The sequence below is a fragment of the Nocardia brasiliensis IFM 10847 genome, assembly GCF_000710915.1.
In the GTDB taxonomy this organism is placed as follows: Bacteria; Actinomycetota; Actinomycetes; order Mycobacteriales; family Mycobacteriaceae; genus Nocardia; species Nocardia brasiliensis_A.
The window spans coordinates 1-40,678 of record NZ_BAUA01000184.1 but is presented as its reverse complement, the minus strand read 5'-3'; the positions used below and the strand labels follow the sequence as shown (position 1 = coordinate 40,678).

42 protein-coding genes and 1 pseudogene are annotated in these 40,678 nt (G+C 67.2%); 28 read left to right on the top strand and 15 right to left on the bottom strand.

Annotated elements, in window-relative coordinates; all coding sequences use genetic code 11:
* The coding region (locus NBRGI_RS48345) for a DUF7373 family lipoprotein (protein WP_029901635.1) at positions 1 to 1,162 on the top strand (1,162 nt) is incomplete at its 5' end.
* A 9-nt stretch (positions 1,163 to 1,171) separates the two neighbouring features.
* Here NBRGI_RS48345 and NBRGI_RS36000 read toward each other — a convergent pair.
* Both NBRGI_RS36000 and NBRGI_RS35995 read right to left on the bottom strand, forming a co-directional pair.
* Positions 1,172 to 2,302, bottom strand: a complete 1,131-nt coding sequence (locus NBRGI_RS36000) for a transglycosylase SLT domain-containing protein (protein ID WP_029901634.1) — start codon at positions 2,300 to 2,302, stop codon at positions 1,172 to 1,174.
* Complete coding sequence (locus tag NBRGI_RS35995) at positions 2,299 to 2,622, bottom strand: type VII secretion target (RefSeq protein ID WP_029901633.1); 324 nt, start codon at positions 2,620 to 2,622, stop codon at positions 2,299 to 2,301. The genes NBRGI_RS36000 and NBRGI_RS35995 overlap by 4 nt, the downstream gene beginning before the upstream one ends.
* A 200-nt stretch (positions 2,623 to 2,822) precedes the next feature.
* Here NBRGI_RS35995 and NBRGI_RS35990 point away from each other — a divergent pair, with 200 nt between their 5' ends.
* Together NBRGI_RS35990 and NBRGI_RS35985 are read left to right on the top strand one after the other, a co-directional pair.
* On the top strand, positions 2,823 to 3,797 hold the full coding sequence (locus tag NBRGI_RS35990) for an NADPH:quinone oxidoreductase family protein (RefSeq protein WP_029901632.1): 975 nt from the start codon (positions 2,823 to 2,825) through the stop codon (positions 3,795 to 3,797).
* Positions 3,798 to 3,850: 53 nt separating this feature from the next.
* Positions 3,851 to 4,960, top strand: coding sequence for a winged helix DNA-binding domain-containing protein (locus tag NBRGI_RS35985; RefSeq protein WP_051728286.1), 1,110 nt, complete (start codon positions 3,851 to 3,853; stop codon positions 4,958 to 4,960).
* Between the two features lie 10 nt (positions 4,961 to 4,970).
* Here NBRGI_RS35985 and NBRGI_RS35980 read toward each other — a convergent pair whose 3' ends face one another.
* A complete protein-coding gene (locus NBRGI_RS35980) occupies positions 4,971 to 5,495 on the bottom strand; it encodes an Lrp/AsnC family transcriptional regulator (protein WP_029901630.1) in 525 nt (174 codons plus the stop codon).
* Positions 5,496 to 5,666: 171 nt separating this feature from the next.
* Here NBRGI_RS35980 and hppD point away from each other — a divergent pair, with 171 nt between their 5' ends.
* From hppD to NBRGI_RS35935, 9 genes are all read left to right on the top strand, one after another.
* Positions 5,667 to 6,893 (top strand): 4-hydroxyphenylpyruvate dioxygenase, encoded by a 1,227-nt coding sequence (hppD, locus tag NBRGI_RS35975; protein ID WP_228833045.1) that lies wholly within the window; start codon positions 5,667 to 5,669, stop codon positions 6,891 to 6,893.
* A 67-nt stretch (positions 6,894 to 6,960) separates the two neighbouring features.
* Positions 6,961 to 7,170: a hypothetical protein gene (locus NBRGI_RS35970; protein WP_148311088.1), complete on the top strand. Its 210-nt coding sequence runs from the start codon at positions 6,961 to 6,963 to the stop codon at positions 7,168 to 7,170.
* 512 nt (positions 7,171 to 7,682) lie between these two features.
* Positions 7,683 to 8,174, top strand: coding sequence for a DUF3558 domain-containing protein (locus NBRGI_RS35965; RefSeq protein WP_235211211.1), 492 nt, complete (start codon positions 7,683 to 7,685; stop codon positions 8,172 to 8,174).
* A 29-nt stretch (positions 8,175 to 8,203) separates the two neighbouring features.
* On the top strand, positions 8,204 to 8,752 hold the full coding sequence (locus NBRGI_RS35960) for a DUF3558 domain-containing protein (protein WP_036562103.1): 549 nt from the start codon (positions 8,204 to 8,206) through the stop codon (positions 8,750 to 8,752).
* A gap of 269 nt (positions 8,753 to 9,021) precedes the next feature.
* Complete coding sequence (gene rpsL, locus NBRGI_RS35955) at positions 9,022 to 9,396, top strand: 30S ribosomal protein S12 (RefSeq protein ID WP_014353064.1); 375 nt, start codon at positions 9,022 to 9,024, stop codon at positions 9,394 to 9,396.
* A gap of 1 nt (position 9,397) precedes the next feature.
* On the top strand, positions 9,398 to 9,868 hold the full coding sequence (gene rpsG / locus NBRGI_RS35950; protein WP_014988439.1) for a 30S ribosomal protein S7: 471 nt from the start codon (positions 9,398 to 9,400) through the stop codon (positions 9,866 to 9,868).
* A 138-nt stretch (positions 9,869 to 10,006) separates the two neighbouring features.
* Entirely contained in the window at positions 10,007 to 12,109 is a 2,103-nt protein-coding gene (fusA, locus tag NBRGI_RS35945; RefSeq protein WP_014988438.1) for an elongation factor G, read from the top strand.
* A 116-nt stretch (positions 12,110 to 12,225) separates the two neighbouring features.
* Positions 12,226 to 13,416, top strand: a complete 1,191-nt coding sequence (gene tuf, locus NBRGI_RS35940; protein WP_029901625.1) for an elongation factor Tu — start codon at positions 12,226 to 12,228, stop codon at positions 13,414 to 13,416.
* 110 nt (positions 13,417 to 13,526) lie between these two features.
* A complete protein-coding gene (locus tag NBRGI_RS35935) occupies positions 13,527 to 14,009 on the top strand; it encodes a hypothetical protein (RefSeq protein ID WP_029901624.1) in 483 nt (160 codons plus the stop codon).
* A gap of 656 nt (positions 14,010 to 14,665) precedes the next feature.
* Here the strand turns inward: NBRGI_RS35935 and NBRGI_RS50015 are convergent.
* On the bottom strand, positions 14,666 to 15,256 hold the full coding sequence (locus NBRGI_RS50015) for a DUF4232 domain-containing protein (RefSeq protein ID WP_081878370.1): 591 nt from the start codon (positions 15,254 to 15,256) through the stop codon (positions 14,666 to 14,668).
* A gap of 78 nt (positions 15,257 to 15,334) precedes the next feature.
* Positions 15,335 to 16,003, bottom strand: coding sequence for a hypothetical protein (locus NBRGI_RS35930; protein ID WP_063726355.1), 669 nt, complete (start codon positions 16,001 to 16,003; stop codon positions 15,335 to 15,337).
* A 280-nt stretch (positions 16,004 to 16,283) separates the two neighbouring features.
* Here NBRGI_RS35930 and NBRGI_RS35925 point away from each other — a divergent pair, with 280 nt between their 5' ends.
* On the top strand, positions 16,284 to 17,117 hold the full coding sequence (locus NBRGI_RS35925) for an alpha/beta fold hydrolase (RefSeq protein WP_029901622.1): 834 nt from the start codon (positions 16,284 to 16,286) through the stop codon (positions 17,115 to 17,117).
* 106 nt (positions 17,118 to 17,223) lie between these two features.
* On the opposite strand, the gene NBRGI_RS35920 is transcribed toward NBRGI_RS35925, so the two are convergent.
* From NBRGI_RS35920 to NBRGI_RS35910, 3 genes are all read right to left on the bottom strand, one after another.
* Positions 17,224 to 18,171, bottom strand: coding sequence for a type IV toxin-antitoxin system AbiEi family antitoxin domain-containing protein (locus NBRGI_RS35920; RefSeq protein ID WP_036562094.1), 948 nt, complete (start codon positions 18,169 to 18,171; stop codon positions 17,224 to 17,226).
* 101 nt (positions 18,172 to 18,272) lie between these two features.
* Entirely contained in the window at positions 18,273 to 18,929 is a 657-nt protein-coding gene (locus NBRGI_RS35915) for a TetR/AcrR family transcriptional regulator (protein WP_148311087.1), read from the bottom strand.
* Positions 18,930 to 18,934: 5 nt separating this feature from the next.
* Positions 18,935 to 19,294 carry an SPW repeat domain-containing protein gene (locus NBRGI_RS35910; RefSeq protein ID WP_029901619.1) on the bottom strand — a complete coding sequence of 120 codons (360 nt, stop codon included), beginning with the start codon at positions 19,292 to 19,294 and terminating at the stop codon, positions 18,935 to 18,937.
* Between the two features lie 154 nt (positions 19,295 to 19,448).
* On the opposite strand from NBRGI_RS35910, the gene NBRGI_RS35905 reads away from it, so the two are divergent.
* From NBRGI_RS35905 to NBRGI_RS35895, 3 genes are all read left to right on the top strand, one after another.
* Positions 19,449 to 20,660: an NAD(P)/FAD-dependent oxidoreductase gene (locus NBRGI_RS35905; RefSeq protein WP_235211210.1), complete on the top strand. Its 1,212-nt coding sequence runs from the start codon at positions 19,449 to 19,451 to the stop codon at positions 20,658 to 20,660.
* 105 nt (positions 20,661 to 20,765) lie between these two features.
* A complete protein-coding gene (locus NBRGI_RS35900; RefSeq protein ID WP_029901617.1) occupies positions 20,766 to 21,527 on the top strand; it encodes a glutamate racemase in 762 nt (253 codons plus the stop codon).
* A 25-nt stretch (positions 21,528 to 21,552) separates the two neighbouring features.
* Positions 21,553 to 22,293: a DNA alkylation repair protein gene (locus tag NBRGI_RS35895; protein ID WP_029901616.1), complete on the top strand. Its 741-nt coding sequence runs from the start codon at positions 21,553 to 21,555 to the stop codon at positions 22,291 to 22,293.
* A 4-nt stretch (positions 22,294 to 22,297) separates the two neighbouring features.
* Here NBRGI_RS35895 and NBRGI_RS35890 read toward each other — a convergent pair whose 3' ends face one another.
* On the bottom strand, positions 22,298 to 23,353 hold the full coding sequence (locus tag NBRGI_RS35890; protein ID WP_029901615.1) for a ferredoxin--NADP reductase: 1,056 nt from the start codon (positions 23,351 to 23,353) through the stop codon (positions 22,298 to 22,300).
* Positions 23,354 to 23,414: 61 nt separating this feature from the next.
* Positions 23,415 to 24,053, bottom strand: coding sequence for a mycofactocin system transcriptional regulator MftR2 (mftR2, locus tag NBRGI_RS35885; RefSeq protein ID WP_228833046.1), 639 nt, complete (start codon positions 24,051 to 24,053; stop codon positions 23,415 to 23,417).
* 351 nt (positions 24,054 to 24,404) lie between these two features.
* Here mftR2 and mftA point away from each other — a divergent pair.
* The 6 genes and pseudogenes from mftA to NBRGI_RS48340 form a co-directional block, all read left to right on the top strand.
* Positions 24,405 to 24,479, top strand: a pseudogene (mftA, locus tag NBRGI_RS50010) (mycofactocin precursor MftA); the annotation flags it as partial.
* Between the two features lie 14 nt (positions 24,480 to 24,493).
* A complete protein-coding gene (gene mftC / locus NBRGI_RS35875) occupies positions 24,494 to 26,050 on the top strand; it encodes a mycofactocin radical SAM maturase (protein WP_081878369.1) in 1,557 nt (518 codons plus the stop codon).
* Between the two features lie 230 nt (positions 26,051 to 26,280).
* Entirely contained in the window at positions 26,281 to 27,681 is a 1,401-nt protein-coding gene (gene mftF / locus NBRGI_RS35870) for a mycofactocin biosynthesis glycosyltransferase MftF (RefSeq protein ID WP_029901613.1), read from the top strand.
* 27 nt (positions 27,682 to 27,708) lie between these two features.
* Positions 27,709 to 29,172: a mycofactocin dehydrogenase MftG gene (gene mftG / locus NBRGI_RS35865; RefSeq protein ID WP_029901612.1), complete on the top strand. Its 1,464-nt coding sequence runs from the start codon at positions 27,709 to 27,711 to the stop codon at positions 29,170 to 29,172.
* Between the two features lie 670 nt (positions 29,173 to 29,842).
* Positions 29,843 to 30,061 carry an MbtH family protein gene (locus NBRGI_RS35860; protein WP_014988415.1) on the top strand — a complete coding sequence of 73 codons (219 nt, stop codon included), beginning with the start codon at positions 29,843 to 29,845 and terminating at the stop codon, positions 30,059 to 30,061.
* 123 nt (positions 30,062 to 30,184) lie between these two features.
* Positions 30,185 to 30,346 (top strand): hypothetical protein, encoded by a 162-nt coding sequence (locus NBRGI_RS48340; RefSeq protein WP_158439988.1) that lies wholly within the window; start codon positions 30,185 to 30,187, stop codon positions 30,344 to 30,346.
* Positions 30,347 to 30,363: 17 nt separating this feature from the next.
* On the opposite strand, the gene NBRGI_RS35855 is transcribed toward NBRGI_RS48340, so the two are convergent.
* The 4 genes from NBRGI_RS35855 to NBRGI_RS35840 form a co-directional block, all read right to left on the bottom strand.
* A complete protein-coding gene (locus NBRGI_RS35855; RefSeq protein WP_029901611.1) occupies positions 30,364 to 31,710 on the bottom strand; it encodes a helix-turn-helix domain-containing protein in 1,347 nt (448 codons plus the stop codon).
* A 394-nt stretch (positions 31,711 to 32,104) separates the two neighbouring features.
* Positions 32,105 to 32,977: an aldo/keto reductase gene (locus tag NBRGI_RS35850; RefSeq protein ID WP_029901610.1), complete on the bottom strand. Its 873-nt coding sequence runs from the start codon at positions 32,975 to 32,977 to the stop codon at positions 32,105 to 32,107.
* Positions 32,978 to 33,100: 123 nt separating this feature from the next.
* The gene (locus NBRGI_RS35845; RefSeq protein ID WP_029901609.1) at positions 33,101 to 33,796 is read right to left on the bottom strand and encodes a type 1 glutamine amidotransferase domain-containing protein; all 696 of its coding nucleotides are present in this window, start codon (positions 33,794 to 33,796) and stop codon (positions 33,101 to 33,103) included.
* A gap of 51 nt (positions 33,797 to 33,847) precedes the next feature.
* Positions 33,848 to 34,669, bottom strand: coding sequence for a carboxymuconolactone decarboxylase family protein (locus NBRGI_RS35840; RefSeq protein ID WP_029901608.1), 822 nt, complete (start codon positions 34,667 to 34,669; stop codon positions 33,848 to 33,850).
* Positions 34,670 to 34,810: 141 nt separating this feature from the next.
* Between NBRGI_RS35840 and NBRGI_RS35835 the strand changes: the two genes are divergently transcribed.
* On the top strand, positions 34,811 to 35,941 hold the full coding sequence (locus NBRGI_RS35835) for a serine hydrolase domain-containing protein (protein ID WP_029901607.1): 1,131 nt from the start codon (positions 34,811 to 34,813) through the stop codon (positions 35,939 to 35,941).
* Between the two features lie 64 nt (positions 35,942 to 36,005).
* On the opposite strand, the gene NBRGI_RS35830 is transcribed toward NBRGI_RS35835, so the two are convergent.
* Positions 36,006 to 36,914, bottom strand: a complete 909-nt coding sequence (locus NBRGI_RS35830) for an oxygenase MpaB family protein (protein WP_029901606.1) — start codon at positions 36,912 to 36,914, stop codon at positions 36,006 to 36,008.
* A gap of 287 nt (positions 36,915 to 37,201) precedes the next feature.
* Here NBRGI_RS35830 and NBRGI_RS35825 point away from each other — a divergent pair, with 287 nt between their 5' ends.
* From NBRGI_RS35825 to NBRGI_RS35805, 5 genes are all read left to right on the top strand, one after another.
* Positions 37,202 to 37,426, top strand: a complete 225-nt coding sequence (locus tag NBRGI_RS35825) for a hypothetical protein (protein ID WP_029901605.1) — start codon at positions 37,202 to 37,204, stop codon at positions 37,424 to 37,426.
* Positions 37,426 to 37,614, top strand: a complete 189-nt coding sequence (locus NBRGI_RS35820) for a hypothetical protein (RefSeq protein ID WP_029901604.1) — start codon at positions 37,426 to 37,428, stop codon at positions 37,612 to 37,614. The genes NBRGI_RS35825 and NBRGI_RS35820 overlap by 1 nt, the downstream gene beginning before the upstream one ends.
* A 19-nt stretch (positions 37,615 to 37,633) precedes the next feature.
* Complete coding sequence (locus tag NBRGI_RS35815) at positions 37,634 to 38,488, top strand: MlaE family ABC transporter permease (RefSeq protein ID WP_029901603.1); 855 nt, start codon at positions 37,634 to 37,636, stop codon at positions 38,486 to 38,488.
* A 1-nt stretch (position 38,489) separates the two neighbouring features.
* On the top strand, positions 38,490 to 39,353 hold the full coding sequence (locus tag NBRGI_RS35810; RefSeq protein ID WP_014988405.1) for an ABC transporter permease: 864 nt from the start codon (positions 38,490 to 38,492) through the stop codon (positions 39,351 to 39,353).
* A gap of 8 nt (positions 39,354 to 39,361) precedes the next feature.
* Positions 39,362 to 40,678 (top strand): MlaD family protein (locus NBRGI_RS35805; RefSeq protein ID WP_029901602.1); only part of this gene is annotated, 1,317 nt, incomplete at its 3' end.

Here is a 40,678-nt window from a genome sequence, read left to right as displayed (position 1 = left end):
CGCCCTGTTCGCGCTCTGCGGCTGCGGCGACGTGCGCGGGACCGCACTGCCCGGTGAGGCGGACACCCGGAAATTCGATGTCGGCGGATATCCGACGGCGGTGCCGAAGATCGCGCCGAGCCTGGATCCCGTCGGCTACGCCCGGCTGGAGGGCGCGCGACTGGCCGATGCCGTGCTGAGCCCGCACGAGGTGGACGACAAGTACTCCGCGGGTGCCTCGGCGCAGGTGCACACCGGCATCGAGACCTTGACCAGCTATCTCGCCGAGCCGGTCCTGCCGGTGCTGCAGAATCACGGCTTCGTCGTCGGGTTCTCCACCGGTTCGGCTGACGCGGTGCTCCCGTTGACGCGTGCGACGGAGGGCAGTCGCGAACGCGAAGGGCTCACCGTCACCGTGCTGCGATTCCGGGACAAGGACGCGGCGAAAGCTGCCGCGGCGGAGATGAACGCGGTCGACTTCGCGCTCAGTCCGGAGAACGCCGCCGTGCAGCTGCCGAAATACCCGGACTCCGGCGCACATTGGCGGCCCGCGGTCCCCACTCTCGGCAGCACGACCGCGCACGGGGTGTTCGTGATCAGCACGCTGGCCGACGCGCGCACCACGGATCTGACCCGGCTGATCGGCATCACTCAGAAGTATCTGGATGCGGAACTGCCTGCGCTGGACCGGTTCACGCCGACGCCGACCACCGAGTTCGGCACGCTGCAGCAGGATCCGGATCGCGTCCTGACGCGTACGCTGCACCCCGGCGCGACGGTGCCGCAGCCCGACGGCCAGGGTGAGGTCGTGCTGACCTTGCGCGGATATCTCAACTACATTCTCGATCAGTCCGGCCGTTATCCGGTGCTGCGGCGGGCCGGTGTCGATCGCGTCGCGATGACGCCCAGTGTTTTCGTCTTCCGTACCCGGGACGCCGCCGCGGCCAAGCAATTCGTCACGGAATCAGTGGAATTGGACAGTCCGGCCGACCGGCGCGCCTTCGATCCGCCGGAAGACGTTCCCGACGCGCTGTGCCTGCAGAGCTACAACGTGACCAAGAGCGCGCAGTTCAGATGTTTCGTCGCCTACCACGAATACGCCGCACTGATCATCGGCCAGCAACTCTTGGATACTCAGCAACGCGCGGCGGCCCAGTACGCGCTGTTCGCGAATACCCGCTGAGCGCCGGTATCAGTAACCGCGGTAAGCACTTCCGGAGTTGACCGCCACTACGCCGGGGACATTCGTGACCGAGCCGTAGGTGTCGATGGAATAGCGGACACCGGCGATGATGTTGTCCACCGGATTCCAGATATCGTCGTGCCCAGGCGCCTTGTACGCGTTGAAGGTGCTGTCGATCGTTTGCATGAGGCCCTTCGACGGATGCCCGTTGATCCAGTTGATATCGGTGCGGTTCTCCGCGTACGGATTACCGCTGGACTCGTGCTGGATGATCAGCGCGATCGCGCGCTCATCGATATCCTCGGGCTTGTAGCCCATTTCGATGAGTTTCTGCTTGGCTTCGGCGATCCATTTCGCGACATCGCCGCTCGGCATCGGGCCGGTCGGCGCGCTCGAACTCGGACCGCCGGAATAGCTGCCCGTATAGGGACTGCCGGAGGACGATCCGCTGCCGTTGTTGTGCGTGCCGCCGGTCAGATAGCTCGACCCGTTCGAGGACGGCTTGCTGGTCACCGGTGCCGCGACGCTCGCGGGCGCGGTCTGCACCGGCGGCGCGGCGACGTTCGCGCCCGGATCGCCGAGGCCGGTGAAGGCCTGCTCCAGCTTGCCGACGGCCGTGTCCACCTGCGTCTTCGCTTGCCCCGCCACCGTTTCGGCGGACTTCAGCGCATTGGTCAGGTCCCAGGTGCGGGTCGCCGCGGCGAGCGTTTCATCGAGGACGAGGTTCTCGACATTCGCCTTGTCGGCGTGTTCGCGCAGTGCCGCGATGCGGGTGTCCGCGGTGACGGTGCCGTTGGCCTGGACATCGAAGGGCGGCTGCTGGTTCACGGCGTCGTCGCGCAGCCGCAGGACCTTGGCTTTCGCTTCGGTCAGGTTGGTCACCTGTGCGGTGAAGGCAGTTTTCAATTCCAGCAGGGCGGCGCTCACCGCCGAGGCTCGGGTCTTCTCGGTGTCCATCCGCGTATTCGCCGCGGCGCCTGCGTTACCCGACCACTTCTTCGCCTCCGAGAGAGCGGCGGTGGCCGAGGAGCCCTTGCCGACCGCGGTGTCGAGACCCGACGAGATCGTGCCCGCGTGATCGCCCGCGACGGTGAGCTGGTCCGGCTGCCAACTTTCGATATCGGTGATGCTGAGCGTCATGACAGTCCGATCGCGCGGAGCTTCGCGGCGAAATCGTCTTCGGCCAGTTCGTATTTGCCCGCGGCGTTGTGCATGTTGTCCGCGAGGGTGGTGAGCCGGCTGCCGATCCGCTGCAGACAGCGGTTGACGACATCGTTGGCCTGATCGGCGGCAGTGCCGAATTCGGTGCCTGGCAGCGCGGCGGCCGCGCCGGTGAACGCGCTGCCCGCGTTGAGCCCGCCGACCTCCGTCGACTCGGTGCCGAGGGTTTGCGCGAACGAGCGCAGTGCCTCCGGATCGACCTGCATGTTCGTCGCAGGTGGCTGATTACGTTCGACCATGAGTCCCCCTTCCCGCCCGACCGTAGGTCGCGGTCAGCATAGCAAAATCGGCTGGTCCGCACGGGTGCCGAACAGCAGGTCGGCAGTCCTGCCACCGGTTGGCTGGTCGCGAAAAAGGACTACCTACCGCGGCGTCAGTTATGTTGATCACGGCGGCGTCGGCGCCGGACGAGCCGATGCCAGGACAGAGAGGTCGGCAGATGCGCGCAGCCCAGGTCAGCAAGCTCGAGGGACCGGAGTCCATCGAGATCGTCGACATTCCGGAGCCCGCGGCCTATCCGGGCGGCGTGGTGATCGACGTGCACGCGGCCGGTGTCGCGTTTCCCGATGTGCTGATGACCCGCGGGCTCTATCAGATGAAGCCCGAACTGCCATTCGTGGTCGGCGGCGAGGTGGCGGGCATCGTGCGCGAGGCGCCCGCGGACGCGCACGTGCGGGCCGGCGACCGGGTGGTCGCGCTGACGTTGCTCGGCAATGCCATGGGCGAGGTCGCCGTGGCGCCGGCGCAGATGGTGTTCCGTCTGCCGGACAATATTTCGCTCGAAGCGGGCGCCGGCATCCTGTTCAACGACCTCACCGTGCACTTCTGCCTGCGCAACCGCGGCAGGCTGGCCGCGGGTGAGACGGTGCTGGTGCACGGCGCCGCGGGCGGCATCGGTACCTCTACCCTGCGGATGGCGGCCGCGCTCGGCGCGGGCCGGGTCGTCGCGGTGGTCAGCACCGAGGCCAAGGCCGAGGTGGCGCGCGCGAACGGCGCGACCCACGTGGTGCTCACCGACGGCTGGCTCGCCGCGGTCAAGGAGCTGACCGGCGGGCGCGGGGTGGACATCGTGCTCGACCCGGTGGGCGGTGACCGGTTCACCGACAGCATCCGCTCGCTCGCCTCCGCGGGCCGGTTGCTGGTGGTCGGCTTCACCGCGGGCGAGATCCCCACCGTGAAGGTGAATCGCTTGCTGCTCAAGAACGTCGAGGTGACCGGTGCCGCCTGGGGCGAATGGGTGATGACCCATCCCGGCTATCTGGCCGAGCAGTGGGCCGAGGTGGAGCCGTTGCTGGCGGCCGGCAAGATCGCACCGCCGCAGCCGGTGCTGTACCCGCTGGAGCGTGCGGCCGAGGCGGTCGCCTCGCTGGACAACCGCACCGCGACCGGCAAGGTCGTGGTCACGCTGCGCTGAATCGCGCGACGAAGCATGCCGTCCCATCCCTCGCCCCTTCTGGAATGCCGAGAATGCTGTCCAACCGGACTTTGAACCGAACGCTGCTGGCCCGCCAGCACCTGCTGGCGCGCTCGTCGCTGTCGGTGCCCGAGATGTGCGACCATCTCGTCGGCCTGCAGGCGCAGGATTCGCCGCCACCGTTCGTCGCGCTGTGGAGTCGCATCGCGGATTTCGATCCGGCGACGGTGTCCACCGGACTGGAGGACCGCTCGCTGGTCCGAATCACCTTGATGCGCGGCACCATTCACCTGGTGACGCCGCCCGACGCGCTGCGGATCGCGCCGCATATCCAGCCCGAGCTCGAAAAGGTGCCGTTCCGAAAGGGTTTCAACTACGGCGCGATGGTCGGTCTGGATCCCGACGAGGTCCGCGCGCACGGTGAACGGGTGCTCGGCGACGAGCCGATGTCGGCCGCCGCCCTGCGCGCGGCGGCCGAAAAGATCTACCCGGACCGCAATCCCGGCATGGTCGTGCAGACCTGGCTCTATCAGCTGCCGGTGCTGCAGACTCCGCCGCGCGGCAAATGGAAGGACAGCAGCAGGCCGATCTGGTCACGGGTCGAGCCGTGGCTGGGCAAGCCGCTCGATCCCACTTATCCGTTGGCGGAGTTGCTGTTCCGCTATCTGCGCGCGTTCGGGCCGGCCAGCACCATGGACATGCAGACCTGGTCGAAGATGCTCGGCATGAAGCAGGCGATCGAGCAGCTCGGCGATCGGGTGCGGACCTACACCGACGAGCGCGGCCGCACGCTCTACGACGTCGCCGACGGGGTACTGGCCGATCCGGATCTGCCCGCCCCCGTGCGCCTGCTCGGCTGGTACGACAACGCCGTGCTCTCGCACCAGGACCGGACCAGGATCGTGCCCGACGGCGACGCGCCGCATCTGCGCCGCTTCGCCGCCGCGGTGGCGCCGGTGCTGGTCGACGGCTACCTCGCCGGGCTGTACAAGATCTTCACCGAGGCCGGCGCCGCCCGCCTGCGCATCAGCCCCACCCGCAAGTGGACCAAGGCCGAGCGGGCCGCCGTGGACGCGGAAAGCCATGCGCTGCTGGGCTTCATGGAGGCGGACAAGGAGCCCCGGGTGGAAATCCTGGACGTGGACGCCGATCTGCGCCCCTGAGCCGCGGTCCCTATTTGTCCGGTGTCACGCGATAGGCGGGCGCTTTGGTCGTCCCCGCCGGGTCCAGGGTGCGCAGCAGCGGCAGCGTGCGCATCGGCACCACCGTGGACAGCACGATGACGCTGTGCGAGCGCACCACCGACGAGGTCCGGTCGATACTCAGCAACACCGTTTGCAGCCCCGCGTGCGAATCCGCGCCGATCCGGCACCACACGTCGCCCGAGCCGGTGGTCGCGTAGGCCTCCAGCACCCCCGGTATCGCGTCGAGTTCGGCCGCGACGGCGTCCAGCGCGCCCTGCGCGATCTCCAGCGTGACGAACGCCTGCACGTCGAAACCCGCTGCGGTGACATCGATCTGCGGGTCGTAGGAGGCGATGATGCCCGCCTCCTCCATCCGTCCGATCCTGGACTGCACGGTCGCCCTGGCCACCCGCGTCCGGCGGGACAATTCGAGAATCCCCGCCTTCTGGTATTCATGCATCGCGGTGAGGATCGCGAGATCGAGTTCGTCCAGTTTCGCCGGCGTGCGCGACATGTCGGCCTCCGTTCCGAGCACGGGCTGGGCTTCCAGCCGGGATGAGCACCAGCGTCTTGGTGCTATTCAAATTGTCCAGCATTCAGGGGTAGTTCCTAGCCGAATTCGCCACAGTGTCTATCGAAATTGGCCGCTGTTGCCTATCGGGCAAGCCTGACGATTACTTGTGGCATGACCATCGAGCACCTGCCGAACGCCCGGTCCAGCACGCCCGCCGATGACCTGACCAGCACGGCCCCCACCGACAGCGAGCTGCGCAAACTCGTCGGCCTCGTCGATCACGACAGCAGCGCCGATCCGTTCCCCGTGATCGGCTGGGACGCCCTCGTCTGGGTCGTCGGCAACGCGACGCAGACCGCGCACTATCTGGAATCCGCCTTCGGCATGCGCCTGGAGGCCTACTCCGGTCCCGAGACCGGCAACCGTGATCACAAGGCCTACGTCTTGCGCAGCGGCAGCGCGCGCTTCGTGGTCAAGGGCGCGGTCGACCCGGACAGCCCGCTGGTCGGTCACCACGATCGGCACGGCGACGGCGTCGTCGACATCGCGCTCGAGGTGCCCGATGTGGACCGCTGCGTCGAGTGGGCGCGCAACCACGGCGCCACCGTGCTCGTCGAACCCCATGACGACACAGACGAATTCGGCACCGTCCGCAGTGCGGCACTGGCCACCTACGGCGAGACCCGGCACACCCTGGTCGATCGTTCCGGCTACAACGGTCCCTATCTGCCCGGCTACGTCACCCGCAAGGCCGGTTACCAGCCGCGCGAGGGCGCCCCGAAGCGGCTGTTCCAGGCCGTCGACCACGTCGTCGGCAACGTCGAGCTCGGCCAGATGGACGAATGGGTCGAGTTCTACCGCCGCGTCATGGGTTTCACGAACATGGCCGAGTTCGTCGGCGACGACATCGCCACCGAGTACTCGGCGCTGATGAGCAAGGTCGTTGCCAACGGCAACCATCGGGTGAAGTTCCCGTTGAACGAGCCCGCAGTGGCCAAGAAGCGCTCGCAGATCGACGAGTACCTCGAGTTCTATCGCGGCCCCGGCGTGCAGCACATCGCGCTCGCCACCGGCGATATCCTCGCCTGCGTCGACGCGTTGCGCCGGGAAGGCGTCGAATTCCTCGACGCCCCCGACAGTTACTACGACGACCCGGAACTGCGGGCCCGGATCGGCCGCGTCCGCGTCCCGGTCGAGGAGCTCAAGAGCCGTGGCATCCTGGTCGACCGCGACGAGGACGGCTACCTGCTGCAGATCTTCACCAAGCCGATCACCGACCGGCCCACCGTCTTCTTCGAACTGATCGAACGGCACGGTTCGCTCGGCTTCGGCAAGGGCAACTTCAAGGCGCTGTTCGAGGCGATCGAGAAGGAGCAGGAGGCGCGCGGCAATCTGTGATCGGTTGTGGCCCTGAGTATCCGGCAGTACGCTCCGTGGATTCGCCGGATGTTGGGGGAGGGCCGCAGTGCTCGAACGATCTGCCGCAGCGGCTGTGCTGGCCGTCCTGCTCGCCCTCGGGGCGGGCGGGACGGCCCGAGCCGAACCCGCCCCGACGTACTACCCGACCCTCGACGACTGCCTGTCCGCCATGTCGCGCTACAAGTCGGGCCCGGCCCAGTGCGTCTATATCGACTCGCGGCAAGCCTACGAGTTGCGCGTCCCCGACAGCGGATAGCGAATTCGCGGGAATGACGAGCGCTATGAGCGCAGCGGGCCCCGCCACAATCCATGCGGCTGATCTGGACGGTAATTACCGTCGTCCACCCCCGCAGGAAGGCAGTACCACTCACCATACCGGCCTGGGAACATAGCTGTGCCTGCGTCGATGCATGCTTGCCTGCTCGGATACAGGCCGACTTGTGCATTTGTCGCGGACGCTGTCACCGCGCTACTGGTCGAAATCAATCCGAAGAAAGTGGCGATGGTCGCCGCACGGGTGAGCTTCTTCATGAACTATCCCCCCTGTCCTGCCGAGTCTTCTTGTATCCGAACAAGTTTCGTTTGATCACGCGATGACCCCGGGCGCCGGCTGCGAACTGATGCGAGCTTATGGCTGTGTCTCGTCGCTGGCGATGCCGATTCCTCGACTTGGCAGTCCGCCGGTGAGTTGGACCGGGCCACCTACCTGGACCCGCCGGTAGAGTCTCAGGCATGCGTATCACGGCGGCGATCATCACGGGCACGGCCATGGTGCTGATGTTGTCCGCGTGTGGTTCCGGCGGCGACTCGTCCGATGCCGGTACGCCCCTCCGCCCGCCGCCGAAAGTGGCCACGCTCGGTCCGTTCGTCGGCGAGTGCGGGCACGTCACCGATGACGAGGTGCGTGACATTGCACGCCTCGGTCAGATTTCCCAGGTGCTGAAGAATTCGGTCGGCTGCAATTGGCAGTCGTCGGGCTATGGTTCGCCCAGCGTTACTTTTGCTTCCTACCGGGGCAGTCCGATCGCGAGGGAGAAGGCCTGGGTCTCTACCCAGGGCCGCAATCCACAGGTGATCGACGTCGGCGGGCGCAGTGGGTGGCAGGCACTGGAGCCGGACGGCAAGGTCTGCGACCTCGCAGTGCAGCTCGATGACGACTTCTTCGAGTGGTCCATGTCGTTCGGTGCGTTTCCTCCGGACGGCAATCCGTGCGATCGGATGCACAAGCTCGCCGAACTGACCGTGCAGCGGCTGAAGTGACGGGGAGGACGGCAATGCATCGTCGTGACGTGACGCGGGGAATACTCACCGCCGCCACCGTGTTGACCATCGCGGCCACCGCCACCGGCTGCGGGCAGACGATCAGCGGGGAGGCGTTTCCGGCCGGTTCCGGTACCGGCGACCCGGTGAACACCAAGTTCGACAAGTTGCTTCGCGAATGCGAGGTGGTGCGGCTGGATCAGATCGCCGACGCGGTCGGCGCCAAGGACGCGTTCCCGCAGCCCTCCTTCTACGGGGCGGTCTGCATGTGGGACGTGCAGGGCGCGCCGGGCGGCAACGCCATGGTCACGTTGAACTGGTACGAGATCGGTTCGCTGAACAACGAGAAGACGACCAACGACAAACTCGGCTACACCACCACCAACGCCACCATCGACGGCCGGCGCGCGCTGGAGATCCGGCGGCCCAACGATCCGGACTCCTGCGGCGTCAGCGCGGGCGCGGCGGATCAGGGCGTGATCGGCTTCTGGATCAATTACCGCCCGGGATCCGCGCACCCGGATCCGTGCGCGGGCGCGAAGAAACTCGTAGAGTTGACCCTGAACTTGGCCAGGTGACGGGGTCTCCAGACACCCCGCTTTGACCCTGTGTCGCGGCCACGAGTATCGTGGATCGCTGTGCCCGGAAGCATGCGGGCAAGTTCGTGCGTGACCGTAGGCCAGCGAAAGCGGCTGACACCTCCAGCGTGCCCGTAATTCGGGCCCTGCGCCGCGCGCGACACGCCCGACCTCGGGACGCGAGAAACGTGGTTGGACGTGCGGGTGAAAGCTCGATTAACAGACATGAAGTTCCAGACACCGCGTTAACTAATAAGGAAAGCCGGTCTATGCCAACGATCAACCAGCTGGTCCGCAAGGGTCGCCGCGACAAGGTCGCGAAGACGAAGACCGCGGCCCTCAAGGGGAGCCCGCAGCGTCGTGGCGTGTGCACCCGCGTGTACACCACGACCCCGAAGAAGCCGAACTCCGCGCTGCGTAAGGTCGCGCGTGTTCGCCTGACCAGCGCGGTCGAGGTCACGGCCTACATCCCCGGCGAGGGTCACAACCTGCAGGAGCACTCGATGGTGCTCGTGCGCGGCGGTCGTGTGAAGGACCTCCCCGGTGTGCGCTACAAGATCATCCGCGGCTCCCTCGACACCCAGGGTGTGAAGAACCGCAAGCAGGCCCGCAGCCGTTACGGCGCCAAGAAGGAGAAGAGCTGATATGCCACGCAAGGGCCCCGCACCCAAGCGTCCGCTGATCAACGACCCGGTTTACGGTTCGCCGCTGGTCACTCAGCTGGTCAACAAGATCCTGCTGGACGGCAAGAAGTCCACCGCCGAGCGCATCGTCTACGGCGCGCTGGAGCAGGCACGCGACAAGACCGGCACCGACCCGGTCGTCACTCTCAAGCGCGCGCTCGACAACGTCAAGCCGTCGCTCGAGGTGAAGCCGCGCCGCGTCGGTGGCGCCACCTACCAGGTGCCGGTCGAGGTTCGTCCCGGCCGCGCCAACACCCTTGCGCTGCGCTGGCTCGTGAACTTCTCGCGGGCGCGTCGCGAGAAGACCATGGTCGAGCGTCTCGCCAACGAGCTGCTCGATGCCAGCAATGGTCTCGGTGCCTCCGTGAAGCGTCGCGAAGACACCCACAAGATGGCCGAGTCGAACCGGGCCTTCGCGCACTACCGCTGGTGACGTCTGCCCGGCCCGTTGTTATTGGGTCGGGAGGCACAGCCGGCCGCGGCACTCACCTGCCGCTGCCGGCGTTGACATAGTGACGACCACAGGGTCGTCCCCGAAAATCCCAACTAGCTACGAGCGGGGAAGATTTCCGTGGCACAGGACGTGCTCACCGACCTGAACAAGGTCCGCAACATCGGCATCATGGCCCACATTGATGCGGGCAAGACGACCACAACTGAACGCATCCTCTTCTACACCGGTATCACCTACAAGATCGGTGAGGTCCACGACGGCGCGGCCACGATGGACTGGATGGAGCAGGAGCAGGAGCGTGGTATCACCATCACCTCCGCGGCTACCACGTGCTTCTGGAACGACAACCAGATCAACATCATCGACACCCCCGGGCACGTCGACTTCACCGTCGAGGTGGAGCGGTCGCTGCGCGTGCTCGACGGCGCCGTTGCGGTGTTCGACGGCAAGGAAGGCGTCGAGCCGCAGTCCGAGCAGGTGTGGCGTCAGGCCGACAAGTACGACGTGCCGCGAATCTGCTTCGTCAACAAGATGGACAAGCTCGGCGCGGACTTCTACTTCACCGTGCAGACCATCAAGGACCGCCTCGGTGCCAAGCCGCTGGTCATCCAGCTGCCGATCGGCGCGGAGGACACCTTCGAGGGCATCGTCGACCTGGTCGAGATGAACGCCAAGGTCTGGAAGGGCGAGACCAAGCTCGGCGAGAAGTACGAGGTCGAGGAGATCCCGGCCGATCTCAAGGAGAAGGCCGAGCAGTACCGTCAGGAACTGCTGGAGACCGTCGCCGAGTCCGACGAGGCGCTGCTCGAGAAGTTCTTCGGCGGCGAGGAGCTCACGATCGAGGAGATCAAGGGCGCCATCCGCAAGATGACGGTCAACTCCGAGCTGTACCCGATCCTGTGTGGCTCCGCGTTCAAGAACAAGGGCGTGCAGCCCATGCTCGACGCGGTGATCGACTACCTGCCGACTCCGCTGGACGACGGCGGCACCGACGGTCACGTGCCGAACAAGGAAGACGAGGTCATCCACCGCGACGCGAACACCTCGGAGCCGTTCGCGGCGCTGGCGTTCAAGATCGCCGTGCACCCCTTCTTCGGCAAGCTGACCTACGTCCGCGTGTACTCCGGCAAGGTCGACTCCGGCGCCCAGGTCATCAACTCGACCAAGGGTAAGAAGGAGCGTCTGGGCAAGCTGTTCCAGATGCACTCCAACAAGGAGAACCCGGTCGGCGAGGCCATGGCCGGCCACATCTACGCGGTCATCGGCCTGAAGGACACCACCACCGGTGACACCCTCTGCGATCCGCAGAACCAGATCGTGCTCGAGTCCATGACCTTCCCGGACCCGGTCATCGAGGTCTCCATCGAGCCGAAGACCAAGTCCGACCAGGAGAAGCTGGGCACCGCGATCCAGCGTCTGTCGGAAGAGGACCCGACCTTCTCGGTCAAGCTCGACCAGGAGACCGGCCAGACCGTCATCGGCGGTATGGGCGAGCTCCACCTCGACATCCTCGTCGACCGCATGCGTCGCGAGTTCAAGGTCGAGGCGAACGTCGGCAAGCCGCAGGTGGCCTACCGCGAGACGATCACCAAGAAGGTCGAGAAGCTCGAGTTCACCCACAAGAAGCAGACGGGTGGCTCCGGCCAGTTCGCGAAGGTCATCATCGCCCTCGAGCCGTTCGTCGGCGAGGACGGCGCGACCTACGAGTTCGAGAACAAGGTCTCGGGTGGTCGCGTTCCGCGCGAGTACATCCCTTCGGTGGACGCCGGTGCGCAGGACGCCATGCAGTACGGTGTGCTCGCGGGCTACCCGCTGGTGAACCTGAAGGTCATCCTGCTCGACGGCGCTTACCACGACGTCGACTCTTCGGAAATGGCGTTCAAGATCGCCGGCTCGCAGGCCCTGAAGGAAGCGGCTCGTAAAGCCGGTCCGGTGATTCTCGAACCGCTGATGGCGGTCGAGGTCATCACGCCCGAGGACTACATGGGCGAAGTGATCGGCGACCTGAACTCCCGCCGTGGCCAGATCCAGGCCATGGAGGAACGCAGTGGTGCCCGTGTCGTCAAGGCGCTGGTTCCGCTCTCGGAGATGTTCGGTTACATCGGTGACCTGCGGTCGAAGACCCAGGGCCGGGCGAACTACTCCATGGTGTTCAACTCGTACGCGGAGGTTCCGGCCAACGTGTCGAAGGAGATCATCGCCAAGGCGACCGGCGAGTAAGACCTCGTTGGGGGCAGGTGCAAGACTTGCCCCCAATGGCCGGGAGTCAGCACGACCCCAAGTAATAACCGCACTGCTGCAACTGCACGCACCAACAAGTCCAGGAGGACACCACAGTGGCGAAGGCGAAGTTCGAGCGGACGAAGCCGCACGTCAACATCGGCACCATCGGTCACGTCGACCACGGCAAGACCACGCTGACCGCAGCGATCACGAAGGTGCTGGCTGACAAGTACCCGGATCTGAACGAGAGCTTTGCCTTCGATCAGATCGACAAGGCGCCGGAGGAGAAGGCTCGTGGTATCACGATCAACATCTCCCACGTCGAATACCAGACGGAAAAGCGCCACTACGCGCACGTCGACGCGCCGGGTCACGCCGACTACATCAAGAACATGATCACCGGTGCGGCGCAGATGGACGGTGCCATCCTCGTGGTCGCCGCCACCGACGGCCCGATGCCCCAGACGCGTGAGCACGTGCTGCTCGCCCGTCAGGTCGGCGTGCCCTACATCCTGGTCGCGCTGAACAAGTCGGACATGGTCGACGACGAGGAAATCCTCGAGCTCGTCGAGATGGAGGTCCGCGAACTGCTGGCCGCCCAGGAATTCGACGAGGACGCGCCGGTCGTGCGCGTCTCCGGTCTGAAGGCGCTCGAGGGCGACCCGAAGTGGACCGAGTCGGTTCTGGAACTGATGAACGCCGTCGACGAGTCGATCCCGGACCCGGTCCGTGAGACCGAGAAGCCGTTCCTCATGCCCGTCGAGGACGTGTTCACCATCACCGGTCGTGGCACCGTCGTCACCGGTCGTGTCGAGCGCGGCATCATCAACGTGAACGAGGAAGTCGAGATCGTCGGCATCCGCGAGAAGAGCACCAAGACCACCGTCACCGGTATCGAGATGTTCCGCAAGCTGCTCGATCAGGGCCAGGCGGGCGACAACGTCGGTCTGCTCGTTCGTGGTATCAAGCGCGAAGATGTCGAGCGTGGCCAGGTCGTCGTGAAGCCGGGCACCACCACCCCGCACACCGAGTTCGAGGGCCAGGCGTACATCCTGTCGAAGGACGAGGGTGGCCGCCACACCCCGTTCTTCAACAACTACCGTCCGCAGTTCTACTTCCGTACGACTGACGTGACGGGCGTTGTGACCCTGCCCGAGGGCACCGAGATGGTCATGCCCGGTGACAACACCGAGATGTCCGTCAAGCTGATCCAGCCGGTCGCCATGGACGAGGGTCTGCGCTTCGCGATCCGCGAGGGTGGCCGCACCGTCGGCGCCGGTCGCGTCACGAAGATCATCAAGTGATTCCCTGAATCGCTGACCCGAACGGCGTCGCTCCTCCGGAGCGGCGCCGTTCGGCGTTTCGGGGGGTGGGTCGGCAGACGTTCGCGAACATCCGAGGTAGTGTGGATGTTATGAGTGCGGCGTATGACGTTGTTCCCTTCAGTGAACTGCTACACAAGCCCGCCGTGACGGCTGGGCTGCTGGATCAGGTCCGGGCTGTGCGTCTGCGCCGTCGGGACGCGGGCGACCTCGCGCTGATGCGGGTCGAGCAGCTCGACGCCGAGGGTGCCGTCGTCGATTTCACCGCGCGTCTGCTGGCCGGATTGGTCCGCCGGGTCGGTGCAGAGGCGGTGCGTGATGTGCTGCCGGACGCTGTTCCCTGGGTGGCATTCCTGCCCGATGCGGACATGGACCAGTTCTTACGGGAACTTGTCGCGGTAGCGCAGGGTGCCGCAGCTCTGGAAAACCTCGCCCCCATCGCGTCCTTGCTGACGCAGTGGCGGCACACCGCGGAGATCTATGCTGATCCCGCACTGCTCGAACTGGTCGTCAAGGAGCCGGAAGGTGACTTCGGCCCGGCCCCGGTCCCCGACGAGTCCGAGTCCGACCTGTGAGCCCCAAACGCGGTGACCGCGCCGCGCCCCCTGCAATCGGCGGTGAATTCGAAATTCGTTTGGCGACAAGCGAATCCTGCCAGGGGTGGGAACAGTTGGCTGCCCAGGCCCAGGCAATCTGCGCCGAGCCTACGACGTGATCAGAGCCGACCCGAGAGCGAAGGCCAACCCGGACCGCCGGCATCGGCTCAAAGGCGGGCTCGGCTCTGCGACCTGGAAAGGTATCCCGCTGGAGCGTTGGCAATACAAGGTCACGGGCAGCGGCCGAATCTGGTAACTCATCGATGATGACCAACGCACCGTGTGGATCGTCTATGCGGGCACCGGGCACCCGAAAGCCACTGACTGACATCGCTACCCGTATGCACGGTTGAACTGCCGACTAGCGTCGCTGGTCCTCGATCAGGTCGCTTACCGAGCCGTGACAACTGACCGGTTCTGGTGCGCGGAGCTTGGGTGCTCGCGCAGGCCGGATGCGGGCTTCGGAGCGCGGCTGGTCCGAGTTGGAGCGGGGATGAACTGGGCCTGTGTGGGCAATCGAGTGCCCGTCGTCGGTGACGGTGAGTGTTTGCCCAGCGCGGACTTTCGCGAGGTAACGGTGCAAATCTTCCTGAAGTGCGCGTATGTCGACGTTGATGGTCGTCCTTCCGGGTCGGTCAGGGGGCCGGGGCGAGGTGGGTCAGGCGGAGGAGGAGGTAGGCGGGGTTGGTGCAGGCGGTGGCGGTGAAGGGGAACGGGTGGGGGACGGGGGCGTTGGGCGGGGCGACGAGTAGGTGGGTGGTGGGGGCTCGGTCGCATTCGAAGTTGCCCGCCTGGGTGTAGCGGAGCGTGGAGGCGGCGGTTGAGCCGGGAGAGAGGGTGAGCGGTTGTGGGAGAGTGCTTTCGGTGTCTGGTTCGGCAGGGGGACCGACGGGGGTCGGGGGTGTGCCTGCGGCCAGTGAGACGGTGGGGTAGCCGGTGAGGGAGCAGGGGACGGTGCCTGTGTTGGTGAAGCGCAGGGAAAGGTAGACGTGGCCTGTGGCGCCTTCCGGCGTGCCCGCCGTGACCGTGAGATCTTTTGCGGCGCAGGATGATATGCCTTCGGGCGCGGTCGTGAGCGGCGGGGCGGGGCTGCTGGCCGGCGGTGGGGGCAGCGTCGTGGCGGAGGCCGATGGCGTGGTGGCAGCGCCGGATCGGTCCGGCGTATCGGCTCCGCACGCGGTCAGGGGCAGAGCCACAGCGAGGAGGGCCAATGCGGTGCCACGCATGCCGCCACCCTAACCCCGCCGGGTCGGGGCCAGCGGGGGAATGGGCAGGGTGGTTCGGTCAGCGGACCGCGGCGTGGTTCAGCAGCCGAAGGCTTGGCCGACCGAGCTTTCGCGTTGCGCTGCGGGGACTTCCCGCAGACAGCCCAGCGCGACGATGCCGTCGTCGCTCATCTGTACGCCGCTGCGGTCGGTCGGGTTGACGCAGGTGAGGCCGCTCGTCGCGATGCGGCAGGTGTAGTCGTCGAAGGTCAGGGTGCTGTCGTAGGGCAGCGTCTGGCCGTTGCCGTTGATGAAAAGACCAGGGTCGCCGCGGAATTGGCCGACTGTCAGTTTCGTACCGGTGTAGTTGACGTAGCCGCCGTCCCAGTTGCCGAAACCTTCGCCGGGCTTCGGTATCGGGCTCTTCAGTTTGACGACACAGTTGAGTCCGTCGATCCCGTACTCGGTCCCGGTGATGCAACTGATCTTGCCGGACGGGCTGGTGAAGGCGATATCGCCGTTCAGTGCGGTGGCAGGCCTGCCCTCGGTGGTGACGGAGCGATACTGGCCGACGTCGGCGGCGCTGCCCGCCCGTACCCAGGCGATGCGCTCCTTCAGTTGCCCCTCGCGACTGGAGGCGGTCGGGGAAGGCGCGGCGGTGGTCGTCTTCGCCGGCGGATGGTCCTCGGCCGCCTGAGGGCGGCCGGTGGTGGACTGGGAGCAGGCGCTGAGCGCCAAAACAAGGGCAACCAGTGCCGCAATACGCATGCCCGCCACCCTAATGCGGCCTCGCACATCCGTGACTCGCAAGCGCTCCGAGCGGCCTCGCACATTCGTGACTCGCAAGCGCTCTGAGCGGTCTCGCACAGTCGTGACTTGCAAGGCTGCTGTGGGGCGTTCGATGTCTGGGAGGTCGTTGTGGCGCAAGGGGTTATGTCGGGGGGTGGGATGAGGGGTGGGGGAACGATGACCTCGGGGGTTATCGCGGGATGTCGGTGTTTTGGTTAGCGTCGACGGGGAGCGATGATCAGCAGATCCGGAGGAAACGATGAGCAAGTCCAGCCTCGCCGCGGAGCTCGATGTCACCGAGGGGGCGTTGCGGCACGGCATGCCTTATCTGGCGATGGGGGCCGGACGTCCGCTGGTGTTTTTGCGGTGGTTCACGCCGGACCATGCCAACCCGCGGGGCTGGATGCGGGATTCGGAAATCAAGATGCTGGCACCGCTGGCCAGGCACTTCCGGGTGTACGCGGTAAGCCGGGCGCCCGGCATGGCAGCCGGCACGACGATGGCCGATATCGCCGCCGAGCACGCGGACGCGTTGCGTGCCGAGTTCGGTGAGCCCGTGGATGTGGTCGGTGTGTCGTCGGGTGGCTCGGTGGCGCTGCAACTCGCGGTGGATCATCCGACCGCAGTGCGCCGTTTGATCGTCGCGTCCTCGGGCTACCGGTTGGATCCGCTCGCGAAGGAGAGCCAGATCCGTTACGGCGAAGCGGCTTTCGCCGGTCGGCGCGCCCTGCATCACATGGCGTCGACCACTGTCTCCTCGCCGATCCTGGCGCGGGTAGCGGGTGCGGCGATGTGGTTGATCGATCCGTTGGCACGCCCGAAGAACCCGGCGGACACCCTGGCCTTCCTGCGTGCCGAGGACGACTTCGATCTCTCCGACCGGCTCGGTGAAATCCTCGTCCCCACCCTCGTTCTCGGCGGTGAACGGGACGCCGGCTACAGCACCGAGAACTTCCGGCGAACCGCCGACGGCATCCCCGATTCCCGCCTGATCATCTACCCCGGAACCAGCCACACCGGCGTAACCCGCCACCCCCGCTTCGCTCCCGACATCACTGAATTCCTCACCGCCCGAACCCCGCTCACGCCCTGAGTCGGTCAGTCCCGGTTCCCGCACCTGTCCGAGCTGGTCCGCGGCGTGTCCCCGGCAAGTCGGGGTGCGGGAAGACGGAAGGGGTGCGGGAACCCCTGCCCCGCGCTCAGATACGCGGACTAGGCGTCCAGCGGCCGACCCGGCGGCCGTAGGCAGCCGCCCGGCCCGCTGCCCGGATGCGGCGCGCCAGGTGCGCTGGGTCCGCGAGGTCGTGCCAAGACCAGCGCACCACCATCCACCCGAGCGCCCGGAGTCGATCTGCACGGTTCCTTTCGGCGATCGCCGACTGTCCAAGTGTTCGTAATACGCTGTGGCACTGCATCTTTCCGCCGAATTCCCCGATCACCCCCAGCTCGGGGAACAGGAAGTCGACCCGGCCCACGCAGACTTCGTCGTCGGTGAAAACCCGGGCCTGCAACTCGGGCGCGGGCAGTCCGCATTCACGGAAAGCCACGCGACTCCGCGACTCCCCGATACTTCCACTGCGACCGTCGAGGAAGTCGATGGTGTGTGCGGCCCGTCGAGCTCCCCGGCGATGTCGCGCGCGAGAAAGGTACTCCTGCAGTTCATCCGCCGTGGTGAGGCCCTGGTGCAGCGCGTTGTCGCCGATGACGACGGCCTGCTCGAAACTCGCCGAGCGAGCGATGTCGATCACCGTCCGGGGCGCGGTGGTCACCTGGAGCCCGTTGACGATGGTGATCTCGTCGGGCGTCAGCTGTGCCGAATGGACCACCAACTGATTGGTGACGCGCCCGCCGTTGATCCGGTTGCGGGTCAAGTGCACGCGGTCCAGTGGGATCGACCAGCACGGGACGCCGTGCAGCACCACGGCCGAACAATGGCTGGCTACAGCGTCTTCCGACATCGTCTCGCAGGTCGCGAGCGCGAGCACCAGATGGCGGCCCGCCGGTGTGAGCCCCGGCTCGGGCGCGTTGACGTAGCGCCCGGACCGCACCCGCCACCACGATCCGTCCAGGCAACGCCTGCGCAGTTCACTATCGGAGATCCCCGCCGCCAGCGCCTGCTGCCGCGAGATCAGTTGCGGTGCATCCATACCGCGATCGTGAACCACCCGGCTCCCGGAAACCACCCGTCGCTCCCCAATTGGGGATAACACGCACCCTGTGCATAACTTTCGATCCCCACTTCGCGAACTCAGCCGAGCTGGGTCATCCCGGCGGCGACGACCTGAGCGACGTTGAGCAACTCGTCGGCGGTGGGGAGGGGCACGCCGTCGAGGGCGTGCAGCCGATCGGTGCTGGCGATGGCGAACATGGCCGAGACCCACGCGGCGGCGCAGGCGCGCAGGGTGCCGGGCCGCACCGGGGCAGGCGCGCTGGCCTGTAGTACTCGTGCGGTGACATCGAGCAATTGATCCCGCAGACGGCGCAATTGGCGCCGGACGTCGGGGTGGGTGTCGGCCTCGCGCCACATGATCACCCGCAGCACCGAGGAGTGGTGGTCGCGCAGGTTCAGCGCCGCGTCCAGCGCGACCAGGCTGGCCGCGGGATCGCCGGGCGCCACCACGGTGCCGATATCTTCGATCGGGTGGGCGGGGACCCGCTCGGCCATCAGGGTCGACAGGATCGAATCCTTGGTCGGGAAGTAGTAGAAGACAAGGCCTTTGGGCACGCCCGCAGCACCGGCGATGGCCGCCGTGGCGGTGGCGTCGAAGCCTTGTTCGGCGAAGAGCTGCTCGGCCGAGTCCAAGATGAGTTGCCGGGCGTCACCGTCCACTTTCGCGCTGCGGCGACGCCCGGCGGCGGGTTCCTTGCCCGGTCGGCGGGCGGCCCGCCGACCGGGTTTCGGCATCTGCATCAGTGGTGTGGCGCCGTGCTGTGCAGACGTCCCGACACCGTCGGCAGCGCCGCTACCGCGACCACCGCCGTCACTACCCCGACTACCCATGCGGTCCAGGATGCGCCGCGGTAATCGCTGAAGTCCATGGCCCACGGGGAAATGAACAGCAGCACGCCGAACAGGCCCATCGCGTAGTCGGCGTTCGCGCCGATCGCGGGCCGGTACATCTGCGCCAGCCCGGTGAGGGCGATGAGCACGCCGAGCACGATCAGCGACCACATCGCTTTGTCGGTGGTTTCCAGCCACAGGGGTGAGAGCGCGGCGAAGACGCCCAGCACTACGGCCAGGAAGTCCTGTGCGCGGCTTTCGGTGAACATGGTGTGCCTCCTAGGGCTCAGGATTATGTCCTACCTCTGGGTATAGACCTGATTGACCGCCCGATCAATATCGGTTCGGCTACGATTGCACCGCGATTGTCGAGTGATCGGGCTCACTCCGGCAGCGCACCAAGCAACCGTTAGGGTGAGCTGCGTGGCACCTTCAGCAACAGACACCGCGCCGATCGTGATCGTGGGCGCCGGCCTGGCCGGTTTGCGCACCGCCGAGGAATTGCGCCGTACCGGATACGAGGGTGCGCTCGTCCTGCTGGGCGACGAACCGCGCCTGCCCTACGACCGGCCGCCGCTGTCCAAACAGTTCGTTCGTGGCGAAACCGACGACACCACGTTGCGTCCCGACGAGTTCTACACCGAGAAGCAGATCGATGTGCGGCTCGGCATCGAGGCCGTCGGCCTGGACACCGCGGCGCGGCAGGTGCGTCTCGCCGACGGCACGGCCCTCGACTACGCACAGCTGATCATCGCCACCGGCCTGCGTCCGCGCCGGCTGCCCGGGCTGCCCGACCTGACCGGTATGCACGTGCTGCGCGGCCACGCCGACGCCCTCGCCTTGCGTAGCGAATTGGCGACGGCGACAACGGCACTCGTGATCGGCGCGGGTTTCATCGGCTGCGAGCTGGCGGCCAGTTTCCGGGCGCGCGGCGTCGCGGTGGTGCTGGTCGAGCCGCAGCCGGCGCCGCTGGCCGGTGTGCTCGGCGAGCGGGTCGGCGAATTGGTGGCCAGGATGCACCGTGCCGAGGGCGTCGACCTGCGCTGCGGGGTGGGGCTGCACACGCTGCTCGCGGACGGCGAGCGGGTGCGCGGCGCGATCCTGTCCGACGGCACGGAGGTGGCCGCCGATCTGGTGGTGATCGGGGTCGGCTCGCGTCCGGTGACGGAGTGGCTGGCCGAATCCGGCATCGCGCTCGCCGATCCGGCGGCGGGCGGCGGGGTGCTGGCCGACGAGGTGGGGCGCACCTCGGCGGAGGGGGTCTGGGCGGTCGGCGACGTCGCCGCCTGGCAACAGGGGGCCGGACACCGCAAGCGGATCGAGCACTGGACCAATGCGGGCGAGCAGGCGCGGCTGGTCGCCTGCGCGCTGCTCGGCGCCGCCGCGCCGACCGCGGCCCGGGTGCCGTACTTCTGGAGCGACCAGTACGACGTGAAGATCCAGGCGCTCGGCACGCCGGCCGCGACCGACGACGTCGACGTGGCCGTCGACGACGGCCGCAAGTTCCTCGCCTACTACTCCAGAGACGGCAGGCTGACCGGTGTGGTCGGGGCGGGCACCACGGCACAGGTCATGAAGACCAGGGCGAAGATCGCCGCGGGCGCACCGGTTTCGGAGTTGCTCACGCCGAGCTGAGCGGTGGTCGTCCGGTGCCGCCGAGGGGCGCGGGGCACACGCCCGCCTGCCGCTCGAGCCGCCGTCGTGGGCACCGTGTCCGGGCCCTGTAATACGGTTGTCGATGTGATCGTCGCGCTCATCGATTCGGGTCTCGGCTTGCTGCCCACATCCGCTTGGCTGCGCAAGCTGCGGCCGGACGTGGATCTGCTGCTGCAATTGGACCCGGACGGCGCGCCGTGGGGGCCGAAGCCGGAGCAGTGGACGATCGACCGCGTGGTCCGGGCCGCCGGGATGTCCATCGAGCTGGGCGCCGAAGTCATCGTCATCCCGTGCAACACGGCCAGCGTCACCGCCCTGGAGCATGTGCGCGCGGAGGTCGGTCCTGATGTGCCGGTGATCGGCACCGTGCCCGCGATCAAACCGGCCGCGGCCGTCTGCCGCTCGGTGGCGGTTTGGGCCACCGCGGCCACCACCGCCAGCCGGTACCAGGCGGATCTGATCGCGAAGTTCGGCGGCAACGCCGACGTGGTCGGCGTGGCCTGCCACGGTCTGGCCGATGCGATCGACCGCGGTGACCTGGTCGGTGCGCGCGAGTCCATCGCGCGGGCGGTCGCGGAGACCCCCGACGACGTCGAAGGCGTCGTACTCGGCTGTACGCACTATCCGCTGGTGATCGATGCCATCGTCGCCGCGCTGCCCGACGGCGTCCGGCTCTTCGACAGCGCGCAAGCCGTTGCCGCGCAGACTATCCGGCGCATGGACGCACTCGGTCGCCCGACGCCGGGCAACGGCGCGGTGCTGGTCCGAAACAGTGGCAGGCCCGGCGAATTGCCCGCCAGCGCTGCGGCTTTCGAATCCGGCCGGATCCTGGGCGCCCAGGGCTGAAGTGACCCGCCGGGAGGTGTCCGCGATGACCGAAGGCCCGCAGACCGCGGCCGCGGTGCAAGCCGCGCTGCGGGAGATCGCCGATCCCGCCGATGCGATCCATCTGCAACGGTTCTTCAAGACCGGCCCCGGTGAGTACGGCGAGGGCGACGTGTTCATCGGCGTGCGCGTCCCGGCGACCCGCGGCGTCGCGAAACGCTTTGCGGCACTATCCCTCGACGAGATCGACCTGCTGCTGGACAGTCCGGTGCACGAGGACCGTCTCGCCGGGTTGGTCGTGCTCAATGCCCGGTTCGCCAAGGCGTCCAAGCCGCGCACCTTCGACGACGCGGCCCGCGCGGAAATGGTGGACCGCTATCTGGCCGCCGTGCGCCGGGGCCGGGTGAACAACTGGGATCTGGTCGACGTGTCCGCCGAGAACATCATCGGTCCGTGGCTGCTGGACAAACCACGCGAGCTGCTGTTCGAATTGGCCGCCGCGGACTCGCTGTGGGAGCGGCGGGTCGCGCTGCTGTCGACCTTTGCCTTCATCAAATCCGGGGACGCCACAACCACATTCGAGCTGTCCGAGCGGCTGCTCGACGATCGCCGCGACCTCATTCAAAAGGCCCTCGGCTGGATGCTGCGCGAGGTGGGCAAGCGGATCGATCAGCGCCTGCTCACCGGCTTCCTGGACAAGCACGCCGCCGATCTCGGTCGCACCGCACTCAGCTATGCGACCGAACATCTCGATCCCGCGGTGCGCGCGCACTATCGCGCGCGCTGAGCGATCAGAACTGGATCTTCAGGTGATCGGTCACCGGATGTGCCTGGCAGCCGAGGATATAGCCGTTCTCGATGTCCTCGGGGTCGAGGATCTCCGCGTTGTCCATCTCCACCTTGCCCTCGAGCACCGTGCACGCGCACGACCCGCATTCGCCCTCCTGGCAGGAATACGGCACGTCCAGGCCCTTTGCCAGCATGATGTCGACCAGGGTCTGCTTGCGCGGCCAGGACAGCTCGTGCACTTCGCCGTCGAGTTCCACCTCGACCGTGGCGGCGTCGGCCGCTTCCGCGTCGGACACCTCGACCGGCGCCTGGTCCGCGAACGGGTCGCCCGCAAGGGAATTGAACACTTCGGCGTGCGTGCGCGAGCGCGGCACGCCGAGCTGGGCGAGCGCGTCGTGCACCCGGTCCATGAACGGTTTCGGCCCGCACATGAACGCTTCGAAGCTCTGGTAGGGCGAGGCCAGGGTGGCCAGCGCATCGGCGGTCGGCAGGCCCTGCAGATGCTCGAGCCAGTGGATCACGGTCAGGCGCTGCGGATGTTTGTCGGCCAGGTCGCGCAGTTCGTCGGCGAAGATCACCGATTCGTGGTCACGGTTGGCGTACACCAGCACGATTCGGCCGCTGCCCCGCGCGAGCGCCGATTTCAGGATCGACATCACCGGTGTGATGCCGCTGCCCGCGCCGAACAGCAGCAGGTCCGCGTCGAGATCCTTCGGCGTGAAAACACCTGAGGGCGGCAGCAGTTCGAGCGAATCGCCCGCTTTCACGTTGTCGCACACCCAGTTCGAGCCGTAGCCGCCGGCAGTTCGCTTGACGGTGACCTTCGGGCGGTCGTCGGTGAACGGCGAACTGGCCAGGGAGTAGCACCGCGCCACCGAGCCCGTCAGGTCGCTGGGGATGCGCAGGGTCAGGAACTGGCCGGGGTGGTAGCGGAACCGCTCGGCGAGTTCGTCGGGCACCTCGAAGATCAGCGAACAGGTATCGGGCGTTTCCGCGATGACCGCTGCTACCCGCAGCACGACCGAACGTGAGCCGTGTGGAACCTCGACGGTAGTCATGTCGTCCTCTCGAACCGGGCGCAGGCGCTACTCGGCGCCAAAACTAGAACGTGTTTCAGTTTTATCGTACGTCGGACGTCGGCTGCCGGACAAGCTGGGCCTCCAGCCCGGCGATCAGCACCTCCATGCCGAAGTCGTAGGCGTACTTCCCGCGCAGGTCGGCCATGTGCTTGGTGGCACGTTCGACGGCATTCGGGAGTGCGACATCCGACAGCGGCGCGCGGTCGCGCGGGTTCACCCGGCTGCGGCCGAACAGGTAGGTGTGAATGGTGGCATAGGCGGCCAGCACGTTGCGGTCGTTGAAACCCGCCTCGAACAGGATCTCCATGATGGCGGCGATCAGGTCGAGCTGTTTGCCGAGCATCTGCTCGATCAGCACGTCGCCCAGGCCGGGATGCTTGCGCAGCTTCTCGTCGATCTGGTCGATAAGATCGCGTAGCCGGATCTGCCACGGGCCGGATTCGGCTGGTGGCGTGCGCACTCCGGTGAGTGCGGCGGTGGCGACCAGGTCGAGCAGCTCGCGTTTGTCCGCGACGTAGTAATACGGCGCCATCGGGGAAACTCCGAGTTCGCGGGAGAGCCGTCGCATCGACAGTTTCTCCACGCCGTCTTCGCGGACCACTCGCAGCGCGGCCTCGACGATCTCGGACTCCGACAGAGTGTTGCCGCCCCCGCTCGCCTGCATTCGTCCGACTCCCATGCCACCTCTACCACCGCGGGCGCCTGTCGCCCGTCCCGTCCTGTTCAGCTGCTTTCTCTCCGAAGTCTAGAGGGCGCGGCCGCGCCCGGGTCGGTGTGCGGGTGACTCCGTCGCAATGGTGACGACCGACTCCGGCCGATCGACGCGGGCGCGGGCAGGCCGTTCTGCCTGCGGCGGCGAAGTCGTGCACAAGAACGTGTTCCATTTTGTCAGCGAATGACGTTATCGTGTGACCGGGGCTACATCGGGTAGCCACCGGATGCTTGCTCGGAGGTAGACATGCCGGAATACGGAGCCAACGGACACGCCGAGACCGACCACTCGGGCACGGTCGGCACCACCGAACCGCGCGAGGACACCGCACCGCTGGTCGAGGAGAGCCTCATCGAAGAGGTCTCCATCGACGGTATGTGCGGCGTCTACTGACAGGCGGAACGACCATGTTCGATCTCGACGACCGATGGCAGCTGCACCCCCGGGTGGCGCTGCGCCCGGAACCGTTCGGTGCCTTGCTCTACCATTTCGGCACCCGCAAACTCTCCTTCCTGAAGAGTCCGCGGATCGTCGAGATCGTGCGGTCGCTGCCCGCACACCAGTCCGCGCGGGCGGCCCTGGGCGCGGCGGGCATCACGGCGGAGAATTCCGCGCAGTATGTGAAAGCGCTGACACAGCTGGTCGATTCGGAGATGATCATCGAGGCGCCCGCCGCTGCTACGCGGACGCCCGCCGCCGCCGCTGCTGTGAGCGCGGCACCGTCGACGGCGGGGGTGGTCCCGCCGTCCGACGCGGCAGTGCCGCTGGTCGATCGGTTCGAATCCGGCCTGGCGGCACCGATTTGCCTCACCTGGGAACTGACCTACGCCTGCAACCTGTCCTGTGTGCACTGCCTGTCCTCGTCCGGCCGGCGGGATCCGCGCGAGCTCAGCACCGAACAGTGCAAGGCACTGATCGACGAGTTCGAGCGCATGCAGGTGTTCTACGTGAACATCGGCGGCGGCGAACCCACGGTGCGCCCGGACTTCTGGGAACTGGTCGACTACGCGACCGCGCACCACGTCGGCGTGAAGTTCTCCACCAACGGAGTTCGGATCACGCCCGAGGTGGCCGCCCGGCTGGCCGCGAGTGACTATGTCGACGTACAGATTTCGCTGGACGGCGCGGACGCGGCGGTGAACGACGCGGTGCGCGGGCCGGGTTCGTACGCGATGGCCATCCGCGCGCTGGAGAACCTTGCCGCGGCCGGCTTCCGCGATGCGAAGCTGTCCGTCGTGGCGACCAGGCACAACATCGGTCAGCTCGACGAGTTCCGGGCGATCGCCGAAAAATACGGCGCGACTTTGCGATTGACCAGGCTGCGGCCGTCCGGGCGCGGCGCGGACGTGTGGGACGAGCTGCACCCGACCCAGGAGCAGCAGCGGGTGCTCTACGACTGGCTGCTGCGCAACGGCGAGGGCGTGCTCACCGGCGACTCGTTCTTCCACCTGTCCGCGTTCGGTCAAGCGCTGCCCGGGCTGAACCTGTGCGGGGCCGGGCGGGTGGTCTGCCTGGTCGACCCGCTCGGCGACGTGTACGCCTGCCCGTTCGCCATCCATGACCGGTTCCATGCCGGAAACGTGGTGGCGGACGGCGGTTTTCGTACGGTATGGCAGGAGTCCGAGCTGTTCGCGGAGCTGCGCGCGCCCAGCGGTGGCGGCGCCTGCGCGTCGTGCAGTCACTACGACTCGTGCCGCGGCGGCTGCATGGCGGCCAAGTTCTTCACCGGCCTGCCCGCCGACGGACCGGACCCGGAATGCGTCCAGGGGTACGGCGAGGCGGCGCTGGCCGACCCGGCGCGGCTGATCCCGCGCTCCTCGGTCGATCACTCGCGGCGCGTGACACCACGCGCCGGCGCACGCAAACCCGCGCCCGTGCCGTTGACCCTGTCGGTGACGCGCCCGAGCGGATTTTCACCTGAACGGCGCCCGGCGCGCGCCTGTGACGAGAGTCCGCTGGCTTAAGCGAGGGCAATTGCCAGTGGTGTGCTGCCGAACGCGCGGCGGTCGAGTTCCGGTTTCGACCGGCCGATTGCCGTCGCGTTGCCGAATGCTGGAATCGTGTGAAATGCGCCGCGCCAACTTTGTCGGCGATATCCGTCGCGGCGTGCCGGCGGGCCCGATTCGTGCGGAATTCTGTCCTTTTAACCGGACTGATGATGCTTGTTCGCGAATCTCCGCCTAGCATGCCAGGAATGCGCCATGATCGCCTGCCCGACGGATTCGGGGTGCGGATTGATCCACGGGTACGCGCATACTCCGGAGGGCGAGTACTGATCGGCGGTTCTCCCGCCCGGTTGCTGCGACTTGCCCCGGAGGCCGCCGAGATGATCGGCGACGGGTACCTCGAGGTGACCGGGCCGAAGTCCGCGACCGTTGCCAGACGGCTGCTCGACTCCGGTGTCGCGAACCCGCGTCCGCGTCTGCTGCCCTCGCCCGAGGACGTCACCGTCATTGTGCCGCTGTACAACAACCCGGACGGGCTGGCCCGGCTGCTCGCGGCGTTGCGTGGCCACAACGTCATCGTGGTCGACGACGGCTCCGACCAGCCGGTGCACATCCCGCGCGATCGGGGCACCCGATGCCGGGTCACCGTGCTGCGCCACGATCAGCGGCAGGGCCCGGCGGCCGCGCGCAATGCCGGATTGAAGGCCGCGACAACCGACTTCGTCGCCTTCCTGGATTCCGACGTGGTGCCGCGCAGCGGCTGGCTCGAGGTGATGCTCGGGCACTTCAGCGATCCGGAGGTGGCGCTGGTGGCCCCACGGATCGTCGCGCTGGACCCGGAGTCCAACGCACTGGCCCGCTACGAGCACACCCGCTCCTCGTTGGATCTGGGCAGGCGCGAGGCGGCCGTGCAGTCGCACGGGATGGTGTCCTACGTGCCGAGCGCCGCGCTGCTCGTGCGCCGCCGCGCCTTGCTCGCACAGGACGGCTTCGACGAGTCGATGCAGGTCGCCGAGGATGTCGATCTGTGCTGGCGGCTGGAGCAGGCGGGCTGGCGGTTGCGCTATGAGCCCGCGGCCCACGTCGCGCACGACCACCGCGTGTCCTTCCGCGCCTGGTTCGGCCGGAAGATGTTCTACGGCACGGGCGCCGCGCCGCTCGGCGAGCGGCACCCGGGGATGGTCTCGCCGCTGTCGCTGCCGTCGTGGACCATGTTGGCGGCCTTCCTCTTCGCCACCAAGTCCAGGTGGGGCCTGCTCGGCGGGCTGGTCACCTTGGCGACCGCACTGGTGCGACTACGCCGGGTGTTCGCCGAGCTGGACAACCCGACCCGGATCGCCGCGATCTACCTTTCGCGCGGCTTCTTCGCCGGGCTGTGGCGGCTGGCCTCGGCGATGTGCCGGCACTACTGGCCGGTGACGCTGCTCGCGATGCTGGCCTCCAGGCGAATTCGGCGCATCGCGATCACCATGGCCGTCGCGGACGGCCTGGCCGACTGGTTCACCCATCGCGACGCCGGCGGCCTCGATCCGGTGCGCTATGTGGCCTATAAGCGGCTCGACGATATCGCCTACGGCACCGGGCTCTGGGTCGGCGCCTTCCGTGCCCGCAGCCCGGAATCGCTGAAACCCACTGCACCGTCGCACTGATTCGCCGGCGGCTCGATCGGACGGCGGATGACCGACACGCTCATCGTCGGCGGCGGCACGGCGGGCTGCGTGCTCGCCGCGCGGCTGAGCGAGCACCCGGACCACACCGTGCGGCTGCTCGAGGCGGGCCCGGTGTGGCGCGCACCCGCCGAGTTTCCGGCACGATTGCGCGACGCCACGCGGCTGCCGCTCGAGGCGGACGCCCCGTGGCTGTGGCGCTATCCGGTTTCGCTGGCTGCGGCGGACGGCGCCGAGCAGACCGGAAATATCGTGCGCGGCAGGGCGATCGGCGGTTCGAGCACCGTGAACGGCAGCTATTTCGTGCGTGCCGCGCCCGCGGATTTCGCGGCGTGGAGCCAGGTATTGAATGGTGCGCATACGTGGTCCTTCGATGCGGTACTGCCCGCGTATCGCCGCTCGGAACACGATCTGGATTTCGGTGACCGACGCTGGCACGGTCGCGCCGGCCCGATTCCGGTGCGGCGCACCACCGATCCGGTACCACTGAGCGAGGAATTCGCCAACGCCTGTGCGATCGCGGGATTTCCGCTGCTTTCCGATTTGAACGCGCCCGCCGCCGCCGACGGCGTGGGTCGGGTGCCCTGCAATATCGCCGGCGGGGTGCGCACCAGTACCGCGCTCGCTTATCTGTTGCCCGCGCTGAATCGGCCGAATCTCACCGTGCACGGTGATACTTCGGCGCTTCGCATTGTTTTTCGCGGTCCCCGTGCGGTCGGCGTCGAAGTGCTGCGCGCCGGTCGGACCGAAACGGTGTGGGCCGATCGGATCGTGCTCTGCGCGGGTGCGATCGAAACCGCGGCGCTGCTACTGCGTTCGGGTGTCGGCGATCCCGAACAGCTGCGGGCGGCGGGAATTCCGGTGGTGCAGCCTGCGCCGGTCGGAGCCTGGTGCACCGACCATCCCGAAATCGGTCTCGAATATCGCGGGCCCGCACCGGCGCGGGCGGCCGTCGCCTTGGAGTACGCGCTGGCACTGGACGACCTCGAATTCCGGCCTTATACGGTCGCTTTCACGCCGGGTACGTATCGGCTCGGGCTGGCGCTGATGCGACCGGAGTCCGCCGGCTCGGTGCGTCTGCGTGCCGCCGACCCGACGACCCCGCCGGATATCCGGCTCGGTCATCTGCGCGCCGAGCGCGATCGGGCCCGGCTGCGCACGGCGGTCGGCATCGCGATGGACCTGCTGCATCGCATGGCGGCGCAACCGCGGACGGACCCGATGCCACGGCCGCCCGCACAGGCCGATGGCTGGTTGCGCGCGAACCTGGCGACCTCGCAACATCTGTCGGGCACCTGCCGCATGGGCCTGCCGCACGACGAGCGAGCGGTCGTGGACGAGCGCTGCCGGGTGTACGGCGTCACCGGCCTTTCGATCGTCGACCTGTCTGTCGTCCCCGTGCCGCTGAGTCGCGGGCCGCAGGCGACGGTGGTGATGATCGCCGAACACGCCGCGGCTCATCTCACCACCTGAGACGAGATCCGGGCCGCGACGTAGCGAACTGGTCGACCGTCCCGGTGTTTAAAGGAAAACGCCCCCATTTATTGGGGCAAGCGTTTAATGTTCGCCATGCCTGCCCGCTGGGGCATCGGCCAGCTGTTGTTTTGCCGCTCGAGGAGGCTCTGGTGCTACATACGGAGTGGGGCTGCGGCATGCCCGGTGAGCTGTATCCGTCGGGGGTACAGCTCACCACAACCGGTCCGGCCCAGCGCCGTTCGGCGCGGTTGCCGTTCCCGACTCCGTCACCCGGCCCGATCCGCACCGGCTTGTGTCCCGAACCGCCGGAAATGTCGGTCGCCCCCAGTAGGCTGAACCAAGCAGCGGCCGAACCGGATCGACGGTTCCTCGGCGCCGAAGGCGGGCAGCTGCGTCAGGCTTCGCCGGTGCCGGACTCAGGGAAGGTTCGGCACCGGCGGGGATTCCGGCCGCGATGGCCGTCACAGCGCTTCGTCGCACTCGCCACAGTTCCGCCCGTCCGGGCCACGCTCGTCTGCCGCGCACACCCGCGCGCGACGCGCAGCCCGCGCGGATCGTGGTGTTCCTTTCACGTTTCGGCGCGATCGCGCCCGCACCACCCCGCGGGAGCGCGCCGAGGCACCTGACCCCCGAAAACCCTGACCCGACCAGGAAGCTAGGAAACCGGATGAACAACCCCTTCGACAACGACGACGCCCAGTTCTACGTCTTGATCAATGCCGACGGCGAGCACTCGTTATGGCCCATTTTCGCGGCCGTACCGGGCGGCTGGACGATCGCCTACGGGGCGGCGGCCCGCAAAGCGTGCCTGCATTACGTCGAAACCCATTGGACCGATATGCGTCCCAAGTCACTCATCGAAGCCGGGTCGAACGAAACCTCCTGAGGTAGCGCCGAACCCGAAAAACCACCCATATAGGCGGGGTGCGTCGGCTCCCATCCCCCCCTGCCGGTCGACGCACCTCGCCCCCTGCTCGTACTCTGCTGCGCCCCAGTGCATCATGTACGTATGACGAATCAACGGATCAACCCCACGCTGCCGGAGACGTTGATCGCAGCCGCCCGTCGCTGGGAGTCCGGCCGCCCGACACCCGCGCAGACACAACAGATCAGCGGTTGGCTCAACGGTGTCATGCGCCGCGCCCGCCCGCAGGATGCAACGAATTCATAACGGCCCGGGGCGGTTCGTCAGGCCCTGGTTCGGGATGCCTCGAGCACCGACCGGGCGTGCTGGCGCCAGCCCGTGACCGCGCGCCCGCGAAAGCCGGACAGTGCGGTGTCGAACTGCTTGGCGCGCTTGGTGACAGTCAATCCGATATAGGTGTTGTTCCCGGTGATCGCTTGTGTCGCAATGGAACACGCTTCGTCGATCTCACCCGCGGTCAGCAACGCGGTGGCGTGCTCGAAGCGAACGAGCGCGGGCTCCATTGTTTCTCGCGGGTCGTACAGGGTGAGGGCGCGGGCCGCGGCTTTCGCGGTTTCGCCGGCGCGGCCGAGTCGCGCGTTGCCGATCGCCTGATAGAACGCGAGTTTCTCCGGTCGATAGGAAAAGATCCCGACCGTAAGTTCTTGCTGGTCAATATCTTCCAATGCGCGGGCGGATTTCTCGATGCACCGCGCGAACTGGTCGGCATTTCCGAGGCTGGCGTGCGCGCGGGCCGCCATTCCCCACAGCCAGGCCACCGCGGGCCCGTGTGCCGGATTATCGTCGAGCCGCCCGCCGAGCAGGTTCAGGACCTCCTTCGGTTTGTCGCTGTAGGTCGGCAGATACGCGAGACCGGCCAGCGCGATATCCTCCGAGTAACGGTCGCCGATGTCCTGCGCGGCATGGATCGCCGTGCCGTACCACATCCGGGCTTGTCCGAAATGTCCTTCGTTGAACAAGATTTCGCCCACCACGTTGGCGAGCCGTCCCGCCGTGCGGACCAGCCGGACCTGATGATGGGTCGCCTGCCGCTGGGCGAGCGCGCCACGGACCGTGCGGAACTGCTCCAGCGTGGGGTGCAGCAGTTCGTGCGGCGGTAGATGCACCACCCGTTTGCCGAGTTCGTCGACCGAGTGCTCGAGCAAGCCGAGCCGGCGCTCGCTCATCGACCCCGCATCCAGGGTGGCCAGCATCTTCTCCGGCTCGCTCGCGATCAACTCGGCGGCCCGGCCGGTCAGGCCCGCCCCGATGCAGGCCAATAACTCTCGCCTTCTCACGTCGTCATCCTCGACTTCCTTGTCGAGCCCGATGTCCCTACCGAGCTGGGTGTGCGGATCGGGCGCCGGGTCGGAGTCCGCGAGGTCGAAGCCGGAGCCCCGACCTGCCGTGACAGTCCGCTCGAAGCGCGCGACGACGGCCGGATCGGCATCGGACACAACCTTGTCCAGCAGACGCTGGCTGGCGGCATGCATCCGATTCGTCCGGCCGTTTTCCCACAGGACAACGGTGCGCGGGGTGACGCCCACCAGACGCGCGAATTCGTACCGGCTTCGCCGCATCGCGGCGCGAAGCGCACGGACATCCTCGCCCGTCCAGTCGATCTCAACCATAGGTCCCGCTTCCTCGCACCAGGCTGATACAAACGGAAACTACCCGCAATTACCGCATTCGGGACTGTTATCCACCGAATCGCAACGTGCACGCTGAATCACGCACCCGGCGCCGGGGTTCTGCCCAAACCCTCACGAGGGCGCCGGCATTCCGGAATCCAGCGCGCGGTCCCGGCACGGCCTGATCCATCCGTGTCGAGCGCGATTCCGGTTGGCGCCTTCGGTGCCGGGTGCACCGACATTGCGTGGAGGTGAACAATGCCGCATTTCCCCCGGTATCTCGGGGAATTGTGGTGCGCGCAAAGCGGTTCCGGCAATCGCCGAGCCGCGAGAAACAAAACTGGACAGTCTCCGTCGGGACTGCCCAGTTTCGGGGGACTCGCGCGAGGGTGACTCAGACCGCCGCGGCGAGACTTTCGAATTCTTTGTCGGTCAGTGTGATCCGCGCCGCCTCGGTGTTCTCCTCGGCGTGCGCGACGCTGGACGTCCCCGGAATCGGCAGCAGCACCGGCGAGCGGCGCAGCAGCCAGGCCAGCGCCAACTGCGCGGGCGTAGCGCCGTGCTCCTCGGCGATGGCATCGAGCGGACCGCCGGGTGCGGCCAACTTTCCGGTGGCGATCGGGTACCAGGGGATGAACGCGATGTTCTCGCGTTCGGCGTAGTCCAGCACGTCTTCGTCGGTGCGGTTTGCCAGGTTGTAGAGGTTCTGCACCGACACGATGGTGGCGATCTCGCGCGCCTGCGCCAGCTGTGCGACGCTCACCTGGGACAGGCCGATGTGGCGAATCTTGCCCTCCTGCTGGAGCAGCGCCAGCTCGCCCAACTGGTCGGCCAGCGGCACCTGCGGATCGATCCGATGCAGCTGGTAGAGATCGATCCGGTCCAGCCCGAGGTGGCGCAGGCTGAGTTCGGTTTGCTGGCGCAGATACTCGGGCCGGCCGACCGCCCGCCAATCGCCGGGACCGCTGCGGGTGAACCCGCCCTTGGTGGCGATCACGAGGTCGTCGGGGTATGGGTGCAGGGCCTTCCGAATGAGCTGCTCGCTGACGAACGGGCCGTAGGAGTCGGCGGTGTCGATGAAGTTCACGCCGAGTTCGACGACCCGGCGCAGCACCCGCACTGCCTCGTCGGGATCGGCGGGATCACCCCAGACACCCGGACCGGTCAGTTGCATGGCGCCGAAACCGAGCCGATGGACGGGCAGATCGGCGCCGATCGCGAAGGTCCCGGACGCGGCGGCGGGCCGGGCGTTGAGGTCGATGCTCATATGATGCGGTTCCTTCCGAAGGGGAATTACGCGAAAAAGCGGACGAGCCTTACTGCGGACCAGACGTGACGACGTCACTATCGCGACCAACGTCTCGGCCCCGCCGACGATTCCCGTGGCCGCTCAGGCCAGCTTGTTCAGCAGCTCCGCGGCGACCGGTGCGGACGACGCCGGATTCTGGCCGGTGATCAGGTTGCGGTCCACCACCACCTTCGGCGCCCACGGCTCGCCCTCTTGGAAATCCGCGCCGAGTTCGACGAGCCGGTCCTGGAGCAGCCACTTGGCCTTGTCGGCCAGGCCGCCCTGCCGTTCCTCGGCGTTGGTGAAACCGGTGAGGGTGTAGCCGGCGAAGGCGTTGGTTCCGTCGGCATTCGTGGCGGCGAGCAGGGCGGCCGGACCGTGGCAGACCACCGCGAGCGGTTTGCCGGATCGCAGTGCGGCGGTGAGGAGTTCGCCGGATTCGCGGTTCACCGCGAGGTCTTCCATCGGCCCGTGCCCGCCCGGGTAGTAGACCGCGTCGTAGTCGGCGAGGTCGACCTGGGCGAGATCGGTGGGTCGCTGCAATTCGACGGCGTTCGCGAGTGTTTCGGCCCGTTTGTCGGCGATGTCCTGACCGCCGTTGTACTCGGCGGCCAGGCTGCCCTTGTCCACCGGTGGCACGAGACCGCCGGGGGTGGCGACCACGATCTCGTGGCCGGCCGCCTTAACCGCCTCGTAGGGCACCGCGAACTCCTCGGCCCAGAAGCCGGTGGGATGCAGCGTGCCGTCGGCCAGGGTCCAGTGGTCGGCACCGGTCAGTACGAACAGTATTTTCGCCATGTCTTCGACCCTAGGTACGGGTACGGAAGGTAGCCAATGGGATCGCCGATATCAGGCATCGGCATTTCGATGGCTGCGGCGCTCGGCGAAGACCGTGCGCGCCACCGCGATTGCGTTCAGTGCGGCCGGGAACCCGGCGTAACCCACCATCTGGATCAGGACCTCGACCACCTCCTGCTCGCTGCCGCCGACGTTGAGCAGGCCGTGGACGTGCACCCCTAGTTGGGGTGCGACGCCGAGCGCGGTGCACATCGCCACGGTCACCATTTCGCGGGTCTTCAGGTCGAGCCCGGGCCGGGCGTAGATATCGCCGAAGGAGAACTCGACGAGCAGCCGGGCGAAGTCCGGGGCGATGTCCTGCAATGCGGCGACGACCTGTTCGCCCGCCTGGCCGTCGATCTCGGACAGCGCGGCGGTGCCCCGCTCGAACCTCGCACCGGTGGGTGCCGGTGCGGGGGTCGGCTCGTCGGGCAGATCGGTGCGGGCGGCGAAGACCTCTTCGGCGGCGGTGAGACCGTTCAGCGCGGCCGGGAACCCCGCGTAGACGCTGGCGTGGATCAGCACCTCGACGATCTCGGTGCGGGTGCAGCCGACGTTGAGCGCACCGTTGATATGCCACCGCAGTTGCGGCGCGGCGTGCCCGAGCGCGGCCAGTGCGCCGACCGTGGTCAACTCGCGTTCGCGCAGGGTCAGTCCGGGACGGGACAGGATATCGCCGTAGCCGAACTCCACGGTGAGCCGGCCCAGGTCGGGGGCGATATCGCCCAGGCTCTCCAGTACCGCGGGACCGTCGGGCCCGCCGATCTCTTTGAGCAGCGCCAAGCCGCGCTCGAAACGGTCGTTGTCCCCGGTGGGCTGTTGGATCGTGGTCATGGGAGGACTGTAAAAGTTGGAGTGCGCTCCAACGCAAGTCCTGGCGAGGCTTCTCATCCTCGATGGGGACCGGTCCTCAGGGGCGATCTCCGGGTTCGTCCCGGATGTGCGTGCACCGGTCGCTTACCTACCGTTGCGGGTATGCGCTTCGCCCCGCTAGCCGCCGTTGTCGTCGCTGGCGGACTACTTGTCGGATGCTCGTCGGAATCGTCGCCGATCCCGGCAGAGCCACTGTCGGACAACAGGATTCGTGCCGTCCAGGAGAATATCGACACCATCGTCGCGGCGGGTGGCGTCGGCGCGATCGCGACCGTCACCGGCGACGGTAAGACCGCGGTGCTCACCAGTGGCGAGTCCGACACCGCGACGCACGCGAAGATGCCCGCCGAGCCGCTGCAGCGCACCCGGATCGGCAGTATCACGAAAACCTTCACCGCCGCGGTGATTCTGCAACTCGTCGCCGAGGACAAGGTCCGGCTGGACGAGCCGATCGACACCTACCTGCCGGGCCTGCTGACCGGACCGGGCATCGATGGGCGGGCGATCACGGTACGCCAGGTCTTGCGGCACCAGAGCGGGCTGCCCGAGCTCACCAGGGATCCCCGAATCGACGAGTACCGGGCGGCGCTGGCGAACCGCACCATGACCGCGGCCGAGGAGCTCGCGATCGCGCTCACCATGCCCGCCGATTTCGCGCCCGGCGCCCGTTACGAGTACAGCAACACCAACTACATCGTCGCCGGGATGCTCATCGAAAAAATCACGGGCGCACCGTATGTCGCGGAGCTGCAGCGGCGGATCCTGGCTCCGCTGGAGCTGTCGGACACCTACCTGCCCGGCCCCGGCGAGCGGGATATCCGCGGTCCGCATCCGAACGGCTACGCCGAGATCGACGGCGTGGTGACCGAAGTGTCGCGCATCGAACCGTCGGTGCCGTGGTCGGCCGGCGCGATGGTGTCCACCGGCGCCGACCTGAACCGCTTCTTCACTGCGCTGCTGGCCGGAAAGGTGGTGCCCGCCACCGAACTGCAACAGATGCGGGCCGGTGTGCCGATAGGCGACGAGGCCGTCGACATGTCCTACGGACTCGGGCTCGGGTCGACCCGATTGCCTTGCGGTGCGGAATATGTCGGACACACCGGTGGTATCTACGGCTTCCTGACGCTGTCCGGCGCGACCCCGGACGGCCGGGCCGTGACCTACACCTTCAACAAGGCGCCGAAGTCCGACCCTGATTTCATCGACCTGCTCAGCGACGCGCTCTGCCCATGATTCCTGCCTGATCGAGGGGTCTCCGTCGTCCGGGTGGTGCGCCGCCCGGACGACGGTGTCACGCTCAGATCAGGTTCTTGTGCTTGTGGATTCGGCGCCGCACGTCGGCCATGAGGGCGTGCGTGCCGCCGTGCCGGACGAAGCGCGGGATGAATCTGTTGACGAAGGCGACGAAGACGAACAGGTGCTCGAACCGGCGTTGATCGGCGGCGGTCCACTCGACGCCGAGCTGTTCCCGGAAAACCGGGGCGAGAAAGCCGATGGTCAAGAACTTCAACAGGTTCCGGAACGGGAGCCGCAGATACCAGTGGATCATGCGCAGCTCGAGCAGGTCGTCCAGGTAGCTCCGGACGAATTCGTCGATCGCGACCCGACCGCAGGCTTCGTTCCAGTACCGATCGAAATCCGCTCGGGTGGCGGGCCACATCTCCTCGGTCACCTGCAACGTGGTGCCGAGGGTCGACGACGTGGCGTAGAACGCCTCCGCCTGCTCGTCGTTCATGCGGCCCTGCAGCAGCTGATAGGTGTCCTCGAAACCGATGTAAAGGCATGCGGCGACCCATAATTGGAGATCACGGTCGAACGCGTTGTACTTCACCGCGGCGCCGGGGGCCGAATGTACCTGCCGATGCGCGACATTCACCGCCTCACGATACGCGCGCCGCTCCGCCTCCGTGCCGAGGATCGCCACGGCGAGGTATTGCGTGGTGGTCCTGGCCCGCTTCCACGGATGCCGCATCAGCGCCCCGGATTCGACCTTGCTCTCGGCGACGCCGTACCCTACGCCCGGCCGTGCCATCTGCATCGCCACATTGGCCGCTGCCCCGGCGAAGGACCAGAAGTCCAGCGCATCGGTCAGCGTGATCGGGCGTTTGCGGACCGGTCGATGCGCGGAGCCGATCGGAATTCTGGTGCGCTCTTTGGGCAGCGGGGCGACATCGTGCTGATCCGGGGAGTGGGCGGCGGCGGTCATAGGGAGTCCTTCCCAAGGCTGGATCGACTCGGCGTCCCGATAACAATCTGTGAACTACAGATAACTTAAGTTGCGCGCGGATCATCGTCAACGTACCCGATGTGCGTGCAATTATCCGTTTCGGAACCGGCTGCCAATCTTCGTCAAACCCTTCCATTGAGTCCGGAATCGTGCGTAACATAGCCGCCCATACCGGACCGCACGGCGGCCGGCCACATCCAACGGCGGATCTCTGCGGGCGCACGTGTGGGGCCGGTGACGTTCGGTCGGCACGCGAAAGGACACGCATGCTCGAGAAGCTGGATCGGCTGTTCAGCTACGAGATGAAGGTCTCGGAGTTCCTCGGGACCCTGATCATTCTCGCCGTTCCCTACGGGCTGATCGGCGTCGTCTGGACGCTCACGCACACCAGCCACCTACGGAATATGCACGGCATCGACGTGGTCGTCTCGTTCCTGGGTTCGATCGTGTGCTGGCCCGTGCTCACCTTCTCGAATGTGTGCATGACCTGATGATGATCCTGGTTCGGCTGATCGACGTACTGGTGCTGACCGTGCAGATCCTCGGCGGACGCCGGCGGGTGAATCCGGTGCTGCGCTTCGGGCTCTGGCTCGCCGTGCTCAGCTCCGTCGCGGCGGGCATCGCGGTGCTCGGCCTTCTTCTCGTCCTGCTCGAGCGGCAGCTGAGCGGTACCGCATGAGGCCGGAAAGGCAATTCCTGTGACCATCACCGAACGACCACCCGACCGGACTGATCTGGAAAAGGCCATCGACGACCTGCGTGGCCTGTGGCAGCGCCACCCGCAGCGGTCGCTGGAAACCCTGGGCAGACAGGTGCGGCTCGGCCGTGACGCCGTCGTCGAGATGGTCCGTGCGCTGGCGGCCCGGCGCTTTCCGTTCCAGGAATTCGTGAAGCAGTGCGCGTTCATGGCCAACGTGTCCGCGGCGCCGACGGTCTTCGTCGCTGTTCCGGTGGCCGTCGTGGTCTCGATCCAATTGGGCGCGTTGGTGAGTCAGGTCGGGGCGACCACGTTCATCGGTGCGGTCAGCGGTCTCGGCATCATCCGGCAGGGCGCGCCGCTGGTCACCTCGCTGATGATCGCCGGTGCGGTCGGCTCGGCCATCTGCGCGGATCTCGGCTCGCGCACCATCCGGGAGGAGATCGACGCGATGCGGGTGATGGGCGTCGATCCGATCCGCAGGCTGGTCGCCCCGCGACTCGCGGCCGCGGTGCTGGTCAGCATGCTGCTGTGCGGGTTCGTCGTGTTCGTCGGCTTCGCCACCGGCTATCTGTTCAACGTCTATGCCCAGGGCGGCACGTCGGGCTCGTTCATCAGCACGTTCGCCTCCTTCGCCGTCGCGAACGATCTGATCGTCGCGCTGGTGAAGGCCGCCATCTTCGGGGCGCTCACCGCGATCATCGCCTGCGATATCGGGCTGCACACCAAGGGCGGACCCGGCGGGGTCGCGAACTCGGTGAACGCGGCCGTGGTCAATTCGGCGCTGATGCTGTTCGCCACCAACATCATCATCACCCAGGTGTACAACACGCTGTTCCCGGCGAAGGTGCTCTGAGATGGGTTCGCGGTACACCCCGCCCGCACTGCGACCGCTGCGGCTGATCGGCGCGGCCGCGCAGGGGCCAGTGCGGGCCAATCAGCGGGCCGGGCATCAGGCCATCACGTTCGTCGCGGCGATCGCGGCGATTCCGTTCGCGCTGAAGCACTATCGCAAAGAGGTGCTACGGCTCACCGCCGACGTGGGGTGGGGCAACGGTTCGCTCATCGTCGGCGGCGGCACGGTCGGCGTGGTCGTCATCCTGTGCGGCTTCGGCGGCATCACGGTCGGGATGGAGTCCTACACTGCGCTGAATCTGCTCACGATGAACCCGCTCACCGGCGCCATCTCCGGCTTCGCCACCACCCGCGAAATCGGGCCGATCCTGGCGACGCTGGCCTTCGCTATCCAGGCGGGCTGTCGCTTCACCGCGCAATTGGGCGCGATGCGCATCTCCGAGGAAATCGACGCGCTGGAATCCATTGCGATCCGCCCACTTCCGTATCTGGTGAGCACGCGGATGATCGCGGCGACCCTGACCATCGTCCCGCTGTACAGCGTCGGCCTCGCGGTCGCGTATCTGATGACGAAGCTGTCGGTGCTGTTTCTCGGCGGCACCTCGGCGGGTACCTACGACCACTACTTCTTCCAGTTCCTCAACGGCGCCGACGTGTTCTTCTCGGTGCTCAAAGTGATGGTGTTCGTGCTGATCTCGACGTTCCTGCAGTGCTACTACGGCTATGTCGCCACCGGCGGCCCGGAAGGCGTCGGACATGCGGCGGGCCGGGCCATCAAGATGGTCATCGTCGTCATGGTGTTCGCGAATCTGTTTCTGACACTGGCGATCTGGGGTATCGACCCTGGATTCCGGATCTCGGGATAGGGGCGGCGATGCTCATCGACCCCAGTGGACGCGGTCCGAGCGCGCGGCAGCTCTCGCTCGCCGGCCTCGCGCTGACCGCCATCGTGTTGGTGCTGCTGTACCTGCTGGGGCTGCGCTACACCGGCCGGTTCGAGGACAAGGTCGGCGTCGTCGCGTTGCTCACCAGCACCGGGGACGGCCTGCCCGCGCACGCCGACGTGAAGTTCCGCGGCATGATCGTCGGTTCGGTCGCCGAGGTGCAGGTCGTCGCGAAGGGGGAGCGCCAGCGCGCCGAACTCGACTTGAAACCCACTGTCGCCGGGATGATTCCGGCGCAGGTCACCGCGCGAGTGATTCCCGCCAACATCTTCGGCGTGACGGCGATCGAGCTGGTGGACAACGGCCGCGGCACCGCGACCCTGCGGGCGGGGGCGGAGATCCCGGAGGACACCAGCGAGGGCACGGTCCAGTTGCAGACCACGCTCAGCGTGCTGCGCGACGTGCTCGACCACATCCAGCCGGAGAAGCTGGGCCGAGTACTCGCCACGCTCGCCGACGCGCTCGATCCGGCCGCGCGGGTGCCCGGCTCGACCATCGAGCGGTTGGACCGCTGGCTCACCGAGGTGCACGCCGTTCCCGGCGTCGGCAACTTGCTCGGCGACCTCGGCCGGGCGGCCACCGCGCTGAGCGTTTCCGCGCCGGACCTGGTGGGCGTGCTGTCGGATTCGGTGACCACCGCCCGCACGCTCACCGAGCGGCGCGAGCAGCTCGTCGCCTTGCTGACCAACGCGGGCAGCGCGGTCGATTCGGTGAATTCGCTGTTCGCGCGCAATCCCGACGCGGGCAAGGAGGTGGTCTCCGGGGTCGGTGAACTGTTCGGCAGCCTGGCCCAGGATCCGTCGGCGTTGCCGGAGACGGCGGCCAATTTCAACGTCTCGCTGCAGAAGCTGCGTTCGGTCTTCTCGTTCGGACCGAGTCGTCAGATGGTGTGGAAGATGGACGTGTCGTTCACGCCGTTTCAGCAGTACACCGCGGCGGATTGTCCTAGATACGGCAGCATGTCCGGGCCACGCTGCGGTGGCGCCTCTATTCCGGAAGTCGCACCCCCGCAGGAGTTTCCGGCACAGCAGCAGCCGGGCTGGTTGGACGCGGCCGGACCGAAGCCGGTGCTGCCCGCCCTCCCCGCGATTCCCGGGCTGCCCATGATTCCCGGTCTCACCGCGCCGGCCGCGGCCGAAGACGGCGCGCCGGAGACCGTCGACCCCGGGGGGTTACGGGGCACGGAAGCGGTGGCGGCGATCGTCGGCGGTAAGCCGAACGCCGCGCAGTACCTGCTGCTGACCCCG

Coding starts and splice junctions, on each gene's coding strand:
- NBRGI_RS36000 (WP_029901634.1), bottom strand. CDS start 2,302: ATGACGCTCAGCATCACCGATATCGAAAGTTGGCAGCCGGACCAGCTC.
- NBRGI_RS35995 (WP_029901633.1), bottom strand. CDS start 2,622: ATGGTCGAACGTAATCAGCCACCTGCGACGAACATGCAGGTCGATCCG.
- NBRGI_RS35990 (WP_029901632.1), top strand. CDS start 2,823: ATGCGCGCAGCCCAGGTCAGCAAGCTCGAGGGACCGGAGTCCATCGAG.
- NBRGI_RS35985 (WP_051728286.1), top strand. CDS start 3,851: ATGCTGTCCAACCGGACTTTGAACCGAACGCTGCTGGCCCGCCAGCAC.
- NBRGI_RS35980 (WP_029901630.1), bottom strand. CDS start 5,495: ATGTCGCGCACGCCGGCGAAACTGGACGAACTCGATCTCGCGATCCTC.
- hppD (WP_228833045.1), top strand. CDS start 5,667: ATGACCATCGAGCACCTGCCGAACGCCCGGTCCAGCACGCCCGCCGAT.
- NBRGI_RS35965 (WP_235211211.1), top strand. CDS start 7,683: ATGGTGCTGATGTTGTCCGCGTGTGGTTCCGGCGGCGACTCGTCCGAT.
- rpsL (WP_014353064.1), top strand. CDS start 9,022: ATGCCAACGATCAACCAGCTGGTCCGCAAGGGTCGCCGCGACAAGGTC.
- rpsG (WP_014988439.1), top strand. CDS start 9,398: ATGCCACGCAAGGGCCCCGCACCCAAGCGTCCGCTGATCAACGACCCG.
- NBRGI_RS35935 (WP_029901624.1), top strand. CDS start 13,527: ATGAGTGCGGCGTATGACGTTGTTCCCTTCAGTGAACTGCTACACAAG.
- NBRGI_RS50015 (WP_081878370.1), bottom strand. CDS start 15,256: ATGCGTGGCACCGCATTGGCCCTCCTCGCTGTGGCTCTGCCCCTGACC.
- NBRGI_RS35930 (WP_063726355.1), bottom strand. CDS start 16,003: ATGCGTATTGCGGCACTGGTTGCCCTTGTTTTGGCGCTCAGCGCCTGC.
- NBRGI_RS35925 (WP_029901622.1), top strand. CDS start 16,284: ATGAGCAAGTCCAGCCTCGCCGCGGAGCTCGATGTCACCGAGGGGGCG.
- NBRGI_RS35920 (WP_036562094.1), bottom strand. CDS start 18,171: ATGGATGCACCGCAACTGATCTCGCGGCAGCAGGCGCTGGCGGCGGGG.
- NBRGI_RS35915 (WP_148311087.1), bottom strand. CDS start 18,929: ATGCCGAAACCCGGTCGGCGGGCCGCCCGCCGACCGGGCAAGGAACCC.
- NBRGI_RS35910 (WP_029901619.1), bottom strand. CDS start 19,294: ATGTTCACCGAAAGCCGCGCACAGGACTTCCTGGCCGTAGTGCTGGGC.
- NBRGI_RS35895 (WP_029901616.1), top strand. CDS start 21,553: ATGACCGAAGGCCCGCAGACCGCGGCCGCGGTGCAAGCCGCGCTGCGG.
- NBRGI_RS35890 (WP_029901615.1), bottom strand. CDS start 23,353: ATGACTACCGTCGAGGTTCCACACGGCTCACGTTCGGTCGTGCTGCGG.
- mftR2 (WP_228833046.1), bottom strand. CDS start 24,053: ATGGGAGTCGGACGAATGCAGGCGAGCGGGGGCGGCAACACTCTGTCG.
- mftC (WP_081878369.1), top strand. CDS start 24,494: ATGTTCGATCTCGACGACCGATGGCAGCTGCACCCCCGGGTGGCGCTG.
- mftF (WP_029901613.1), top strand. CDS start 26,281: ATGCGCCATGATCGCCTGCCCGACGGATTCGGGGTGCGGATTGATCCA.
- mftG (WP_029901612.1), top strand. CDS start 27,709: ATGACCGACACGCTCATCGTCGGCGGCGGCACGGCGGGCTGCGTGCTC.
- NBRGI_RS35860 (WP_014988415.1), top strand. CDS start 29,843: ATGAACAACCCCTTCGACAACGACGACGCCCAGTTCTACGTCTTGATC.
- NBRGI_RS48340 (WP_158439988.1), top strand. CDS start 30,185: ATGACGAATCAACGGATCAACCCCACGCTGCCGGAGACGTTGATCGCA.
- NBRGI_RS35855 (WP_029901611.1), bottom strand. CDS start 31,710: ATGGTTGAGATCGACTGGACGGGCGAGGATGTCCGTGCGCTTCGCGCC.
- NBRGI_RS35850 (WP_029901610.1), bottom strand. CDS start 32,977: ATGAGCATCGACCTCAACGCCCGGCCCGCCGCCGCGTCCGGGACCTTC.
- NBRGI_RS35845 (WP_029901609.1), bottom strand. CDS start 33,796: ATGGCGAAAATACTGTTCGTACTGACCGGTGCCGACCACTGGACCCTG.
- NBRGI_RS35840 (WP_029901608.1), bottom strand. CDS start 34,669: ATGACCACGATCCAACAGCCCACCGGGGACAACGACCGTTTCGAGCGC.
- NBRGI_RS35835 (WP_029901607.1), top strand. CDS start 34,811: ATGCGCTTCGCCCCGCTAGCCGCCGTTGTCGTCGCTGGCGGACTACTT.
- NBRGI_RS35830 (WP_029901606.1), bottom strand. CDS start 36,914: ATGACCGCCGCCGCCCACTCCCCGGATCAGCACGATGTCGCCCCGCTG.
- NBRGI_RS35825 (WP_029901605.1), top strand. CDS start 37,202: ATGCTCGAGAAGCTGGATCGGCTGTTCAGCTACGAGATGAAGGTCTCG.
- NBRGI_RS35820 (WP_029901604.1), top strand. CDS start 37,426: ATGATGATCCTGGTTCGGCTGATCGACGTACTGGTGCTGACCGTGCAG.
- NBRGI_RS35810 (WP_014988405.1), top strand. CDS start 38,490: ATGGGTTCGCGGTACACCCCGCCCGCACTGCGACCGCTGCGGCTGATC.